General features: G+C 37.4%; 46 protein-coding genes and 1 pseudogene (1 of these 47 running past the window's edge). 15 read left to right on the top strand and 32 right to left on the bottom strand.

Annotated features, from left to right (window positions below; all coding sequences use genetic code 11):
• From EZ428_RS21440 to nirB, 5 genes are all read right to left on the bottom strand, one after another.
• Positions 1-1,250 carry the beginning of a nitrate reductase gene (locus EZ428_RS21440; RefSeq protein ID WP_205945789.1) on the bottom strand. The gene continues 2,305 nt to the left of window position 1, outside the view, so the window shows 1,250 of its 3,555 coding nt (coding positions 1-1,250); its start codon is at positions 1,248-1,250; the stop codon falls past the left edge of the window.
• 78 nt (positions 1,251-1,328) lie between these two features.
• Positions 1,329-2,690: an MFS transporter gene (locus EZ428_RS21435; protein WP_131555393.1), complete on the bottom strand. Its 1,362-nt coding sequence runs from the start codon at positions 2,688-2,690 to the stop codon at positions 1,329-1,331.
• A gap of 27 nt (positions 2,691-2,717) precedes the next feature.
• Entirely contained in the window at positions 2,718-3,113 is a 396-nt protein-coding gene (locus tag EZ428_RS21430; protein WP_225871115.1) for a hypothetical protein, read from the bottom strand.
• Positions 3,114-3,172: 59 nt separating this feature from the next.
• Positions 3,173-3,520, bottom strand: coding sequence for a nitrite reductase small subunit NirD (nirD, locus tag EZ428_RS21425; RefSeq protein WP_131555392.1), 348 nt, complete (start codon positions 3,518-3,520; stop codon positions 3,173-3,175).
• Positions 3,521-3,572: 52 nt separating this feature from the next.
• Positions 3,573-6,086, bottom strand: coding sequence for a nitrite reductase large subunit NirB (gene nirB, locus EZ428_RS21420; protein WP_131555391.1), 2,514 nt, complete (start codon positions 6,084-6,086; stop codon positions 3,573-3,575).
• Positions 6,087-6,348: 262 nt separating this feature from the next.
• Between nirB and cobA the strand changes: the two genes are divergently transcribed.
• Positions 6,349-7,113 carry a uroporphyrinogen-III C-methyltransferase gene (cobA, locus tag EZ428_RS21415; RefSeq protein WP_131555390.1) on the top strand — a complete coding sequence of 255 codons (765 nt, stop codon included), beginning with the start codon at positions 6,349-6,351 and terminating at the stop codon, positions 7,111-7,113.
• A gap of 21 nt (positions 7,114-7,134) precedes the next feature.
• Here cobA and EZ428_RS21410 read toward each other — a convergent pair whose 3' ends face one another.
• The 13 genes from EZ428_RS21410 to EZ428_RS21350 all read right to left on the bottom strand — a co-directional run bounded on the left by EZ428_RS21410 (position 7,135) and on the right by EZ428_RS21350 (position 25,203).
• Entirely contained in the window at positions 7,135-8,004 is an 870-nt protein-coding gene (locus EZ428_RS21410; protein ID WP_131555388.1) for a sugar phosphate isomerase/epimerase family protein, read from the bottom strand.
• 423 nt (positions 8,005-8,427) lie between these two features.
• Positions 8,428-8,763, bottom strand: a complete 336-nt coding sequence (locus EZ428_RS21405) for a Dabb family protein (protein WP_131555386.1) — start codon at positions 8,761-8,763, stop codon at positions 8,428-8,430.
• 133 nt (positions 8,764-8,896) lie between these two features.
• A complete protein-coding gene (locus tag EZ428_RS21400) occupies positions 8,897-10,315 on the bottom strand; it encodes an alpha-L-fucosidase (protein WP_131555383.1) in 1,419 nt (472 codons plus the stop codon).
• 137 nt (positions 10,316-10,452) lie between these two features.
• Positions 10,453-11,586, bottom strand: a complete 1,134-nt coding sequence (locus EZ428_RS21395; protein ID WP_131555381.1) for a TlpA disulfide reductase family protein — start codon at positions 11,584-11,586, stop codon at positions 10,453-10,455.
• 15 nt (positions 11,587-11,601) lie between these two features.
• Positions 11,602-12,516 carry a hypothetical protein gene (locus tag EZ428_RS21390; RefSeq protein WP_131555379.1) on the bottom strand — a complete coding sequence of 305 codons (915 nt, stop codon included), beginning with the start codon at positions 12,514-12,516 and terminating at the stop codon, positions 11,602-11,604.
• A 10-nt stretch (positions 12,517-12,526) separates the two neighbouring features.
• On the bottom strand, positions 12,527-13,471 hold the full coding sequence (locus tag EZ428_RS21385; protein WP_131555377.1) for a hypothetical protein: 945 nt from the start codon (positions 13,469-13,471) through the stop codon (positions 12,527-12,529).
• A gap of 113 nt (positions 13,472-13,584) precedes the next feature.
• Positions 13,585-15,045 (bottom strand): PKD-like family lipoprotein, encoded by a 1,461-nt coding sequence (locus EZ428_RS21380; protein WP_165501848.1) that lies wholly within the window; start codon positions 15,043-15,045, stop codon positions 13,585-13,587.
• 19 nt (positions 15,046-15,064) lie between these two features.
• Positions 15,065-15,898: a DUF4843 domain-containing protein gene (locus EZ428_RS21375; protein WP_131555373.1), complete on the bottom strand. Its 834-nt coding sequence runs from the start codon at positions 15,896-15,898 to the stop codon at positions 15,065-15,067.
• A gap of 11 nt (positions 15,899-15,909) precedes the next feature.
• Positions 15,910-17,373, bottom strand: a complete 1,464-nt coding sequence (locus EZ428_RS21370) for a RagB/SusD family nutrient uptake outer membrane protein (protein WP_131555371.1) — start codon at positions 17,371-17,373, stop codon at positions 15,910-15,912.
• Between the two features lie 11 nt (positions 17,374-17,384).
• The gene (locus EZ428_RS21365) at positions 17,385-20,750 is read right to left on the bottom strand and encodes a SusC/RagA family TonB-linked outer membrane protein (protein ID WP_225871119.1); all 3,366 of its coding nucleotides are present in this window, start codon (positions 20,748-20,750) and stop codon (positions 17,385-17,387) included.
• Between the two features lie 328 nt (positions 20,751-21,078).
• Positions 21,079-22,224, bottom strand: coding sequence for a FecR family protein (locus tag EZ428_RS21360; RefSeq protein ID WP_131555367.1), 1,146 nt, complete (start codon positions 22,222-22,224; stop codon positions 21,079-21,081).
• A gap of 316 nt (positions 22,225-22,540) precedes the next feature.
• Positions 22,541-23,128, bottom strand: a complete 588-nt coding sequence (locus EZ428_RS21355) for an RNA polymerase sigma factor (RefSeq protein WP_225871114.1) — start codon at positions 23,126-23,128, stop codon at positions 22,541-22,543.
• 350 nt (positions 23,129-23,478) lie between these two features.
• Entirely contained in the window at positions 23,479-25,203 is a 1,725-nt protein-coding gene (locus EZ428_RS21350) for a S1C family serine protease (RefSeq protein ID WP_131555365.1), read from the bottom strand.
• A 178-nt stretch (positions 25,204-25,381) separates the two neighbouring features.
• On the opposite strand from EZ428_RS21350, the gene EZ428_RS21345 reads away from it, so the two are divergent.
• From EZ428_RS21345 to EZ428_RS21335, 3 genes are all read left to right on the top strand, one after another.
• Complete coding sequence (locus EZ428_RS21345) at positions 25,382-25,618, top strand: HTH domain-containing protein (protein WP_131555363.1); 237 nt, start codon at positions 25,382-25,384, stop codon at positions 25,616-25,618.
• Positions 25,619-25,779: 161 nt separating this feature from the next.
• A complete protein-coding gene (locus tag EZ428_RS21340; protein ID WP_131555361.1) occupies positions 25,780-26,364 on the top strand; it encodes a helix-turn-helix domain-containing protein in 585 nt (194 codons plus the stop codon).
• A gap of 78 nt (positions 26,365-26,442) precedes the next feature.
• Complete coding sequence (locus EZ428_RS21335; protein WP_131555359.1) at positions 26,443-27,399, top strand: hypothetical protein; 957 nt, start codon at positions 26,443-26,445, stop codon at positions 27,397-27,399.
• 68 nt (positions 27,400-27,467) lie between these two features.
• Here the strand turns inward: EZ428_RS21335 and EZ428_RS21330 are convergent, their stop codons facing one another.
• The 4 genes from EZ428_RS21330 to EZ428_RS21315 are packed head-to-tail and all read right to left on the bottom strand — an operon-like array spanning position 27,468 to position 29,140.
• Entirely contained in the window at positions 27,468-27,863 is a 396-nt protein-coding gene (locus EZ428_RS21330) for a VOC family protein (RefSeq protein WP_165501847.1), read from the bottom strand.
• A 10-nt stretch (positions 27,864-27,873) separates the two neighbouring features.
• A complete protein-coding gene (locus tag EZ428_RS21325; RefSeq protein WP_131555355.1) occupies positions 27,874-28,323 on the bottom strand; it encodes an SRPBCC family protein in 450 nt (149 codons plus the stop codon).
• On the bottom strand, positions 28,313-28,696 hold the full coding sequence (locus tag EZ428_RS21320) for a DoxX family protein (RefSeq protein WP_131555353.1): 384 nt from the start codon (positions 28,694-28,696) through the stop codon (positions 28,313-28,315). The genes EZ428_RS21325 and EZ428_RS21320 overlap by 11 nt, the downstream gene beginning before the upstream one ends.
• An 18-nt stretch (positions 28,697-28,714) precedes the next feature.
• A complete protein-coding gene (locus EZ428_RS21315; protein ID WP_131555351.1) occupies positions 28,715-29,140 on the bottom strand; it encodes an SRPBCC family protein in 426 nt (141 codons plus the stop codon).
• A 139-nt stretch (positions 29,141-29,279) separates the two neighbouring features.
• On the opposite strand from EZ428_RS21315, the gene EZ428_RS21310 reads away from it, so the two are divergent.
• The 3 genes from EZ428_RS21310 to EZ428_RS21300 all read left to right on the top strand — a co-directional run bounded on the left by EZ428_RS21310 (position 29,280) and on the right by EZ428_RS21300 (position 34,847).
• Positions 29,280-30,257 (top strand): GlxA family transcriptional regulator, encoded by a 978-nt coding sequence (locus EZ428_RS21310; protein WP_131555507.1) that lies wholly within the window; start codon positions 29,280-29,282, stop codon positions 30,255-30,257.
• Between the two features lie 174 nt (positions 30,258-30,431).
• The gene (locus EZ428_RS21305; protein WP_131555350.1) at positions 30,432-33,515 is read left to right on the top strand and encodes a DUF6493 family protein; all 3,084 of its coding nucleotides are present in this window, start codon (positions 30,432-30,434) and stop codon (positions 33,513-33,515) included.
• A 6-nt stretch (positions 33,516-33,521) separates the two neighbouring features.
• Positions 33,522-34,847, top strand: a complete 1,326-nt coding sequence (locus EZ428_RS21300; RefSeq protein ID WP_131555348.1) for an SWIM zinc finger family protein — start codon at positions 33,522-33,524, stop codon at positions 34,845-34,847.
• 100 nt (positions 34,848-34,947) lie between these two features.
• Here EZ428_RS21300 and EZ428_RS21295 read toward each other — a convergent pair whose 3' ends face one another.
• The 5 genes from EZ428_RS21295 to EZ428_RS21275 all read right to left on the bottom strand — a co-directional run bounded on the left by EZ428_RS21295 (position 34,948) and on the right by EZ428_RS21275 (position 43,272).
• The gene (locus tag EZ428_RS21295) at positions 34,948-36,576 is read right to left on the bottom strand and encodes a sodium:solute symporter family transporter (protein ID WP_131555346.1); all 1,629 of its coding nucleotides are present in this window, start codon (positions 36,574-36,576) and stop codon (positions 34,948-34,950) included.
• A 303-nt stretch (positions 36,577-36,879) separates the two neighbouring features.
• On the bottom strand, positions 36,880-37,173 hold the full coding sequence (locus EZ428_RS21290) for a GIY-YIG nuclease family protein (RefSeq protein WP_131555344.1): 294 nt from the start codon (positions 37,171-37,173) through the stop codon (positions 36,880-36,882).
• Between the two features lie 383 nt (positions 37,174-37,556).
• On the bottom strand, positions 37,557-39,230 hold the full coding sequence (locus EZ428_RS21285) for a RagB/SusD family nutrient uptake outer membrane protein (protein WP_131555342.1): 1,674 nt from the start codon (positions 39,228-39,230) through the stop codon (positions 37,557-37,559).
• Positions 39,231-39,248: 18 nt separating this feature from the next.
• Complete coding sequence (locus EZ428_RS21280; RefSeq protein WP_205945787.1) at positions 39,249-42,263, bottom strand: SusC/RagA family TonB-linked outer membrane protein; 3,015 nt, start codon at positions 42,261-42,263, stop codon at positions 39,249-39,251.
• Positions 42,264-42,381: 118 nt separating this feature from the next.
• Complete coding sequence (locus tag EZ428_RS21275; protein ID WP_131555340.1) at positions 42,382-43,272, bottom strand: inositol oxygenase family protein; 891 nt, start codon at positions 43,270-43,272, stop codon at positions 42,382-42,384.
• Positions 43,273-43,415: 143 nt separating this feature from the next.
• Here EZ428_RS21275 and EZ428_RS21270 point away from each other — a divergent pair, with 143 nt between their 5' ends.
• Positions 43,416-44,426, top strand: coding sequence for a LacI family DNA-binding transcriptional regulator (locus EZ428_RS21270; protein WP_131555338.1), 1,011 nt, complete (start codon positions 43,416-43,418; stop codon positions 44,424-44,426).
• 1,257 nt (positions 44,427-45,683) lie between these two features.
• Here the strand turns inward: EZ428_RS21270 and EZ428_RS21265 are convergent.
• Both EZ428_RS21265 and EZ428_RS21260 read right to left on the bottom strand, forming a co-directional pair.
• The gene (locus EZ428_RS21265; protein WP_131555336.1) at positions 45,684-47,030 is read right to left on the bottom strand and encodes a TPR end-of-group domain-containing protein; all 1,347 of its coding nucleotides are present in this window, start codon (positions 47,028-47,030) and stop codon (positions 45,684-45,686) included.
• A 607-nt stretch (positions 47,031-47,637) separates the two neighbouring features.
• Positions 47,638-48,189 carry a DUF2199 domain-containing protein gene (locus EZ428_RS21260; protein WP_131555334.1) on the bottom strand — a complete coding sequence of 184 codons (552 nt, stop codon included), beginning with the start codon at positions 48,187-48,189 and terminating at the stop codon, positions 47,638-47,640.
• 331 nt (positions 48,190-48,520) lie between these two features.
• On the opposite strand from EZ428_RS21260, the gene EZ428_RS21255 reads away from it, so the two are divergent.
• Both EZ428_RS21255 and EZ428_RS21250 read left to right on the top strand, forming a co-directional pair.
• Entirely contained in the window at positions 48,521-49,573 is a 1,053-nt protein-coding gene (locus tag EZ428_RS21255) for a hypothetical protein (RefSeq protein ID WP_131555332.1), read from the top strand.
• Between the two features lie 408 nt (positions 49,574-49,981).
• Complete coding sequence (locus EZ428_RS21250; RefSeq protein ID WP_131555330.1) at positions 49,982-50,686, top strand: AbiTii domain-containing protein; 705 nt, start codon at positions 49,982-49,984, stop codon at positions 50,684-50,686.
• A gap of 5 nt (positions 50,687-50,691) precedes the next feature.
• Here EZ428_RS21250 and EZ428_RS21245 read toward each other — a convergent pair whose 3' ends face one another.
• Positions 50,692-51,600, bottom strand: coding sequence for an AbiTii domain-containing protein (locus tag EZ428_RS21245; RefSeq protein WP_131555328.1), 909 nt, complete (start codon positions 51,598-51,600; stop codon positions 50,692-50,694).
• Positions 51,601-51,680: 80 nt separating this feature from the next.
• Between EZ428_RS21245 and EZ428_RS24055 the strand changes: the two genes are divergently transcribed.
• Positions 51,681-51,854, top strand: coding sequence for a hypothetical protein (locus EZ428_RS24055; protein ID WP_165501846.1), 174 nt, complete (start codon positions 51,681-51,683; stop codon positions 51,852-51,854).
• A gap of 88 nt (positions 51,855-51,942) precedes the next feature.
• Here the strand turns inward: EZ428_RS24055 and EZ428_RS21240 are convergent, their stop codons facing one another.
• Positions 51,943-52,134 carry a hypothetical protein gene (locus tag EZ428_RS21240; protein ID WP_131555326.1) on the bottom strand — a complete coding sequence of 64 codons (192 nt, stop codon included), beginning with the start codon at positions 52,132-52,134 and terminating at the stop codon, positions 51,943-51,945.
• A gap of 142 nt (positions 52,135-52,276) precedes the next feature.
• Here EZ428_RS21240 and EZ428_RS21235 point away from each other — a divergent pair, with 142 nt between their 5' ends.
• The 3 genes from EZ428_RS21235 (at position 52,277) to EZ428_RS21225 (ending at position 55,339) form a co-directional block, all read left to right on the top strand.
• Entirely contained in the window at positions 52,277-53,047 is a 771-nt protein-coding gene (locus tag EZ428_RS21235) for a hypothetical protein (RefSeq protein WP_131555324.1), read from the top strand.
• Positions 53,031-53,465 (top strand): hypothetical protein, encoded by a 435-nt coding sequence (locus tag EZ428_RS21230; protein ID WP_131555322.1) that lies wholly within the window; start codon positions 53,031-53,033, stop codon positions 53,463-53,465. The genes EZ428_RS21235 and EZ428_RS21230 overlap by 17 nt, the downstream gene beginning before the upstream one ends.
• 401 nt (positions 53,466-53,866) lie before the next feature.
• Positions 53,867-55,339, top strand: a complete 1,473-nt coding sequence (locus tag EZ428_RS21225; RefSeq protein WP_131555320.1) for a serine hydrolase domain-containing protein — start codon at positions 53,867-53,869, stop codon at positions 55,337-55,339.
• Between the two features lie 166 nt (positions 55,340-55,505).
• Here the strand turns inward: EZ428_RS21225 and EZ428_RS21220 are convergent, their stop codons facing one another.
• The gene (locus tag EZ428_RS21220) at positions 55,506-56,948 is read right to left on the bottom strand and encodes a ligand-binding sensor domain-containing protein (protein WP_131555318.1); all 1,443 of its coding nucleotides are present in this window, start codon (positions 56,946-56,948) and stop codon (positions 55,506-55,508) included.
• Positions 56,949-57,413: 465 nt separating this feature from the next.
• Between EZ428_RS21220 and EZ428_RS21215 the strand changes: the two are divergent.
• Positions 57,414-57,671 (top strand): annotated as a pseudogene (locus EZ428_RS21215) (hypothetical protein); the annotation flags it as partial.

Raw genomic sequence — 57,671 nt, 5'->3', positions numbered from 1 at the left:
AAACTAATAAGCGGGTTGGTACATAAAATCCAAACTGCTTTCAACTTTCCTGTATTCAGCTCCTCAAACATTTCAGTGGCTGTTAATCCTGGTTTTGCACTAATTGTTCCCAAAGGAATTTGCCAAAACTTTTCTACCTCATTTCTGTGACTTTCATTAGTCAAGTTTCTATGCGCAGGTAACAAATTACTTAATCCACCAACTTCTCTACCGCCCATTGCATTAGGTTGTCCGGTTAAAGAAAATGGACCACTGCCAGGTTTGCCAATATGACCAGTAATAAGGTTAAGGTTAATTAACGATAAGTTTTTATGGGTACCAATTACACTTTGGTTTAAGCCCATTGTCCACATGGTGATGAAACCTTTGGTATTTCCTATAAAAGATGCCGCGATGCGTATATCACTTTCAGCTACACCACAAATAATAGCTGCTTCAAAAACGGATTTCTCAAAAACAGTTGCCTTATATTTTTCGTAACCATTGGTGCTGTTGTTAATGAAATCTTGGTCTACTTTTCCATCTTCTATCAAACACCTTCCTATGGCATGATGCAAAGTAATATCGGTTCCTGGATTTAACTGTAAATGAACATCGGCCAAAGAACAAGTTTGTGTTTTCCGAGGATCGCTTACAATAATTTTTAAGGATGGATTTTTTTCCTTAGCCGCTTCTACCCTTCTCCATAAAATGGGATGGCACCAAGCTGGGTTTGCACCCGAAACGAATAAGCAATCGGCCAATTCTAAATCATCATAACTAATCGGGACACTATCTTCTCCCAAACTCATTTTGTAGCCCATTACTGCGCTACTCATGCACAAACGGCTATTGGTATCTATGTTATTGCTACCTATAAAACCCTTGATCAGTTTATTTACTACGTAATATTCTTCGGTTAAACATTGTCCGCTAGCATAAAAAGCAACACTATCTGGACCATGTTTTTTAATCAGGGTTTTAAAAACTGCAGCCGTTCTTTCTAAAGCCACATCCCAACTTACCCTTTGCAAAGGCATATTCTTATTGTACCGCATTTGCGGATAAAGTAAACGATCAGTTTTATCGTTTACCGTATAATGCAAATTCATACCTTTGCTACACAACATACCTTTGTTAACAGGATGATTTTCATTACCCACCAACGTGATATTCTGATGCGCATCCTTAGTAACAACAATACCACAACCTACTCCGCAATAGCAGCAGGTTGTGGTTTGAGTTATTGATATGTTTTTTTCTAAATTCAATTTATTGATTTAATTCCTATGATTGATGATTTTAACCTATTCTCTATTTCTCATTCCCTATTTCCTATTCCCTATTTCCTACTTAGCAGTCGCCATATTCAAGTCTTCAATTCCTGAGCGCTTTTGTGCGGTAACGGTTCTAAAAACAAGCACCGCGATACCAATTCCTAAAATAATGTAACCCAGCAAGGTGAAAGCCGCCGTATAATCAATCAAATCTTTTTGAACGGTGACCCCGTTTTCTACTACGTTTTTAACAACGTGGGTCGCTTTAGCCTTGAACATGAAAGCAATTAACATGGCACCGATATTGCCTCCTGCACCTACAATACCAGCTACACTACCTACTGCCAGTGGATTAATAAAAGGAACTAAACTGTAAGTTGCTCCATTTGCCATTTTTAAGCTTATTCCAAAAATGAACATCATTAAAATAGCCATGCTAATGTTTCCTGATTTGGCAAACCAAACTATTCCAATACCTTCTACTAAAAGTAAAACAGATAGTAAAAGTGTTTTACCATCAAAACCCCAAGTCTTGCCAATTTTATCAGCAACAATTCCACCTAGTGGTCTGGCGAAAATATTAATCCAGCCAAAAATACCTGCAACCATTCCTGCAATGGCGATGGTAGATCCAAATGAATCCGTAAAAAAGATTGGCGCAAAATTATCTACTGTAATTTCTACGCCAAAACAAGCAGCATAGGCAATGGTTAAAATCCAGGTACGGTAATCTTTAGCTGCAAGTAAAAAGGTGTTTTTTGTGCTTTTTTCTGTTGCAGGTAAGTCTTTAAAATCACCTTTTGGACTATCTAACGTATAACGATGATATAAAAAAGCACAAACCAATAACATCACCCCTGGTACTATCATTGCAAACCTCCAACTATCTTCGGTACTGCAAAGACCAAGCGCCGTAAAGCCAGATGCAATTAAAGGCATAAAAAAGTTAGCTGCTCCACCGCCAGCATTACCAAACCCCCCAGCAGTGGCATTAGCCGTACCTTTAATATTTGGGGCAAACATGATTGAAGTATGAAATTGGGTAATTACAAACGAAGCACCTATAACGCCAATTGCTAACCTAAAAAGTAAAAAAGAAGTGTAAGAATGACTGGTACCAATGAGCAAAACTGGTATGGCACAAATGACCAATAACCAAGTATATATCAATTTTGGCCCGAATTTATCTATTAACCTACCAATTAATAAACGGGCAATAATGGTGGCAGAAACTGATGCAATTTGAATGTTACCAACTTGATCTTTTGTTAGGTGTAGTTGTTCCCTTGCTATTTTCATTAAGGGAGCCATCCCAAACCATGCAAAGAAACAAAAGAAAAAAGTAAGCCAAGTAATGTGAAAGGTTTTCATTTGAATACCTTTTAGCGAAAATATATTAAGCCTGCTTAAAGGCTGAGCGGTTATATTAGTCATGATTGCTTAATTTAAAGGAGTAATTAATTAAAATTTATAACCCAAGCCTACGCCCACATTCCATTTTCCATCTTTAGCTGCTGTTTTAGCATTATAGTAAAAGGGTACTTGTAAGGCTACATGGTGAAAAACAGCTGTAGCACCAAAACCTAAGTTTGGTGTTACCATGCTATTTTGTTTCGCACCAGGTGCAACCTTGTCTTCTTTTATTCTTAAACTTGGTAACATACCCACTAATATGGCGTAAGGTTTTTTAGCAAACTTTATACTTGGTCCTGCGCAATTGATGAAAGCGCCATTATCTACATATCCTGCTACAAAAATGCCATCAAATAAAACAGCTTTGGTTTGAGCTTTAACGGTAAAAAAAAGCATAGTTAATGCTAGGCAGCCAGTTAAGGCTACAAATTTTTTATAATTCATGATTTCAGTTTTTTGTTGGTTTAAATTGCGTATGAGTGGTTATTTCATACGATTATGATTTATTTCGGGTATTTCCCGATGTAGACAACTCCATTATCAATTTTAACAGGATAGGTTTTGATAGCGCCACATTCATCGCCGCTTAAACATTCTCCAGTATGCAATGAAAAAGTCTTTTTGTGGAATGGGCAGGCTACCTTTGGTTCGTCGGTAGTAGATCCAATCATTCCTCGGCTTAAAGCCATTTGTTTGCGGTGCGGACATTCATTCTGCGTTGCAAACCATTCATTTCTTCTTTTAAAATAAAAAAGGGCTATTTGTTCTTCACCATTTTTTACACAAACGCCGCCATTTTCTACGGCGTCTTCGACTCGGCAAGCTGCTAACCAATTTGATGTTTCTGTCATCTTCTTAGGGGTTTAGGGTTTGATAATCTGTTAATTGTGCTCTTATATTTGGTTAGACTGTTTTCCATTCTGCTACGCGTTTCTGTCCACGCATATCTACAAATTCGATGGTAGGATCTTTCTCCTCTGGTGCATTCACAAAGTGGGAAAATCTTTTCCTGATGGCAGGATTTTCTACTGCTTCCTTCCATTCGCATTTGTAAGAACTAATTAAATTCTCTATCTCTTGCTCCCACTGTGCAGCCATCCCTAGGCTATCGTTAATTACCACATTACGTAAGTAATCAATTCCGCCTTCCATTTTATTTAGCCAAGTAGCGGTTCTAGTTAATGGATCTGCAGTGCGGATATAGAACATCAAAAAGCGATCGATGTATTTGATACACGTTTCGCTATCTAAATCGGTAGCCAACAACAAAGCGTGTTGAGGTTTGCTACCGCCATTGCCACATACATATAAATTCCATCCTTTTTCTGTTGCTATGATTCCAAAATCTTTACTTTGCGCCTCAGCACATTCCCTAATACAACCACTAACAGCCGATTTAAATTTATGCGGCGCTCTAATCCCCCTATATCTTTCTTCAATTCTAATGGCATAACTTACACTATCATGCAAACCAAATCTGCACCAAGTGCTACCAACGCAACTCTTAACAGTTCTTAAACCTTTGCCATAAGCATGTCCGCTCTCAAAACCAGCTGCAATTAACTCTTCCCAAATAACTGGAAGGTCGTTGAGATGTGCACCAAACATATCAATGCGTTGTCCTCCAGTAATTTTGGTATAGAGATTATATTTTTTGGCTACCTCGCCGATGATGATTAATTTATCTGGTGTTATTTCTCCCCCAGGCACACGAGGAACTACAGAATACGAGCCACCCTTTTGTATGTTCGCCAAAAAACGATCATTACTATCTTGAGCCACATCGTTTCCTTTTTTAAGGATCATTTCATTCCATAAACTTGCTAATAGTGATGAAACTAAAGGTTTACAAACCTCACAACCATCATTTTTGCCAAATTCATTTAAAACTTCATCATAACTTTTCAATTCGTGGATATGAATCAAATCAAAAAGCTCTTGTCTGCTATAATTAAAGTGTTCGCATATTACATTTTTAATGTACTTACCTTGAGATTTAAAAGTATGAACCATTAAATCCTTAACCATAGGGATACAGCCACCACAACCGGTACCTGCTTTTGTGCATTTTTTAATATCGTCTAGGTTTTCGCAATTCAGATTGGTAACAGCCCCGCAGATATCGCCCTTGCTTACACCTTCACAACTACAAATCAACGCCGAATCTGGCAAGCTTACAATTCCTGCACCTTCAACACCATCACCTCCACTTCTACTACCAAAAATCAGTTCTTCTGGGTTTTCTGGCAATACAATCTTGTTATTGACAGTTTGCAACAGCATATTGTACGCCGTTGCATCACCAATCAATATACCTCCTAAAAGGTGTTGTCCATCATTACTTACATTTATTCGGCTGTAAATTCCTTTATGTTTATTTTCAAAAATGATTGTCCTACAATCTGGTTCATCAATAAAATTATCACCAAAGCTCGCTACATCAATTCCTATCAGCTTAAGCTTAGTACTCATGTCAAAGCCAGTAAACTCTTTATTGCCTTCGCACAAATTAGCCGCTAAAACTTCTGCCATTTCATATCCTGGCGCAATAAGTCCATAGATCATCCCATCATATAATGCACATTCGCCAATGGCAAATACAGATGGGTCATTAGTTTGCATTTTCTCGTTCACCAAAATGCCACCTCTAGGTCCAACTTCAATACCACAAGCTTTAGCCAATTCATCTCTTGGTTTTATACCTGCAGATATTACCAACATATCTACTTCTAGTTTTGTATCATCACTAAATTGCATAGCGATAATTTTTTCTTCACCTTCTATACTTGTTGTATTTTTATTCAAATGAATTTTTAATCCTAGATCTGCCAATTTAGATTTTAGCATTTCACTGCCAGCAGGATCTATTTGCCTCGGCATTAAACGAGGCGCAAATTCAATAATATGAGTTTGTTCAATTCCTAAATCTATTAAGGCCTTTGCCGCTTCTAAACCCAATAAACCACCACCTATCACAGCTCCCGTTTTTGCTTTTTTTGCAAACTCACTAATCAACTCTAAATCTTCTATGGTACGATATACAAAAACACCATCTTTTTCTACACCAGGTATGGTTGGCACAAACGCAGCAGAACCTGTAGCAAATACCAAATAGTCATAAGCATAACTTAAACCATCAGCAGCGTAAACCATTTTAAAATCGCGATCTATCTTAACAATCGGATTACTCAAGAAAAGGGTAATGTTTTGTTCTTCATACCAAGTTGCTGTAGATAAAGAAAGATCTTCTGCTGTTTTACCATTAAAGTACTCACTTAGATGAACACGATCATAAGCTCTCCTGCATTCTTCACCAAAAACAATTAAATCGAAAGACTCAGACTTAGATTTTAGCTTTTCGCAGAACTTGTATCCCACCATTCCATTTCCAATCACGATAATTTGAGCTTTTTTCATAATTTTTTAGTGTTTTCTTAAAATTAAACAGGTTTTCGCTTAGATATTATGATTTTTTAATGTAAAAAATTAAAAATCAATCATTTTTTCATACAATTTTCAATTTTAAATATATTAAAATATCAATTATATGATTTTTGATATTCAAATATAGACTCTAAAATCAAATAAACAATACTTTTTATGATTTTTATCATAAATAATTTAATTTTTAAGATATTTTTTATCATTTTTACGAAATAATACTAGAATATTTAAAATTATGGAAGTAAAAACGAACGATTTTGAAGTATTTATTGTAGGAGGTGGTCCAGGAGACCCAGAATTGATCACAATGAAGGCATATAATGTATTAAAAAGAGCAGATGTTGTACTTTATGACAACTTAAGCAACAAAGACCTACTAGAAATAGCACCAAAGTCTTGTAAAATGGTTTATGTCGGCAAACAACCTTATGGATGTTATACTCCACAAGAAGAAATCAACAGGTTAATTGTTGCACACACCAAAACGCATAAAGTTATAGTAAGATTAAAAGGTGGAGATCCTTATATTTTCGGAAGAGGCTTTGAAGAATTACTATATGCAGAAGAGCAAGGCATTAAAGTAACCTACATTCCTGGCATTAGCAGTATGCAAGGCGCTGGTTTCATGGACATCCCCTTAACACATAGAGGAATAAGTGAAAGTGTATGGATGATTACCGGAACAAAAAAAGATGGCAGCCTTTCTAACGACTTAAAATGTGCCATGAAAAGTTCGGCAACAGTAGTTATATACATGGGCATGAAAAAAATGGATGAAATCTCTAACACCTATATTAAAGGAGGATTAGGTTCAATGCCAGCAGCGATTATCCAAAATGCCACGCTTTCACATCAAAAACAAGTAATTTGTGAAGTAAAAGACCTTTCGGAAGCGGCATTAAGAGAAGGATTGGCCTATCCAGCTATTATCATTATAGGAAATGTGGTAAAAGCACGAGAGGTAATTTACGCAGCTCAAAATAGATTATTAGCCGTTTAAATATATTTTAAGTCAATACACCTATTTACCTAAATAAACCTCATTTATTTGAGCTGATAAATATTTAAATGCAGCAGGAATTTCTACGGCAGCATTTTTAACACTTCCTTCAATAAACAAATAACCTTTATAATTAATTTGTTTTAATGCATTTAGGTAAGGCTTAAAATCATCGCCCTTTACGCCAGGTAACGAACGAGTTTCTTTTTCGGCAACTTCCACAAAGGCAATCACATCTCCAGCTGCAATAATTTCCTCTGGCAAGTCTCCCTCACGCATCATGTGGAATATGTCTGCATTCAACCTGAAATTAGGATGATTCACCTTCCTTACAATCTCTGCTGCAGATTTTAACGAATTAAGAAAATTGGTTTCGGATGACTGTAAGTTCTCTAGCACAATTAATACTTGATATTTCCCTGCAATTTCTCCTAATTTTTTACATAGTTTAACGAAATCTGCTTTTGCTTTACCAACATCATAATCAGCAGGAATACTTCTAGCACCAGAACTACCTAGTACAATATATTTTACACCTGCTTGTTTAGCCCTTGAAAGTACCCCTTCAGCATAAGTTAACACCTTAGCCTCATCTACGTCTGGCCCAGCTATTTTAATATCTGCAGGAAAAAAAACATTACAGGTTAACACCTTACATTTTGCCGCCTTTATCTTTTCTAAGTTGTTATTAAATTCATCAGCAGTTAGTGCAGGAGAAAGCATTTTTTTAACCGATTCAGTTATCAACTTAAAACCAGCGGCATACACTAGGCTATCCTGACTTAAACTGCTTGCAATACCTAATTTAGGAGTTTTTTGTTGGGCTGAAACGGTATTATTCAACGATAGCACGCTCAAAAAGGTGAGTAAACTCAAACATATAGCTTTCATACTTGGTTATTTTTTGTAAAACTTATCTTAAAGCTAATGTAAAGATTTATAGCAAAATAGCAATCATTTGGAAAGCAAAACCCTACACCTATTAAAATCACTCCTTCTTTCCGCTACATCTTTTTGGTCTTAGAAATTTACGAAGTCTTCCCGCCCAATAGCCAAAAGACTTCGTAAATTAACCAAAAAGGATACCGCTGCAATAAGGTTTATGAACAAAGGTCTTTGCTACTATTTAGGGTTGCAAAAGCACAAACCTGCGTTTGCTAAACTGGATTGAAATGAAAAGCCCACATCCCGATTCTTCATCGGGAGAGGACTTGTAATGAAAAGCCAGACAAACTTTAAAATTTTACTGCTTTTTCTTTTCAAATAATTATTTTATAAAACAACTTGCCGCATTCAAACGAATCCATTTACACCCTAACTAGCTACACAAGAATCATGCACAACCACTTTTTCCCAGAGGTGGTGGTATTTTGCTATTGCATCCAAGTGAATGGGATGTGTTTCATAAATTGCGCAATCTGTGTGATTTTTAAAGGTGCAAATCAAGTTGTAGGTAAAAGAATTATCTACAACATCTCGCTGATTGGTATTAGCTGCCCTCCCATACTTTAATGAGTTAACAACTGAGATAGTTTTTAACAACTCAAAAAAATTGGCAAATTCATTAATCTCTTGCTCGCTTAATTCTTTCTTAAGCCAAAACAAAACATAGTGTGTAATTTCTTGATCAATTATATTATTTCTTTCCATATCTGAATTCTTTTAGAGAGATGCTATCATGAGCGTAAAATAACATAAAATAAATAGCTATTTAAACTAAACTAGATAGCTCACAAACATCCAGTCATTTTATCTTTAATATCTCAAATTACTACACTTTTTTTTAAATCCCCTCATTGAAAACTCCAAGTTCAGCCAGTGATGGTGCAGATGCTGTTTTATCAAATTTGATTCTAACTTTCTCTGCAAAAACACGGGTGAACCTATGTATGTCTATTTTAGAATTAGAAACCTGATGTAGACCACCCAATAGAGGATACCACTTGTTGTTACTGAAATATTCCAATATATAAGATGACTGCACAGCTTTTCTCCTTGAAAGTACAATCATGTTTAAGGCAGCTTTCTTACCCAATTCCACTTCAAACCAGGCGTCTTCAACTTTCGGGTTAGCATGCCAGCTGGTGCCAAAATCATCATCCACCGCGAAATCCATGATATCCATGTCATTGCTCCAACTCGAGTTGCAAGGGCGTCCCTTTGCCAGGTTGTGCGAAATGATTGGTGCATCGGCCTTTGGAAATTTTGGTAGGCTTAAACCTGGTTTATATAACTTACCCATTTCCTTTAGTGCAGCTAGTGCATTCTCATCAATCAAGCCATCGCGGTTTGGTGCAACATTTAAAATAAAGTTACAATAGACCTGATTATAAGGCAAAGCATTGTCATTGATCATCACTGTAGGTGATTTCACTGCTGTGGTAGGAAAAGATGATTTCCAGAACCAATTGGCCTGAAGAGGCAAGCATGCGAGTGCTGGCAGCCTGTTGGTTTCTTTAGAAATATGCTGGCCTGCACCTTGCTCATAAGATTTGATATCTGTATAAAATAAGGCTTCAGCTGGATATTTTGCGGCATTTAGATCCATTACCAAACAGTTTGGCTGTATTGATTTGATTAGGCTATAAATTTCCTCAAAAGGAACATCATCATACGAAATTCTAGACCAAGGCGCATCCCATCCATCGATTACCAATGCAGAAATCTCACCGTAATTAGTTAGCAGTTCAGTTAACTGTTCCTTAACCATTTTTATATGGTTGGGAGTGATATGTCCCGGCCTTAATTTATGGTGCGTATCAAGGATAGAATAATAAAGCATCACTTTTAGCCCTTGTTTGCGAAAAGAGGTTACGTATTCCTTAACCACATCGCGTTTCAGCGGACTGTTCATCACATTGTAGGTAGTGGTTTTGGTATCCCAAATGGCAAAGCCGCTATGGTGTTTGGTAGTTAAGCATCCGTAGCTCATGTTTGCAGATTTGGCAGCCATGGCCCATTGATCTGTGTTGAGTTGCTTTGGATTGAAAATAGCTGGAGATGCATCTGGATCAGCCCAGTCATCTTCCATATAAGTTGGTATGTTGTAATGAATGAACATCCCAAATCCAAGGTCAACAAACTGCTGTTGAAGCTCATTTAGTGGCATTTTATTGGCAGCAACTTTTCCTTGAGCTTTACCCATTGTTGGGAGTAGTGCAATAATCAGTAATGCAATTGTGTAAATCTTAACGTTTTTCATTTGTGTGTTAAATTGATGATGGTTCAGAAGTTGAAGTGTAAAATTTAAATCCGGTTCTTAAATAGATTTTAAAAATGCGGAACCATCCGGATCCGCATTTAACTTAACTATAACTATTAACTAAAGGTAGATGGCAATTATTTCATTAACTCTTCTAATTTTTTATTTAAGCTCTCACCTCTCAAGTCGTTGGCAATAATTTTACCTGTTGCATCTACCAGAAAACTTGCAGGTACTGCCCTAACACCATACAACCTTCCAACCTCATTATTCCAACCCTTTAAATCAGACACATGCAACCATGTTAAACCATCTTGCTTAATAGCATCCAACCATTTGTCTTTTTCCCCATCAAGAGACACCGAAAGAATGGTAAATCCTTTATCCTTATAAAGATTGTATTGTTTTACCAAGTTGGGATTTTCTGAACGACAAGGGCCGCACCAACTAGCCCAAAACTCTACCAATACAGTTTTTCCTTTAAAATCTGCTAATGAAATTGGTTTCCCAGAAGGATCATTTTGAGTAAACATTGGAGCATCTTGCCCAGCTTTTGTAGAACTTGCCGCAGCAATTCTTTGTGCAATTTCTTTTCCCGTATCGGTTGCTTTTAAAGTTGGATTTAACGCATCGTAAATCGGTTTTACCACTGCAACATTCACCTTACTTCCAGCGCCTTCAGAAAGTGCTACTACGGCAAAGTAAGAATTTGGGAAATCTTTGGCAAACTTTATCATTTTCTTGTTCCTTTCCTCCATGCTTTTAAGATATCTAGCATTAACATCAGCCATGATAACAGAATCTCTTTTCTCATCAGCAGTTAGGCTGTTAAATTCATCATTTGCAGCTTTGGCTAAGTCCATGATGGTACCACCAATTATTTTGTTATAAGCAACGTACTCGTCATTTATTTTTGAACCAGTAATGGAAGCATTAATTAATGAATCACGAGAATCCATCACAATCTTATCGTTTGAAAAATAGAAGTAAATCACATCCTTCTCTACATAAATAGCATAACCTTTTCCTTTTCCTGCCCTACCTATGGCCATTCTTGAATTGGAAATCCCATCTACATGACCAGTTATTGTAAAGTTTCCGTTCACAACTGGTATCGAATCTTGACGGCTTACACCAGCGTCCATGTAATCGATGTAAACCATTGCTGGTTGGTTCAGCGTACCTATCTTACCGGTGATGCTGAAGTTTTTCGTTTGCGCTGTGGCAAAAATTGGCAAAGCTAATGCTAGCCATAGAATAGTTTTTTTCATTAGTATAATTATTGTTTAATTGTGTGTATTTTTTGTGTATTTAACGTTTTTAAAATCTATTTGGGCCTTAGCAAATTCATGCTGGTAATTTGATGGCCAACCAAATGCTTTCGCCGCTAGAGGTTGCAGATTCACCCCTGCTGCACCGCTCCAGAAATGAATAAACTCACCCCAATTTAAGTCTCTTGTAAATCGATTGTCCTTATCTTTTGGGAAATGCTTGGCTAACTGCGTGAAATAGCTATTCAGTACCTTAGCTCCTTCATATTGTTTGTAAATTGGATAAAACCAATTTTTAAACCATTGCGTCCCTTCCCTTGGAAATGAATCATGTTGACCTTGCATTTGTTTAAAAACACGTTCGGCCTCATCCTCCCTACCAATATGCAACAGCACATCGTAATTAAAAATTTCCATAAACTTGCTATCGCCCCAAATTATATCAGATGGCGATCCTTTGGTATCATGACTCACACTCGTTACCAAGTGCCCTATTTCGTGAATCGGCATACCAATCTGCTCTCCAAAAGGCTTGTTCCAATTACCAAGGCCACAATCTATTACATTACGGTAATCGTGGCTCTCATCAAAATAAGGAGACGGATGTCCTCCTCCCATTTTGTTATTTATTGCTTTATGCAAAACCACATATAATTTTGGGTCTGGTCCAAATGACCCATATGTTTTTTTAACATATGCCCATGATTTGGACAATACCTCATTAGCCCACACCGCTTCAGTACCCATATTTTCGTCATGGTACATTACAACATGATCATCTTCATAAACCTTGTTTACAGTTAGGTCATGCTCAAACCAATGTTCTTTCCATATTGCTGGTGCCTGTTGACCAAAAGATGGGGTTGAATCAAGAAACAGGGGGATGATGATTCCGTAAAACAACCCTTTTATCTTATGGCCTTTGAGCATTAATGAGTAATTAATATTTAACATTTGGAAAATCCGTTTTTGCATTTTTCAGCATGGCTTCCCATTCTGATGTCCAACCAAAAGCTATCGTAAATTGTTCTTTAAGGTCAGTTCCTGCTGCTCCGCTCCAAAAATGAAGGAATTCTCCCCAGTTTAAATTTCTGGTGTAAGCGCCATTCTTTTTTGGGAATTCTTTAGCCAACAATGCAAAATAGCCGTTCAAAAGTTTTCCCTCACCATATTTCGAGTAGATTGGATAAAACCAGTCCCTAAACCAATAACTGTTTGCTCGTGGAAATGTATCAACCTTAGTTTGCATCTCTGCATATACCTTATCGGCTTCGTCTTTTCTGCCAATATTTTTATACACATCGTAGTTAAAGATCTCCATGAACTTACTATCCTTCCAAAGCACATCAGATGGAGAACCGTTTACCTCATGACTATCGCCACAAACAATGTGTCCAACTTCATGAACTGGAATGCCAATGGCCTGTCCGGTGGCCTCTTTCCAATCATCCTGACCAGCCAATCCGCAATCGATAAAGTTTCGGTAATCATGACTTGGATCTTTATACCCTGCGGGGTGTCCACCACAGGTAAGACAATCCTCAAACGGCGTTCCCGGATTGGTAACTTCAGATTTATGGAACACCACATATAATTTTGGATCAAGTCCGAAGGCACCATAAGTTTTTTTCACATAAGCCCAAGTATCAGACATTGTTTTGAACGGCCATTTAATCGATTTATCCATTTTATCATCATAATAAAATACAACATGTTCATCTTGATACACCTTGGTAACCAAAAGATCATGGTTTGGCCAATGCTCCTGAAGTGTCTCAGTTGGTTCTTTTACCGTTTCTATTTTTTCGACTAGTTTGTCTTTTTTACTGCATGAGAGTAGCAGCCCCACCAAAATTAGGGCGAGATTTATCATTTTTGTTTTCATGAATATGTATTTTTTTTGTTTAAAAAGAGATGAAGCTATCATGAGCACATCCATTTCTGTTTGTGGTCGGCATGCTCATGATGCTTTCACAATAATATCTTGTTATCTTTTGATTATTTAATTACCTGATCAATTACGCTTCCCTGAATACCTGTTTGGGTTTGGGTAATGTTTCCATTTTTCCCTACACTTACATCGAGCGTAAGAATTGCCCCTTCATAACCTGCCCTTAGCTGCGTACCATCTGCACTCAGCTTTAACATCGTTACTTTCTTGCCGTTATAAGTACCTTCCAACAGCACCAAGTCTTCATTTACTGGGTTATACCTGTAAATCTTGTCGTTAGAAGAAAAATAGAAGACACTCACTGCTGAACGTTGCCATTTGGTCTCTGGATTTACTAATGAACTGCCTTTAAACGAGCGTTTATAAATTGGGCTAAGTGTTCTTGTTGCGTAATTTTCCATCGCAATGCGGAAACTTAATTCTTGGATATTTCCTGCTGCATCTTTAACAAATGCATACGAAATACCAGAAGCTGGTTTCATATAGAGTAATTGGACAGGGCCTATATTTCTTGGATCGAAAGAATTTGGCTGGCTGATAGAATTGTCTAGCACATAATCTGTACCCCTATACTCACCTCCGCTATCAAAGGACACGAATGCCTTAGCTTTGGTATCAAAGCCAAAGTAAAAACTTGAGGATTGTCCTGTGTTGTTTTGTCCGAAGATCAGGGCATAATCAGGAGATAAGAGGTAGTCTCCATCTTGCGAGTTTGCAAACTTCCCGTAATCTGGCACAAAAGGTGCGGTAGACATGATCCCACGATAAAGTTTATTGTTAATCGTTCCATGGGCTACAATCCCCATGTCTTGAATACCTTCAATACGACCAATATTGATGCTACTAGGCGTTTTAAAAAACTGGGTCGAGAAAGGATTTCTGTACAACAAGGTTGATCCATCTAAAATTACGCTTTCCTTTGCCGGATCATCACACAACACCCATATTTCCTCTTTATTATTAGGCTGATATGGAAGTGGTTTTGAATGATAGAGCTGTAGTGGATTGATGGGTAGCACCTTTCCATTAAGCCCCTCATAGAGATTACTGATCACACTCTTGTCTGGTCTGATAAATGAGAGTTTGGTCACGCCATTATCAACACTGAGTACGATGGTACCAGTTGTGAATTGCGTAGTACCGTTAATTTTAAAGGGTATAGTGTATTTCAAACCGTTTCTTTGGTCGGTAACATGTAGTTTTGTACGCCTAACTCCAGTTCCTAAATTATACAGCATTTTTAGCGGATATCCACTTATCTTGATTGAACGCAGCTCTTCCTGGATTTCAATTTCCCATTCAAACTTCAGGTCTTTAAGCGGATCTGCATCAGGAAAGGTTACTTTCGGATTAATGGTTAGCGTATCACCAACTACGGCATTTATGGTGGTATCTTTTAAATTATAGATTGTTGGTTCTGATGGTGGGTTATACTCGTAGTTCCCAAGATCCTTTTTACAGGCGCCGAACAACAATATAGCTACGGTAAATATTAATATCTGTTTCATGGTTGTTTTTTTGATTTGGTTACATTTTGATCTGGTTTCCCTTTTCATCAAGAAATACATACTCATCTGCCTGTTTAAAATATTTGAGGTGAAACTTTTTACTTGGCGCATTTACATTGTAAAAATCATAGTCGCCACTATTATCCGTCCTTAACTTCAATTCATAACCTCTTGTTGGGTTCTGTTTTACCCAATCAAATGGGTAGGTTACAAAAAGACGCACATTCTCGATATAATATAAAGTTCTTGGGATATCGTAAAAGGCAGTACTAGGCTTGCTCATATCGGCCAAATTAACGTTACCATTTACAATAAGGAAAAATTCATGTTTAACCCTACCGTAGCCTCTAAATTGCCCCCAGTATTTCCACCAATACGGTTCTTCCAATCTATTTGAAAATGTAAGTGTTTTAGTCCTTTTCGCAGCTGGCAGCTCACCTTTAAAATCTTGTCCTCCCTCAACTCTCAGCGTAAGTGATACAGAGTTGCTCACCAATCCAGTATCTATGTTTTTTACAATAACAGGCACCTTTACCACGCCAGAATCTTTGGGTATGATGTAAAAGTCCTTTAACTTCTCATAGTGAAAACCCCGCACAGCGGATGACGAACCCTCTACAACAGACATGACAAATTTCCTGTCTTTTGCCACCCTGATGCCAGAAATCTTTACCGGAATCCAAACGGTATCTTGCTCTATGCTTGGCTTATAAGAAAATGAATAGGTAATTGTATCCAAGTTTGGATAATCCAGGTAAACATTATCGTCTGATTCGTAGGTAAACGCTGCATTTTTCTTGCAACCAATTAACACCGTGATTGCAACTATTATGAGTATAATATATTTTTTCATATCAATGTTATTTAATTGTTTCTATATGCAAGTTCATCATCAGGGATTGGTGATATGAAGATGGCGTCTTTACCGGCTACAACTTGGGTTGGCGAGACACGAATGCTATGGTTAAGTCTTTTTAGCATAAAAAAGAACTGGCTTTCTCCATAAAATTCTTTCCTGGCATCTGAGACCAATAGTTCTATCAAGCTCGTCTTATCAGTAACCACCACATTATTTGGAATACCCCTTTTATGCCTAAATGTGTTAAAAGTTTCTAGTGCTGCAGTTGGATTAACATCATATCCTGCCTCTGCGGCAATGTAATACATCTCACTTAACCTAATGGCTGGTGCAACAAGCGGGTGCAAGTTTGCAATTGGCTTGGTATTGGTGATATATTTTTGAAGAAATGATCGCTCTGCACCACCAGTGGTTAATGTTCCTTTCATGAACCATTGTGCAAGCCTCCAATCATAACCCCCAACATCATTTTTCTCAAAAATATCATCAATACGGGAGGTAGTTGCACTAAATGTTGGATTTGAACCACCGAATAACGATTCCAATCTTTTCGCCTGACCAGGGATTGCCCAAGCAGAAACCAGTTCAGGATAAAATATCCTATCTTTTTTGGTGATATCTGTAGCCACAAAATCAGCCTCTTTGGTAAAAGGGAATTTATTGGAACCGATTACCTCTAATGCATTCGAAAGGCTTAAGGCCGACTCATTCATATACAGATAGACCCTTGCCAACTCGCCACAGGTAGTGTAGTAATTCATCCGCAGGCGCCTGTTCTGTAAAAAGAGATCACTATTGTTGGTTTCTGTGGCGCCAATAGTACTTGGATAACCAACAACATAAGCACTTGATACAATTGGATCTGCTTTTTTCAGGAGGGCTTTTGCAGCAATTAAATCAGCTACCAACTTCTGCATCACTTCTTTTACCGTAGAAAATGGAGTACTCTGCACCTTTACTTCAGTTAAATAGGGAATAGCTTTTGAATTAGCCCTGCTGTAAGATGGGCCGTAAATTCTCAACAAGTCAAAATGGAGATAGGCACGCAGCGCTAAAGTCTCCCCTTTTATGATTTCGTAGTTATTGCCCGTAAAGAGGTCTTTTTTCGAATCAATAACGCTAAGAATATAATTACAATTCACGATTGCCTGATAAGCTGCCGTCCATGTTCTATCATTCCGTGAAATATAACTCAGGTCTGAATACCTGAAATTTGCGATGTTCTGATAAGAGAAATCTATGAAATCGAAATTTTGTGCTTTCACTTCCAGGTCGCCAAATGTAAGGTGGTCACCATAAAGACTACCAGATGAACATAAGGTATATACGCCATTTAATGCCTCCTTAAAACCATCTTGAGAATTAAAGAGTTGGTTTTTATCAATTTGCGATTCTGGCTGCACATCCAAGAATTTCTTGCACGATGAGGTAATCATCGCCAGAATAATAAGGTAAAATATTTTCTTCATCTTGTTAAATGTTAAAATGTAGCTTGAAGTGCAAACATTACACTTCTTGCAAATGGATAGTCAATACCACGCTCAATTTGAGCACTTGTAGATTTAAAAATATCGTTAGCGGTAAAAGAAGCTCTTAAACCCTGCATCCAAAGTTTTTTGGCTACTGTTTTCTTAAGGTCATAAGAAAGGTATACCGATCTAAGTTCAAGCTGATTATCTTTTTGGATGAATCTTGAAGTAGCCTTTGTTTGTCCCAAATCAGCGATATTCTTATAAAAAACAATATCACCAGGCTTTTGCCAGCGTTGGGCAAGTACCCTGCTATCTACATTATAACGGGGATCTGCATTTTCAACCCGATCAACCAAAGTCTGGTTGTACATATCGCCACCAAAACGATAAAAGAAGCTAAAGCTCAACATGAACTGTTTGTAACTAATATTGCCTCCAAAACTCCCTTCGGCAAATGGCGTAGAATCACCTACTGGCTGCGTATCTCTAATATCATAGTCGTAGGTTAATGAACCATCTCTTTTTACATAAATCTCTTTCCCATTTTCAGGGTCTATACCCCTAGATTTTACCGCATAATAGGTATTTAGAGATTGGCCTTCATTATATCTCAGCAATGGAAAACCAGCAGCTTTATTATTGTCGTCAGATTGAAACTCATCAACACTTTCGTTATAAGCTTTTAATGCATTGCCAATTTCTACAATCGTATTGGTATTATGGGCAACATTGGCAGTGAAATTAATGTTCCAGTTTGAGGTTCGAATGGCGTTGAAAGTTGCATATAACTCATATCCTTTATTCTCCATATTGCCCAAATTTTCTTTATAAGTTGTAAAACCTGTAGATGGAGCAACATTAATATCAATTAATAAACCTTTTGTTAATTTGTAATAATATGCTGGCCTCAACATTAACCTATCCTTGAAAAGCCCAATATCAATACCTGCATCAATATTGGTGGTCTTTTGCCATTTCAGGTTATCATTGCCATAGCCTTGTACCACAGCACCAAGACCGGTAGCATACCAGTTTGAGGTTTGATAAGCATAAATCGACTTACTTAAATAAGGCGGGAAAGAAACCGATCCAGTTAAACCCCCAGTTACGGTAAACTTCAACCTGCTTATCACATTTGCCAATGGTTCCATAAATTTCTCCTTGTGCATGTTCCAGCCCAATCCCCCCGCATAAAACGGAGCAAACCTACTTGCTGCGCCAAAGGCTGATGAGCCGTCCAGGCGGAAAGTAGCATCCATTAGGTATTTATCCTTATAAGAATAGTTTCCCGAAAAGAAAGTACCGAGAGAACGACTTTTTGATACATTACCTCCAGGATGTGTATCAGGCTGATAGGTACGTGCAAATCCAATATTGGTAAATCGATCATTAGAAAATCCACGTGCCTGAAAATACTTAAAATCTGATCTCGCCGAAATCGCATTACCACCCAGTACCACGTTAAAAAAGTGATCTTTGATCATCTTGTTGTACGTTAATGTTACGTTTCCATCTAATTTTAGATTCTCATCAACTGAATAATCATAACTTCCACGGTTTTCTATTTCGGCTGCTGGGCCGTTAAAGAAAGTATTACTTAAAGGCGAAACAAAACGATCGGCACTTGCCTTATATTTAATTAAGTTTACCTGGCCTCTCAATCTCAAAGCTGGTGTAAGTTTCCAATCAGTAGAGAGTGCATCCATAAATTCCATGTACTCATTCTTATCAAAATTAGCTAATGAAGCCTCGAACAAGGGATTGTAAACTGCAACATTCTTATATTGATCAGCACCGCTTTGTCTGGTATCTACACGCCAATTGGCAATTTCCCTGATTAATTTTCCGCTGGCATCGGTCATCGGATAGTAAGGGTTCATATACACATAGGTTGAAAAATCACCATATTTTGAATTTGTAGCGTTTACTTGCGTTAGGGTAACTTCATTTTTGATAAGCAATTTCCTACTTGGATTATAGCTAAAGCTCATGCCCCCACTAAACTGATTTCTGCCAGATTCCTTCATCACACCCGGTCTGGTTTGGTAGCGCAGGTCTACACCATACCTAAAAGTAGTATCACCACCTTGTGCAAAAATGGATTGTTTTTGTCCATAGGTATTGCGCAATGGCTGCGATAACCAGTAGGTGTTTACGCCACTTGCCACATTTCTTAATTTGCTGTAATAGGCAGCCTCCAATTCATCGGGCGTACCCATGTTGGTATTGTTTGGACTTGAGGTATAAAGTCCGGCTATTTGCTCATACCGCAATTTATCGGCTGCATTAAGCAAATGATAGTCTGACAGATCAGGCGCCGTAAATACAAATTCAGAATTGTAGGCAAACTGAAGCCTCCCTGGAATTGGAGCTTTGGTAGTAATTACCAAAACGCCATTGGCAGCACGAGACCCATAAACTGCAGTTGCTGCAGCATCCTTTAACAAGGTAATTGATTCAATCCTGTTGATATCCAAATCGGTTACCTTCTGTAAGCTAACTTCAAAACCATCCATGATAAATGCTGGAAGGTTGTAGCTGCTCGAAAGGTTATTTCGATCTAATACATTATCGTTGATAGATGGTAAGGCAGTGGCGCCACGTACATTGATTTTTGGCAGGGCATTCGGATCGGAACCTGCGAGGTTATTATCAAGAATTTTAAATGAAGGATCGAAAGATTGAATACTCTTTATTAGGTTTTGTGAGTTCATTTTTTTCAAATCATCTCCTTTAATGGTAATGGCAGTACCTGTATAACTCTCCTTTTTAATGGTTTGATAACCTGTGATCACCACATCACTCATGTCCTTAATTTCAGTTTCCAGAGAGATATTCATTGGTTTGGAGTCTACTACCCTTACTTGTTTTAGTTTGTATCCGATAAAACTGAAAACTAATGTATCACCAAGGTTTGCATTGATTTTAAACTCTCCATTAGATGCGGTTGTGGTTCCGTTTGCCTTGTTATCTTTTTGATAAACATTCACTCCTACAATGCCTTTTTTGGTTTGGGCATCTACCACCCTTCCCGACAGCGGCATGGGCTTATCTACTGCATCAGGAAGCTGGGGCTTATCTACACTATTCTGTAATACAATGGTATTGTTGATAATAGTATAAGTAAGTGCTTGGTCTTTTAAAATTTCATCTAGCGCTTGTTTTATGGTAGCAGATTTTAATACCACTGAAACCTTTTTCTGTGAGATGTTATTTTTTCCGGCATAAAAAAATAAATAGCCAGATTGTTTGTTAACTTCCTTAAAAACATTTTGCAGATCGGCGTTACGTACCGATAGCGTTATGTTCTGAGAATAACTCGCAGCCGATAAATGCATCGTTGCGGTGAGTAATAAAATAGCGATTAATTTCATCACTATGAGGAATTTATACTTTACCCTATGTATTGAACATACATAGTGGTAAAGAAAAGTTAATTTCATACTTTTGATTTAAGATGAGGTGAATAATGGCAGCCGGTCTTGCAATGTCTAGCTGCTGACCTTTTTTACAACCGGGGGTGCTTCGAACACTTCCGGTTTTTTTGGTCATAGTTGATTCTCTATTTCTGAATGCTGGGAGTATCTATTTCTTCATAATTTCTTTGGTTTAATGGTTTAGGTTGTATGGTTAATTATTGGTTCATTAATTTATTGGTTCATTAATTCATTGCTCATTGTGAAACGGTTAGCTGAAAGCTGATTAATTGGAGACAGTAATTTTCCGGCCATTGCTTTTAAAGTGTACATTATTGAGTTCGAGTATGGCAAAAACTTCAGAAAGCTTGCTGTTTCTAGAAATCTGGCCATAAAACTTTTCATCCGTTACCGAGCCACTATATTCAATTTCTACGTTATACCAGCGAGATATCTGCCTCATGATTGCCTTTACATCCTCTCCTTTAAAAGAGAACAGTCCATTTTTCCAAGCCATTTCTTGCTCAACATCAACAGTCTTTTTTTGTAAGCTACCAGCTGAATAATCATAAGATGTCTGTTCGCCAGGGACTATCGTGGTTGAGTTTCTATCGGCAGACACCCTAACGGCACCCTCAAGTAATGTTGTTTTAATTGTCGCTTCATCCTCATAAGCATTAACGTTAAAATGTGTTCCCAATACTTCAATGGTTTGTTTGCCACATGTTACTTTAAAAGGCATCTGTTTATTTTTTGCTACTTCGAGATAGGCTTCACCAGTAATGGTTACCGTCCTATCCTTGCCTTTAAAAGCAGTGGGATATTTTAGACTGGAAGCAGCATTGAGCCATACTTTTGAGCCATCATGAAGCACAACCTGATATTGACCCCCTTTTGGCGTGGTTATGGTATTAAAAGTAACTTCCTCCATCTCTGGAGCAGATTGCACTTTATATTGAATTTCTCCAGCCGCATTTTTGTATACTTTAATCCCATCTAGTTGTGCTATAACACCCTTAGCTGCCGTGTCCAATAAAATCTTGGTGCCATTTGCAAGTTCAAGGGTTGCTGTATTTACCCCTGGAGTAAAGTCGTTGTTTTTGCCAATTGCCTGATAGGTTGGCGATTTAAGTGCAAAATAACCTGTAACAGACAATACTAACAAGATACTGGCAGCAGCAAAATACCTCAGATAATTATTATTAAACAGGGAAGATGTTTTGGTTTGTAGATTTATCTCCGCATCAACCTTATTTTTAATATCATGCTTAATCGTTTCTTGCAATTGAGGGGTCTGACAGTTAAGAAAACTTTCCTTTTCCTCAAATAGATTGTAATATTTTTCTAAAAATTCAACCTCCTCTGGGCTCGCAATCCCCTGATTGAACTTTCTTAAGATGACATTAAAATATTTTAGATCTTTTTCTTCCATAACCTGAAGTATGAGTTTATTTTTATTTTTTATCAATTAAAAACACCATTATTTTCACAATTCCTTAACCGTTTTTTAATTGCCTTTACATACTAGAGCAAAAAACTCATCAATGCGCCCACGCCCAATGAAAAAAAATATAAAAAAAGCTCAATCACCGATAAATTATCGATGAAACATAAAAAATAAAAGATATACAGACGTTTTAACCGATAAAAAATATCAGTTTAAAGAAAAATAAACTTCAAATAGAAAAATCAAGAGATTAAGAAAACATAATTCTCCAAAACAGAAACAAGAAAAAGGCTAATGCCATTTATTTCGTTACAGGAACATAAGAAAGCAATAAAAAAATAACAAAATAAGAAGATTTTAGACGTGAAAGCGATTTACCAAGCAAATTTCTAACTGTTTTTGGAGAAATATCTAATGCAAGCGCTATTTCTTGGCTGGTCATGTCTTGCTCAAATCGCATTTTAAATATTTGTCGTTGTTGTGGTGGAAGAGTATCAACCAAATTCGCAAATGAACGCACAAAGTCTTTATACATTATATGTTGATCTGCTGATGTTGGTTCCTGCAAGGTATGGCTTTTGTCTGGATCAGAAACAAACCTACTCTCCAGTTCAAAATGTCTGAAAACACCATTTCTTGCAGCTATAAAAAGATAGCTATTAAGCTGTTTGATAGGCGTTTTAGAACCTCGCTGCCATAACTGAACGAATACTTCCTGGGCAATATCCTTTGCGTCGTCAACGCTTTCAACCCGCTTATAAGCTGCATCAAATACCATCTTCCAATACCTGTTATAAAGTATATCAAAAGCGTGTCTGTTACGGTTAGTAAGTTCCAATAGCAGTTCGGAATCTTCAGCACCATGAAGATGTTCCCTTTGCATTTTCATATTCAACCCAAAGCTATAAATAATTCGCTTAATGTTAATTTCTAATTGGCCCAATAAAAATACAAAAGCATTATAAACAAGCTATTTACCTCTTTAAATTTAATTAGATAAGCATTAAAAATCAGCATGTTAAATTGATCACACCAGCTACACTATATTTTTGCAATTAACTTAAAATCAATAATTTGATAAAATAAATAAACTATTTTTCTCATTTATTTATTTACGGAAACCAACTAATGACTAGAAAATCAGATTAAAAAATGGTTACGTAGCATTTATGGCAAACCTGAAAATAAAGCCGCACTTAGTGTTATTTTTACACTATTATGTAAAACAGTCACAGGTTTCTATTTCAGACTTGGTATTTCTTTTAAAAAATCAACGATTATGCCATAAGGAATACCTAGACTTATAGCCCTGCTATACCTTGCTATATTAATTCCTAAAAATTGACCGTTAAGGCTAAATACCGGGACAGCGCTTTGTTTGGGCAACAAAATAGCATCAAAGGTAAATACTTGTTTAAACCCATCCCTCCTTTCAGAACCTCCACCCGCAAATTTATCAACAGGATGTTTACTAGCCACGAATGGTTTGTTTACCAATTTAATTGATTTAGTATATTTTTGGTCAGCCCTTAGCCATTCAATTGTTACCTCTTCACCAGCCCAATATTTTGCCAGTTCTGGTGCAAATTCATTAGCCTGCTTTATATTTACACCATTAATATTCATGATAAAATCGCCTGTTTGTATGCCTGCCAATGCCGCAGGGCTTCCAGGTTTTACAACTGTAACAGCCGCCGGACTTGATTTAAATAATATAGATGCACCCAAATAAGGGATGCTACTATTTTTCTCCAATGCTAAAGGCTCGTTTCCAATTATCCCTCTTTGGTACTTTCCGTCGGGCAATAATGCAACGACTATTCCGCCAAGCTTTACCTCCATATTTTTACTTGCATCAATATTCACACCTCCTTTAATGTTTTTATCTGCTTTTAATAAAATTAAATCATTTTGCAAATCTCTTTTAACAATGTGCAGCCGAATTTTTAAACCTTCAATATTTAAAATTGGTAAATCTCCAACGATACTGTTTTTACTAAGAATAAATTGTTCCGTTGTTTTTTCAAGACTGAAGTAGTTAATGATGGTTCCCATTGCTTCACTGTCTAAACCATCTATTTTACTTGTTAGTGCCAATACAGTATTTTTTACTTTGGCCAACTTTATAGCGTTTTTAGCAACAATGGCATCAATCGTTATGGCTTTATCAGCAAAAATAGCTTTGTTTGGACTGTAATTATCTTCTTTAATTGGATACTTACTATAATTAATTACTTCCTGCAACGCAGTCCAGTATTTGTGATAAATATCAATTGGGATCTCAAAATTCTGGTCTTCTTTAACATCAATAGCACTGTGAATGCCAATTAACCTTCCATACTGGTCAAACAATGCACCACCAGAATCTCCAGGTTCCATTTTACAGGTAGACCTGATAAAACCATATTCATTTTTAACTTCAGCTATGTTCCCATATCTTAATGTGGGCAAGGTTAGATTTATCTTTTCTGGATAAGAAATACTGATACAAGGATCATTGGTTTTAAGTAATGACGAAAAACCCATCTCAACAAATGGGAACGGCCCCTTATCCAACAACTGTAGCATACCTGCATCTGGAATTCCTGGAGTTGCTGCTAAATCTATCCGTCCAAGTGCTTTAGCAATTGCGGCTCTACCATCAGGAAAAAATATTTTATAGGTTCTGCCAGGAGAAATAGTATGGGCAGCAGTAAGTATTATTCCTTTTTCATTAACCACAACACCGCTAAACTGTGCTGAGGTACGTTCGTTTTTTTCAACATCAAATCCCCAAATCCTAACACTTGCAGCATATGCTTTTTGAATAGCCATATCTAAAAAAGTCTGTGCTTTAGCTGTTTCCTTTTGTTGTGCGCTTACATTAGTTAAGCAACAGGCAAGTAAAATCAAACTTACCAAACTCAAAAGGCGATTTAATTTGACACAAACATCTACTTTAAGCTTAATTTTATTTATAATCATTATCCCAATGCTAGTTCTTTTGTTAAAACCGCAATTTTAGCATCATTACTTGCCATAATTTGTCACTCAAAAATAATTTGACAATATTTTTTTACACTTCACAAAAGAAAGTTATCATCAAAATGGGCAAATAGCTTAATTTTTTACTCTTTATACTAAACAAAGGCGACAAAATTAGATGAGAAGCAAAATCAACCTTTACGAAAGTCTAGATTACCTCATTTCCTCTAGCAGCACGGGCACAAGGAAAGAGCTTGCCAATAAATTTGGTGTTAGTGAACGTACCATCAGTAGGTACCTGGAAATGATGAATGAAAATGGAGCAGCAATACGCTATAATCGGTTAAAACGAAGTTTTTGCTACCAGAAACCTGGAAGATTTATTGTTGCCTTAGAATTTAGACCTAGTATTTAATTTAAATCTTGGTAGATAAAAATCTTACTACTTCATCCAGAGAGCTGTAAAGGGCATTTTTTTTTAGACGAATTAAAATATTTAGAGGACTGAAGGCTTTTTATGACCTTGACTTAAATTCATCATCAAACTTATTATATTTACCTACCTAAATAAGGAAAATGGAACTGGGCGAAAAAATAGCAGCTGAAAGAAAACGCAAGGGAATCACCCAAGAGCGACTTGCTGAACTCACAAATGTCACCGTGCGCACCATCCAGCGGATTGAAAATGGTAATAGCATACCTAGATCATTTACAGTTTCAGCTATTGCGAAAGCACTAGACACTTCTTATGAATCACTGATCTTTGAGGCACCAGGAAATGCGAAAAACCAAGGTACATTGAGTGAGGACAACATACACTTCCTACAACTACTCACTTTGAGTTGTTTTAGCTTCATCTTTATCCCCATCATTCATTTCCTCATTCCCATGTGGCTATTGAAAAGAGCAGATATTAAAGATCAAAAAACAAAAACCCTTTCCAGAAAAACCATTAAAACACAGGTCATCTGGGTAGCGGCAACCAATCTACTTTTATTACTCTGCCTGTGTTTCAATATTGTTAGTGCCTTTTACTTAGATCGAATCATTCTGATTAACTTTCTTTGGCCTTTACTTCTAATGTACTTCTTTAATGCATACCTCCTTACCAAAGACTTTATAAAGATAAAAAGAGAACTTTATACCAATAATGTCGGGTGATTGTCGGGCAAATGACACCTTAAAAACATAACTAGAAACAGTTCTCGTAAATAGCTTTGCAATCTCAAACAAAAAGATATGCAAAACCTAAAAAAAACTTTCATACTCACCATCGCCTGCTTAGTATGTTTCACCTTACCTACAAAGTCTCAGAGTACGCCACAAGCAGTCGAAAACAAATTGCACTTACCAACAACTGAATATACGATAGCCTTTAAATGGCAGGGAGATTCAGTACTCAATCACTGGGAAAAACATTCTGCCATCCTAATTCCTGTAAAACTTACAGGCTGCCCAAAGACCTTTTACATGCAGTTTGATCTTGGCTCGCCATATTCATTATTCTACCAGAAAAAGCTCCAAACCATTACCATAAAGTATCCAAAGGCAAAGGCAACAATCAATGGCACTACTGCTACTATAGATTTCAGCATTGGAAAAACAAAGATTGGAGCGGAAAAGATCGTGATGCGAGATTTCGGCAATGGCAATATCGATTGGAACGACAATTCGCCAATAATCATCGGCACCCTTGGTGTCGACCTTATCGATGGTAAAACCATGACTCTTGATTACCCAAAACAAAAGCTTACCATTTCTCCTGAAGCAGTAACTCTTCTAAAAAGTAGCACTTATACAAGTTTTACCTATTTCAGGCGCAGTGTCATACTGCCAGCAAAAGTGAATGGGAAACAAACCATGTTATTCTTCGATACGGGTTCTAGCAGGTATTCCCTGCTTACAGATCAGAAAACTGTTCTAGCCTTAGCTACTACCAATGCGCCTCTTTTCACCAGCAAGGTCAGTTCTTGGGACAAGGTCCTTACCGCTAACAGCCTTAGCACCACAGCCAACATTGAAATCTCGGGTCAGGCCATTCCTATTGGCTACGCAACTTATATGGAAGGCGTTAGCAGTGCACAGGTCGAAATGATGACGAAATTGGGTATAGGGGGGATGACGGGAAACAAACTTTTTCTATCATACAAACTTATTCTAGATACCAAGAACAAAAAATTTGCCCTTTTGAAATGAGACAAAAAGCTTTCCATCACAAAGATCTGAAACCGCCCTTGGATGGCATCCTAAAATTAAACCTATTATCAAACACCTAAAACCCACCTTACCTCAAAAGCATCAATTAGCTCAATCAATTGATCATCATCATTTCTAGTAGAAGAATCATGCTTACTCAATTCCAGTTTTTCAATAAGTGCCTTTCTAGCATCCGCATTTGCACAACTGATAAAAATAGCCATGTAATTCCCTATTATTCTTCCCTCGTTGTGCACTAAGTCAGAACCATGGATAATGATATCATCAGCAATAAGCGATCCGCTAACAACAGGCGTTTCTTTATAACCTGGTAATTCTTTTTCAAAAGTTTCAAATTGCAATGTACCTCCAAAGCAAGTTTGATAAAATGAGAGTGCTTCCTTACAATTCCCAGAAAATGTAAGGAAGATCGCACTCTTAAATTCACCTTTAGAACTAGTCATAACCGAAGTATTAAGCATCTGGAATTTCAGGTTCTACCAATTTTATTAATTTCTCTAATGATTCTTGCCAACCTAAATAGCACATTTCGACAGGTATTACTGCAGGGATTCCTTCTTGTAACACTTTAAGTTCGGTACCACACAAAACCTTATTCAGCCATATCGTGGTTGTCATTTCTCCAGGTAAATTAGGATCGTCGAATTTATCTGAGTATTTGATGAATTCGTTAGGTTTAATGTCAAGATATGTTCCACCAAAAGAATGCCCATTACCTGTACCAAAATTAATAAAGGTCATCTTAAATTTACCGCCTACTTTAAAATCCATTTCCTGTATGGTACATACAAAACCATAAGGTGGCAACCATGTTGAATGGGCTGTAGGATCTTCAAATGCTTTAAATACTTTTTCGGGGCTCGCCTTGATCACCCTGTGTAAAGAAACTGAATTACTTTCCATTGTTATTAAGATTTAGTTTACGATTAAAGGTATACGAAACCATAAGTATAGCCAAAACTATAATTGGTAATAGCATATACATGATGTTTTTATCTACGCATGCGTGGCTTATGAATGCAAAGATCAGGCTAAAGGTTAACCCTGCGTAAGCCCATTCCTTTAACCTACTTGGTGTTTGAGGCAATGCAATGGCCAATGTGCCTAATGCCTTACAGATGATCAGCGCATAGGCAAAGTAATCTGGATAGCCTAATGGCCTTGTACCAACAGTTACATACTCTGGTGTAAATAGAATGGTGCTAAGTGGCATGATGCCTTCCCAAAGGATGATGATGGCAGTTGCCACCCAAAAGATGATTTTATTCTTTTTCATTTGATTAAGGATTAAGGTTTATGAATTGGTTGATTCAACATATTTCACAAAGTTGTTTAAGATGGACTGCCATCCTTGTTTCTGAAATTCAGGCTCATTTTGCGTTTCAGTATCAAAAGTGGTTGCCAAATGGGTTTTACCATTTTCTTCAGTAAATAGTGTAGTCGCTTGTCTACCATCACCCATGGTATAGGTGATTTCTTGATTTAATACCACACTGTCATATACGCCTTCAAAATCGAAACCGAAACTTCCATCCTTAGCCTCCATCCTATTTTTAAATTTACCGCCTACTCTTAAATCGTTTTCACTGCTTGGCGTATGCCAGCTTGGATCGGGAGTATTCCATTTAATGATATCGCTCGGTGTATTCCAAGCCTTCCATACTTTTTCTACAGGAGCATTTACTGTTGCTTCTACCGTAACTTTTATTGATTGTGCCATTGTTTTTATTTTTGTTGGTTAATTTTTACAATTCAAAAGTACAGTAGCACCTAAAATTATAGCTGTTGCGAAAACGACAAATTAGGGGTGAATTATGACAAATTAATTTTAACTTGTGTTTCAATATTTTTTGTTTGATATGCAGATTTCTGTCTTTGTGCCTGACCATGGCGTAATTGAAGCCATTACGCCACCATTTAGAACATTTAATACCGCCAATGAGTTTCTAACTGCATTTGGTAAAAAGCCCATTTTTAAAGTTGAATATGTAGGCTTAACAGAATATGTACCTGCCAACAATGGCGAGTATGTTATAAAAACTGATCGCTTGCTCAAAGATGTCGCTGAAACAGACTTACTGATTATACCACCTACCTTTGGTGATACCCTTAAGGGTATAAAAGCCAATGCAGCAGCAATTCCTTATTTTAAAAAACTGCACGATCAAGGCTCAAGCCTGGCTAGTTTGTGTATTGGTGCTTTTCTTTTAGCAGAAACAGGTTTACTGAATGGCAAAAAATGCTCTACACATTGGGCGCACATCAATGAGTTTAGAGAAAGATACCCAGATATAGAGGTTGAAGATGGAGCAATTATAACAGAACATGGTAACATTTACAGCAGTGGCGGAGCAAGTAGTTTATGGAATTTAATATTGTACTTGCTAGAAAAATTTTCAGATAGAGAAACAGCAATCATGGTTTCAAAATACTTTGCATTGGATATCGGCAGAGATAGTCAATCTCAATTCGCCATATTCAAGGGACAAAGAAATCATGGCGATAGTGATATCCAAAAAGTACAAGATTACATTGAAAACCATTATGGCGATAAGATCTCAATAGAGACTTTAGCCAATTTAATTAATTCAGGCCGTAGAACTTTCGAAAGGCGATTTAAGGAAGCTACCAATAACACACCCTTAGAATATATACAAAGAGTAAGAATTGAAGCTGCCAAAACTTACTTCGAAGCATCGAGAAAAAACGTTACAGAAATCATGTTTGATGTAGGTTACACAGATACAAAAGCATTTAGGGAAATATTTAAAAAAATTACCGGCCTTACGCCTATTGAGTACAGAAATAAGTTCGCAAGGTTAGCAAATGAGGTTTAGAGCTTAAATACATTATTTCATGCTATAAGTTGAACTTTTTACTTTGAAAAAGCATTAAACCCCAACACTAAAAACATTCATCACTTTCAAGATAGTCGCCCTAGAAATCCAACATCCCAATATTTCAATCAGTTAATTTTTTAATCAAAAGAAACTGGAGAATTAAGTAACAACATGAAGAAACACCTTAAATACATTGACGATACCTCGAATAAATTTTGGCAGATTGAAGTAGTTGACACAGCCTATACGGTTACTTATGGTAAAAACGGCACTAATGGTGTTTCCCAGACCAAAACATTTGCAGATCAAACCGAATGCCTAAAGGCGGCAGAGAAACTATTAAATGAAAAAATCAAGAAGGGTTATTCAGAAAGTGGAGATGTAGTTAAAAGCCAAACTTCAAGAGTTGGCAATACGGTTACAAAAGACACTGATAAAATCCTGAATGTTTATGATTCCATCATCAAATCTAGAGCTTTCTCGCAGTTGTTACCATTTCTAAAAGAAAATTCAACTGGCAATATTGAGGTGTTAAAAAAACACATCAAAAAGAGTAAAAAGTATTGGATGACGTTCATTGATTTTAAAGATGAACCGGCATTTACAAGAGCCGGCTCTAGTTGGGGAACACGTGGAGATGAAAAACAAAAGCAGATTATCACTGCAAGTGCCGTTGCCATATTTAATAAAACAGATATCCTGTCCTGGGACGAGGCTTTCGATTTTTTTAGCAAAATAATGGAACCACCCATTCTGGAAATCATTAAATGGGCCAATCCAGCATGGATTGCTGATTACCTACTGGAACATACTAAAAAAAATGAATGGAGACGATTTAGCTATCCCACCTTACGCCTATTAGAGCACGAAAGCCTGATTGTTCATCACCCCGAACTATTTGCCATATGTATAGCAGGTTTCAACGAATACCATGGCAAACTAAAAACCAGAGATTTTATCCGCAATGTAGTAAATGATCCCTTGGCCTATGAACGTGATATTCTAGAGCTTTTCAACTATGAAACTGACCTACACATTCACCATTTCAGGGATGATAAAGATGAACCATACAATGCCTATAATACTTGGGAAATTATCTTTAAAACGTTGTTGCAAGATGGCAAAATCAACAGAAATCATTTTATCGAGCAAGCTGTACTGATTCAGACCAAGGACTGGAACAGTAATCTAAGGTCATTTTTCCGAAAAAGACTGGTAGACATCCAACCAACCGCAGAAGAACTGATTGTTCACCAAGAGAATATCTTTTCTTGTTTACACAATGCCATACCACCTGTTATCAACTTTGCCATAGAGCTGATCAAGAAAATTTACGACCATCAAAAATTTAATGCCACTTCCTTTCTTGACTGGATGGAGCCTGTAATGATGAGTAATGACAACAAAGCTGCCATCAAAAATGGTCTTCCGATTTTAGAAAAAATAAATAAGCTATATCCAAAACTCAATAAAAAGATTACCAACCTGGTTGCAGATGTATTTGTAGTACCAGACATGAACCTTCAGGAAAGAGCCACCAAAACGCTATTGAAAATAGCATCCGTAAAAGATAAAAACTTACAAGAAAAATTATCTGGTTATACTCCATTGATGCAGGGAAATATCTCTTCTAGCTTAAGTGATTTTTTAGATAAGGAAATCATACATGGCTCACCTGAGCAAGCAGAGAACTATTTTTTTGAATCAAAAGAAGAAAAAGTACTCACAACTCCAATTGAACTACCAAAAAACTGGAATGACATTCTCTATTTGTTCGGCAAATTTATTGCATCAGATGATGTAGCACACTCAGAAATATTAGTGAACGCTTTTATCATGCAAACCAGCTTATTCCCTGTCGATTACTCAGTGCAACTTCAACCCTATAAAAAGCAACTAGATAATAAGTACTTTAATAATGTATTTAAGGCTTATGTTTCGGTTTTTCTTGAGCAAAAAATAGAAAATTACAACACAATATACAGGGTAAAAAATAGCCAGTATCACAAAATCAAAACCTTATTATTAGGTAAAGAGATACTAGAAGCAGCAGATGCCCGAATGCGGAGTGGGTTGAAGTCGCCTTTGCTTTCCTTTCCTACGCACTACCCGCATTGGGTAGCCCCTAAAGTTTTAATGGAAAGACTCATTGCCCGTCAACATCACAATGAAACAATAAATAAATTAGACTTAAGTGTTGCCATTAGTAGAATGCCTCGTAAAAACATACAAGAGGCCATCCCATTGCTAGACCAACTAAAAGGTGAGCTTAAAGAATTAATGGCATTCTGCTTAGGCACAACTACAAAAATTTCAATTAAACCTTCATCCTTATTCAACAAGTTATTTACAAAGATTAGCGGCCCAGCACCTGATGACCTGAGTTATACATGGGCTATAGCTGCAAGGACATATTATCCAAATGAAGTTTTTAAGGAATTTGAACAAACCCAGCTTAAAGATTTGGATTTCGCTGTTGCACCCTTCAGGCCTAAACCCAGGATGGAAGAGAAGTGGAATGAATTCATGAACTACGTGACCAAGAAAAAAGAAAGAACACCTTCTTGGTATGAATTTAATTTCGACTTTTCTGCCTATAAGATCGTTCCTTCCCCCTATCTATTTGCTCAAGATCTTTATGGCTCAAAAAAAGGATGGGAATACCAGTTAAACGAAGGAGACGTTTACTACTGGAATAGTCTGATGCCACAACATACAGATGCATTAAGCTATTTTTTACTACGCGGATCCTGCGTAAACGCCAGTGGAGGTAGCCTAGAGCTAAAGGGATTTCTAAATGTAATCAATGCCCCCGGGTTCAGGTTCTCAGAAATCACCATGTTAGCTTTTGCCAGTATATTCTTCCAAGAAAAGAAAGAGATCAGGATAATGGCAGCAGAAGTACTGATCAATTTAATCGAAAAAAGAACCATCGACGTAGATCTGCTCGCAGAAAAAATAGCCTACCTTGCATCAAACAAATACGGCGTTTTTTCAAGGTTAGTCGAAAGCCTTGCTACCTTAAAAGACATTTCCGCAATTCACAATTCGGCATTTTTGCAATTAATGGAACGCTTTTTTATGCATTTGCATCTAGCTGATAAACTACCCCTTAATTTTAAACGCTTTGTAGAGCATTATGTCGATCTACTTTACCGCACAAATCAACCACCTTCTCCAAATACCATTACTTTTTTTGAGAAACATAAAGACAACGCTTCACTCAAATCCCTAACCAAACAAATCTTAAAATAAAAAGGCATGACAGACCTGCAATACCATTATAACGGTGTCTCCACTTATACTAAAGTAAAAGGCGTAAATAGCTTGATTTTAGCCCACCAAACAGAAATTGAAACTATCAATAACATACCTTGCTTCTTTTGGGGCAGCCTTACCGACCCCTATATCACAGCAAAATGCTGGAGCACCATTGCAAAGGTAGTTCGATCAAGCTTTGGCCCAATACCACCCAGTCTACGTGACCCTATCGTTTCTGCAGGAACAGAGAGGATTAGGTTTGAGGGGTTCTCTTCATGTAATGGTGTTTACGTAAGACTAGATATGAAGCCAGAGTCAATTGATGGAGAATTTATTGCCAATGGTACAACCAACGTGGATTTTAACGACCCGATGTTAAACGCGTTAAACTCCATTCAGAAAAACGAAAAGGTAACCCTCGCTGTTGGCCATCGCGAATTACAAGTCATCACCTCAAAAACAACCGTAAAGGAGAAAAAAGTAACCTTGCCCATGCGTTGGATCAAAGGCCTTACCAGTGTGCAGTTATACCTAGCAGACATGAACCTTAGGTTCGAACTGAATAAGGTACAGACCATACAACTTTTTCAAACCTTACCGAAAGGAAACGTAAAGAGTGATTTTTTCATCACCAAAAGAACTGGTAAATTCATGTTCTCTACACTTCCAACAGCAGATGGTGTACGCATAGGCGGAATCCATAGGCTCCGACTGTTAGAGGGAATTTTACCCATAGTAGATAAAATACATGTATATGTATCTCTAGATCAAGAAAGTTGCGCTATCGTATGTGAATTTGGAAAAATGCAACTATTGATGGCATTTTCCCCTGATGCTTACCGAGGTTTTTCGGGCGAGGGAAAAGCATTGGAACATATGACAGATAACCTGCCCTTAGAATGGGTTTACGGGCTTAATAGCTTGTTAAAAGCTAATGAAACATTTGACCCTACTCTGTTATCCATTGAAAATGATATTGATTTTGGCACCATGGGCCAACTTACTTCAAGTTTATCCTCAATCGGTTTGCTGGGTTATGACCTAAGCGCTGGAAATCATTTTTACCGACAGCTACCTTTCAAAACAGATAGAATATTAAGTCTAAACCCCAGGCTAAAAAATGCCAAAAAACTGGTTGATAATGCAGATGTTTTGATTCTTAAAAAAGAAGAAAATTATATTGAAGCTAACGTAAGAGGTACGGGAGTACAACACAAAGTAGTTATCCATAATGAAGATCACAGATGTACTTGCGATTGGTTTACCGCCTATCAGGGAAAAAGAGGAATCTGTAAGCATATCCTGGCGGTAAAGATGTTAACCTAAGGCATACTTTTTCTCATATACACATCAACAGGACTGGAAACAAAAAAGCATCCCATTAATTATCGGGATGCTTTTTTATTTAGTAGGCTACCTCAACCTCCTACCAAAAAACAGTATATAAAGCTGCGAGAATACCTGTGATAATAATTGAGCCCACCGCAAAACTGGTACTGAATTTAAACATAGAGGTATCCACTTCAATGGCCTTCTCATTTGCCAAAGTTTGCGGTTTCATTAAACTAATACCAACCATTAACAATACAATTACCACAAAGTCTATTTCCATTCGGTTAAAGAACGGCAAATCTGGGAAGGCACCATTTGTCCACACAGGTAAAAACTTTAATACTGTAGAAAGTGGAATGGTAATCAGTGCACCTGTCATTGCAGCCGCAGCCGTTGTACGTTTCCAAAAGAAACCCAACAAGAAAATAGCCAATACCCCTGGCGAAATAAAGCCCACATATTCCTGAATAAATTGATAGGCCTGATCTAATGATTTTAAGGCAGGTGTTACAATGGCGGCAATGGTCATAGAGATAGCTACTGCCCAACGACCAACATTAACCATTTTACGATCTGAGGCTTCTTTGTTAAAGAATTTCTTATAAATATCTAAAGAGAAAATAGTAGAGATACTATTTGCCTTACCCGCTAAAGAAGCTACAATAGCCGCAGTAAGTGCAGCAAAAGCAACGCCTTTTAACCCTGGAGGCAATAGGTTCATTAAGGTTGGGTAAGCATGGTCTGGCTTAAGAACCCCTTCACTTGACATTTCTGCCTGAAACAGACCTTTGTTGTGCAATACAAACATCACAATACCCGGCAGCACCGCTATAACAGGTACAAGCAATTTCAAAAATGCAGCGAATAAAATTCCTTTACGTGCGGTATTTAAATCTGCGCCCAAAGCTCGTTGTACAATGTACTGGTTACATCCCCAATAAGCCAAGTTATTAATCAGCATGCCACCAATCAACACCGAGAGCCCTGGTAACTTGTCGTAATATTGATCAGACGACTTAAAGATCATGTGGAAATGTGTAGGCGCTTCTTTACGAAGCACAGAAAGTCCTGCAAAAATATCATCTCCAAAACCATATTCGTTAGAGAGTAAAGAAAGGGCTAAATAAGTGGTCACTAAACCACCAATAATCAATACCAAAACCTGAATCACATCCGTATACCCAATTACCTTCATCCCACCCAAGGTTACAATCATAGAGAAAACACTGAGACCAACAATACACCACTCAAAACTGATGTTAGAGATAGAAGAAATAGCCAAAGCACCCAGATAAATGATAGAGGTAAGGTTTACAAATACATAAACCAATAACCAAAACACCGCCATTACTGTACTTACCTTGTCGTTATATCGCGTGGCAAGGAACTGAGGCATGGTAAAAATCTTATTCTTGAGATAGACCGGAATGATAAAAATGGCCACAATGATCAGTGTAGCAGCTGCCATCCATTCGTAGGATGCAATGGCCAAACCCAAGGCGAAACCCGAGCCAGACATCCCGATAAAATGCTCAGCAGAAATGTTAGAAGCAATTAAGGAAGCGCCAATTGCCCACCAGGTAAGTGATCCTTCGGCTAAGAAAAAGTCTTTTGAACTGATATCTTTCGACTTCTTTTTGTGATAGATGTAATAGCCATAAGCAGATATGGCAATAAAATAAATAAAAAAGACAATGTAGTCTGCGGTTTGCAAATGGTTCATTATTTGGTTTAGTTTGGTTAGTTTAGTTTAGTCAAGGTAATCATTCCCAAATTGATTGGGAATCGTATTTCAATTTATTTCTATTTAATAACGCTTCGCTCCTTCCTAGCGAGAGTCGTCATGCTCAGTTCGAAGGAGTATCTAGCGAGAGTCGTCATACCCAGCTTGTCCCGATAGCTATCGGGAGGGCATCGTAATGCAATTGCACAGCTATTCAACTCCCCTTCCTAACGCATTACGATTAGCTGTGCTGAGCCCTTCGGGGTTCCCACCTGCGTGGGAATGACGCTAACTAGAGAAAAACTATAAATCTTCGCTATACAAGTCCAACCACATGGGATTGTTTTTCTCAATCAACTTAATCTTCCAATCCCTATTCCACTTTTTCAGTCTCTTTTCCATGCCAATTGCTTCTTCAATAGTTGAATACATTTCATAAAACACTAGTTTATTACAATCATACTTTGCAGTAAATGATTTAGGATATAACTTGTCTTTATGTTCAGCTATTCTTGAAAATAAATCAGAAGTAACACCAATATAAAGAACTGTATTAAATACATTCGTCAAGATATATACACAACCACCTCTTTCCATCTACCTAATATACGGTAATCTTTGAACTAGAGAAAAACCCGTCATGCTCAGCTTCCCGAAGTACTCGGAACGGGCATCTCAATGCACAATGTTATATCTTCTAACATATCCTAGCCTTGCAACCGCATTACGATTCCCACCTGCGTGGGAATGACGTGAACTCTTTGAAAAGTCGTCATGCTCAGCTTGTCCCGATAGCTATCGGGAGGGCATCTTAAAGCGACTGCACAGCTATTCTTCTCTCCCTTCTATCGCATTACGATTAGCTGTGCTGAGCCCTTCGGGGTTCCCACCTGTCCCGAAAAAGTCGGGATAAACTGTGGGAATGACGAAACCAATAAAAAGGCCGCCCATTCCAGACGGCCTCATATAATCATATATTCTTAATAACCTGCATTCTGTACTAAATACCCAGGCAAGTTAGAAGCCCCATCTATTGCAGTTTGTGGAATAGGGAAAATTCTTTTTCTTACATCAGTATTTGTTTTTTCTGTCCAAGTACCTTCATATTTTCCAAAACGGATCATGTCTGTACGTCTAACCATTTCCCAATAAAACTCAAATCCTCTTTCACGGAACAAAAGATCTAATGTAATTGCAGGAAGTGGTGGCGCTGGAGTAGAAGCTGTTCTTGAAGCTCTCACGATATTTACATCAGCCAATGCTGTTGCATCTCCTTTTCTCAATTTTGCCTCCGCACGCATCAAATAGATGTCTGCTAAACGCAAAATGATGATGTCATGCTCTCCAAAATTCCTTCCACTTACCGAAGTTTTACTGAACTCATATTTAAGCACTCGGTATCCAGTATTGTAATTACTTCCAGCAATTGTAAAATCTACCTGCTCTGTAAAGTCAACTGCCAAAGTAGGTCTACTACGTGTATCGTAAAAAAGCTTATCTACCGTCATTTTTCCATCTGGACATTTTAAGAACGCATTATTAACCCTTTTTAAACCATATTGCTGCCCTCTTAAAATACCGCGGTTCATGTTAAACGAAGCAGCATCAACACAACCTGTTGCTTGCGCTAGGTTTTGTTTATAAAAACGTGGATCAGCCCCAGCTGGATCTAATGGCGCATAAGCATTTACCCAAGTACGATAAAAATCAGAGGTAATAGCTGGCCCGTCAGTTCCATTTGAGCCAGTATAAGCTGGCAATGGAAATTGGTCACCAGAAATAGAGAAATAGGCCATACGATTATGACCATTTAAGTCTGCACGCTGATCAACAGCAAAAATCAATTCTTTGTTCGTATGATTATTGTCGTTAAACAAAGAGAAATAATCGGTAGCTAAGTTATACTGACCTGAACTAATGATCTTGTTGCAATAATCAATAGCTGCATCCATATCCTCTGTTTTAAAGGTAAAGGAAGTAGCATAAACATCTCTGTAAACTGCTGCATTCATGTGCAAACGAGCCAATAAACCCCAAACCGCACCTTTAGTAATACGTCCCGGACCAGTTGTATTCTCTACCACTGGTTCAATGGCCAATAATTCAGATTTAATGTAACCAATAGCTGCTTCACCCCTTAAAATTTTTGAAGTTTCACTCGCGTCCTCCTTAACGAAAACTAATCCGAAAAGGTCTAACATCAATAAATTGTAATAAGCTCTCATACCCCTAGCTTCGGCCAAAAACAATTTAGCACTAGGATCTGGATTGCTAGGCAAAGAATTAATTGCAGTCACACTTCTCGAAATTCCAGTCACAATGTTATTCCAGGTATTTCTCACGTTCGCATCAGAACTAATGTTTGCATGTTGGTGAAGTTGCAAATAGATTCCATTGTCACCCCAATCAGTACCTCCACGATAAGGCAAAATTGCTTCATCAGTGGAGATTTCTTGTAAGGCAAAATAATTGGTATGAAGAAAGACATCTTCTAATTTTGCATACACAGGGGCAATAATTCCTTCCGCTTGTTGCTTGTCTGTAAGGCCCACAACCGAAGCTTCATCCAGTACTTTTTCTTCTAACTTTGAACAACTATAGCTTACTGTTAAAGTTGCAAAACCCAGTAACGTTATTAATATTTTCGTTTTCATGTCTGTAAAATTTAAAACTTAAAATGAGAAGTTAAGACCAAAAATGAAAGATTTCGCTTTCGGATAACTTAGGTAATCAATGCCGTAAGACGATACCCCACCTATTGACCTATCTATATTTACTTCGGGATCGTAACCAGGATAATCAGTGATCACAAAAAGATTCTGTGCGGTAACCGATAAACGAATGGTAGAGAACCATTTATTAATTCCTAAATCCTTAGTGTTTAAACTATAACCTAAAGCCACGTTGTTCAATCTTAAGAAAGCACCGCTTTTAAGGTATCTGGTACTCACGAAATTATTATTGTTGATTGATTCTGCTGCATCAGCGATAGCCTCTCTTGTTGTATTAAGATTTCTCGATAAATTCAATTTAGAGAAACTCTGATTATGGGTGTAATCATAAACTTTGTTCCCTGCAACACCATTAAAATTAACACTTAAATCAAAGCCTTTGTAGGCAGCACTAGCGTAGAAGCTATAAACCGTAGTTGGCAGTGCAGTTCCTGCAGAAACCCTATCCTTGTCAGTAATCAAATTATCGCCATCTAAGTCACGATAAATACTTAAACCAGTTGGGCCAAGGCCAAGGTACTCTCTCATAAAGAACGTACCGATAGGTTGATTGTTCACATAACCGTTAATGGTTTGTCCGGTAAGACCAGATCCGCCTACAGACCCAGCAGAAATAACTGTATAGGGCGAGTTTTCTACCTTGTTTTTAGAATAGGTAATGTTACCGCCAATATTGTAGGTAAAACCATTATCTGATTGATGTCTGTAGTCTAATTCAAATTCGATACCCTTGTTGGTTACCGTCATGTCCTCCACATTACCCCAAACCTCTGGTGCTGGTTGAATCGGGTCTGCAGGAATTACTTGTAATAAAATGTTACCTGATACTTTTCTAAACACATCAATTGTACCAGTTAACGCTCCTTTGAACAAACCGAAATCAAGACCTATGTCCGTTTGTTTTGAAGTCTCCCACTGGATATCAGGATTAGCTAATCTGGTATAAGTGGTACCTGCCGGATAAGCACCCGTAGGATAAAGCGGATAACCTGAAGCAGCTAATGAACTAAACAGCGCTTGTGTAATTTTAGGTGGAATTTCTTGATTACCGGTAACACCATAGCCTGCTCTTAATTTCAAGTTGCTGAATATAGAGTTCTTCATGAATTCTTCTTCAGAGATTTTCCATCCTGCCGAGAAAGAAGGGAAATAACCATACTTGTTATTCGCTCCAAACTTAGATGACCCATCAGCCCTGAAATTAGCAGTAAACAAGTACTTGTTATTAAATTGATAAGTTACCCTGCCAAAAAATGATTGTAGCTCATTAATGAATGCAAAACCACCCGGACGGTTATTCGCCAAAGTTAAATCTTGCCCAACTCCAGGATTGTAAATAGGATCAATACCACCATTCACAAATCTATTGATGCTTGTATTTCTCTGTTGAATAAAAATTCTTTGGTAAGAATGACCAGCTAAGGCAGATATATTATGCTTGGTATTAGCCCAGTTGTAGGTCAAGTAATTTTCTATCAATGTGTTCTTATTGATGTTGTTGAAAGTTTCTAACCTACTCTCACGAGTGGTGATAGGATTTGGCATGTTTAGTGCATCACGAGTTGCTGTCGAATTATCAATACCTAAGTTTGCCTTATAAACAAGACCCTTTATAAGCCTCAAAGAAGGAGAAACATTACCGATTACGCGATTCGTAACCGTGGTTTCCTTTTCAAAATCGAAATAAAAGGATGGATTGGGAACAATTAGGCTAGCAATTGGATTACCATTAGCATCCTTAGTAGGATAGGTTGGGTTATTACTCAAAATATTTGCTAAAATAGTACCAATCGGTGGACGTGTTTGCTTGGTATTCGCCACATTCACGTTCATGTCTAAGATTAATCGATCTTCTAAGAACTTCTGCGTTACATTAAATCTTCCAGAATACCTGTTCAAATCGTTTTTCTTGATAATACCTTCTTGTTTTTGAGCACCAATAGACGCGAAATACGCCAGCTTATCAGCACCTCCACCTAAATTTAAGTTATAATTTTGTGTTAAGGCAGTCCGCATGGCTTCTTTTTGCCAATCGGTATTCCCTCCCTTGTCATCTAAAACAGCACCAGTTTTTGGCACCTCTACACGAAATTCATCTGCCGTTAAAACAGGGATGGCCCTAGCTAATTTCGAAACACCTAGGCTTGTGGCAACATTCAGTGTCGAAGTACCAGCTTTACCTTTTTTTGTAGTTACGATAATTACACCATTCGCACCACGAGAACCGTAAATGGCAGTTGCTGATGCATCTTTCAATACATCTATTGATTCGATATCCTGCGGATTGATAAAAGTAAGTGGATCGCCATTACCGGTATTCGAGTTGTCTAATGGTAAACCATCAATTACATACAGTGGACTACTTCCTGATCTTACGCCACCAGCTCCCCTTATCACCACACCGGTAACAGATCCAGGTTCGCCACTGGCAGAAGTTACGTTAACACCAGATACCTTTCCTTGTAGCAATTGCTGAGGAGAATTAATGATACCCTTGTTAAAATCTTCGCTTTTTAAAGACTTTACAGCTCCCGTTACGTCTTTTTTGTTTTGCGAACCGTAACCCATTACCACAACCTGCGATAAATCTGTTGCGTTAGCCTTTAAAGAAACATTAATCTTAGTTCTGTTACCTACCAATATCTCTTGGCTTACATAACCAACATAGCTAATCACTAAAACTGCATTATCATCAGGAACGGCTATGGTGTAAGCCCCATTTGCATCTGTAGTGGCAGATTGTGTACCCCCTTTAACCGAGACACCCGCCCCTGGCAATGGCATCCCATCTTGGGCATCTACAATAGTTCCTGTAATTGTTTTTAGTTTGATGATACTTGCCGTGCCATTCATGGCAAACGTTCTTTCTGGAGAGAAAAAACAACAGCAGATCATAAGCGCAGCTGCAAATAATTTTAGGCAGCGCTTTAAATGATAAAAGTAAAATTTGCTCATATAGTTTGTTTTGGGTTTAATGCTTTAGAAAAAATTGTATACATAAAAGGATTTAGACGACGCAAAATTATCATTCAATGTCATCTTCAATGTACTATCAATATTAACTTTTGGTTAATTAAAACTTCAGTGTTGCCGGCATGTATTTGGCAACTAAGTCTTCATAATAAGGTCGTAATTTATTCCAATCTGGTGGTTCTGGATTCTTGGAATATAGATCATAAGGATTAAACAACTCTACCCATTTCAGCATTTCGCGGTCATGGTCATCTAACAGGTAATCATATTGCCCTTCCCTATGCCATGAGTAAAACGAATGGTACCTCAACATGTACAAGCCTCCCTCCGGAATACGGTCTTTGAGCATGTGATATACATATTCATCATGACCCCATGACATGGTTACATTGCGCAAGCCGCAGCCTTTTTCATAAACACCTAGTTGGGTATTATAGGCTGGGTTTGTAAAATCTGGATTGTTCTTAAAGAATTCTGAATAGACTATTTTGTCTGAAAACGCACAACCTACCGGGAAGGTATCGCCAACCACTGCCCATTGCGGTTCGCCAAATAAACACAACACTTTGCCCATGTCATGCATTAAACCCACCAGCACCATCCAATCTGGGTGACCATCCATGCGTATCGCTTCAGAAGTTTGCAGCAGGTGCTGAAACTGATCTAAATCTGTATCAGGATCAGAATCATCTACCAACTGGTTTAAAAACTGAAAGGCATCCCAAATGGGCATTTCCTTTTTATCAAACTTTAAATAGTTGTTACGTTTTTCCTGTACAAACTCATAGGTTTGGTAAGTGTGGTTAATGCGGTAAAACTCACGTACATGATCTTTTGTATTTTCATCATAAGTACGGTATTCTTCCGTTTTTTTTGCAGTGGCTATGCTATCCGGATCAGGATAACGCTGCAATAAATCTTCCTCCCATTCTTCGAGGTTGTTTAGTGGATTCACTTCCTTATCGCTAAAGTTGTTTTGAGATATATCCATCAGCTAGTATATTTGGTTATATCTAAATTGATATTTTTTTCAATTGGTTGTAGCATAACCATACAGGTTTATTTACGAAACCGTTTTCGTAATTTAGTTAAATGACAAGGAAATTTTGTAAGTTGTAACACCAAACACGTTAAATGAAACACATCAACATTAAAGCATTGGCGCTAGAGCTTAACCTCTCCGTTTCTACCGTATCAAAGGCTTTAAATGACAGTTACGAAATAAGCGAAGAAACCAAACAACGTGTACTGGAAACAGCAGCAAGGCTTAACTATGTACCCAATCCTTACGCCAGTAGCTTACGGGGCCGGAAAAGTAAAAACATTGCCGTAGTGATACCCGAAGTAGCAGATAGCTTTTTCTCTTTGGCCATTAACGGTATAGAATCGGTAGCCAAAACAAAAGGTTACCATGTACTCATTTGTTTAACCCATGAAAGTTTCGAGAATGAAAAAACCATTTTAAAAGAATTTCAAGGTGGAAGAGTAGATGGTGTGCTCCTATCGGTTTCTACAGAAACCACCAATTGCAGTCATATCAGCGACTTAATTACAAATGGCCTACCCATTGTATTTTTCGATCGTGCTTGCGATGATGTAGAAACTGCAAAAATTACAACAGATGATTTCGAGAGTGCTTACAAAGCCACCGAACACCTCATCCAACAAAAGGCTGATCGCATTGCTTTTTTAAGTATTTCAAAGAGTCTTTCCATTAGCAATAAAAGATTAGAAGGCTACCTCAAAGCATTGGAAGACCATCACATCAAGGTAGACCAAAAATACATCGTAGACTGTACCAATGACCCCGAGCAAAATTACAAGCTGATTAAAAAGCTACTACAACAAAAGCACAAACCCAATGGCATTGTGGCTTCTGTAGAAAAATTAACCACACCTATTTACACCGCTTGCAAAGATTTGCAAATAAAAGTACCTGAGGATTTAAAGATCGTTTGTTTCTCTAACCTAGAAATAGCAGCCATCCTTAATCCATCGCTCACTACCATTACCCAACCCGCATTCGAAATGGGTAAAATGGCAGCAACCCTCCTATTTAAAGCTTTAGAAAATAGAAACTTCAGTTTAGTAAAAGAAGATTTCATGATACAGAGTACGTTAGTGGTGAGGGATTCGAGTAGTTAATTTGAAGTATCGTGCTAGACTCTTTTATCGACCCGTCATTTCGAACGAGCTTTTCGCGAGGAGAAATCTGTTAGCTATCAGCACCATCCTACCCAACCCGCAGGCTTTGCAATTGAGATTCCTAATCGTTAACCGTCATATCGACGGAGCGCCCGCCTGTCCGGCAGGCAGGCAGCGACGAGATATCTGTTAGCAATTCGCACCAACCTTACCCAATCCACAGACCTTTCAATATCCCCTAATAAAAAGGTAAATTTTATGTGTCATTGATGTGTGAGTGGTGTGTCATTTATGTCTCGTTTATGTGTGATTGTTTAGTGATCCTTGTGTGTTTGTTGTGTGGTTCTGGTTCTTAGCTGGCTCATAGGCAGTGTGGAGGATGTGTGAGAGACTCCTTTACCGTACCGTCATTTCGAACGAACGCAGTGAGGAGAAATCTGTTAGTTGCTAGCATTAATTTCCCCTGCCCACAGGCTTGCCTCGGTTCGCCACCTAAGGGCTCAGCGAAGCTAATCCATGAGTTAAATCCAGAAACAGTCTATTTGACAATTCATCTTAATCTTACAAATAAAATTGAATTATATCTCCCATTAAATGGATCATTAGGATAGTCAAATGAAATTATCGTCCCTTTTAAACGACCATTCATCTTTTTATTAGCACATGTAAATTCTATAAGTGTTTCTTTTTTTGATTGAACAATCTTCCACCTACCCGTTAAACCTTTAGGCTTATTATACATTTGAAACTCAAATGTGCTGTCTGGGTTAAGGGACAATGTACTATAGTCGTCTACTAAAACTGATTTGTCCCGATAGGAGAATTTGTCAACTTCGTATTTTCCAACTATTTCATATTCTTTCAAATTCGTTGAACAACTAATCAATGTAAAAAAAAGAATGGTTATTATAAGTTTACTCATATCAAGCTTCGTTATTGTTCCTTACTCACCCTGGCTGTGTCTAAATCACAAACCAAAATACAATAATTAAACATATAAGCTCCAAACAAAAAGCGCAGTATGCCTTTTTGTAACATAAACTTAAAATCATTGTAAACCATACCAGACGCCCTGCTTTCTTGAACTATGCTGTTCCCCTTTGGAGAGCCAGTTCTGATTTTACATCGGAGGGAAGGAATTACAAAAATCTTTATTTAAACGCTTATAACATCTTTATGAAACAGTACAACCAACCAATCTGTCAGCGTTTGCTTATAACATTCACATGTGTTACCGGCTGCCCTTCATAGATTTTTTTAGGTCGTTAATTCTATAAAATCAGGGTTTGTCCACAAGTTTTGTAATTCGGGATAGTTTTTTGCATCTGCTTTTAATGACGGTTCTAAATTAAAGGTGATTTTAAGCAGTTCTAGACTCTCGGTTGTTTTACCTTGCAGGTTTTTCATTATCGCCATTTGATAGTAACTCCAGGAAAACTCTTGGATTTTATTTAAATCATCATATAGTTTAAGCGCTTCCTCAAATTTACGGATCCCTTTTAAGTATAATCCTTTATTGTATTTCAATTGGTATTTTGCTTCCTCATTCGCTTCACTTTCAATGATACCAAATTGTCTTAAAGCTTCTTCTTCTGGTAGTTGCTCCAGGGTGTTCAATAATAATTGAGTTGTAACCTGCTCGTTATGATAATTTGTAAACAATTTTTTTACTTTTTGCAATGCATCGTCTAGTTGATTTTGTTTTAAAAAATACTGGATAATATAGATTAGTGCATTAGGGTTTTCAGAATCCTTTGTCAAAATATCTTTGATAATGGAAATAAACTCTTGCTCCTCTATTTTACGCTCATTAAGCAAATCATATACGATATCTACCTTATTATCTAATATTTGCGGATGATTTGGTTCTAATTCAAGTGCCTTATTTGTGAAATAAAGTGCCTTTTCCTTGTCATTTTTTAACGCAAATAGCTGCCCTTTATTTGCATAGGCTAGTGTAGCATTTTCATCTAATTCAATTGCTTTGTCAAATAATTCTAAAGCATTGTCTAAATAGCCTTGTTCCATTTGGTGGGCTCCATAAGCAATATATCTGTCTACTTGGTCTTTGCCAACATTTCCCTTTTGGTGTTCTGGATTTGGTTGGATTTTTATTTCTGAAATTACTCCTGAATCTAATTTTTCTTGAAAATCTTTGACCATTGCAGAAACTTTTTTATAAAGCTTTGCAACAATCAAATCGGCCTGAGCAATATTTAATCCCTCCTTCAAAAGATTGAACTTCACTAGCTCATAGTTCAAGATATTTTTTTCATACAAACTTTCAGCTTTCTTAAAAATTTCCTCTTGATATTTAGCGCTCTCAAAAACATTATTTTCTATACCTAAATTAACCACAAAAGTTTCATTTAAACTTTCATTTAGATATGGTTTAACTTGGTTAAGAATAAAATTCACCTGATTATTATCCAATCCAATATTAGCTAATTCATTAATCGCCGTTTCTCGCAAATAGTCATTTTCTTTAATCTTCCATAGCGCCAAAGCAAGTGCTTGCTGTTGAAAAGGTATCGAATTAAATTCAACCTGACTCACTCTTTTCGCCTTCTCATTATTGTTTACTGTAACTGCTGGATCGTCCAATTTTGATTCAGTTTCATTGCTCGAATAAACTGTTTTTGATTGTTCATCAGCAACTGTTTTTTTCCTTTTTAAAAAGTCAAATAATCCCATAGTGCTATGTTTAAGGCTTGTGCTAAATTTTTAGAGTTATGATAGTGGCTGCTATTTAAATTATTGTGCAATATAACTGGTTAAAGCCATTTCCGCCAATTTTGCTAAACCTTTATTAATGTAAGTAAGCGCTCCCACTGTTCGAGATGTGCTATACCAAAGGTTAGATCGCAATGCCTTTGGCATATCCCTTTGGACGAAAGGGTTGTGGGGTTTTGAGGGGTTGCATAGTTTCATAAATTAACACGCCCTGTCTGTCATTCCCTGCCTACCGGCAGGCAAGCGACTTCGGCCTGTCCCGATTTTACATCGGGGAGAAATCTATGAGTTAAGTTTATGGCGTATTGTGGGGTTTTGAAGGGTTGCAGATTGCCTAACAAACCACGTACGTCATTGCCAGCTTCCCGAAGTAAATTCGGGACAGGCTGACTGGCAATCGTAATGCGATAGAAAGGGTTTTGAGAGATTGCAAATCCCCTAACAAAATACGTGCGTCATTGCCATGGAAAGGCAAAAGTTAATTTTCTTGATGTTGCTCTTTCATTATTTTCTCAACTATTTCCAAAGCCTGTTTGTAAGTAATCCCATTGTCCTGATTGATTTTCAAAGGATGGTTTTCTTCAATCACTATAATTTCTGGAATTAGTCCAACAGCTTGTTCAACAGCCTTTGTCTTGATGTTCAAGGTGTCGCCGTAAGTGGGAACAAGGGTCTGTAACCAACCAAAATAAGGGTCTTCGTCAATTCTTTTTGGGTTTTCCCAAACATCCATTCTGATCCCGAAATTCTCTTCACTTATAGAAGTCCATACATTGAAAATTAAATTTTCATTATGGTCAATTATTGGAATTGTTAACCAGCCACGATGAAAGAAATGTTCTTTGTCAACAACACAAAGGCTTGGTTGCAATTCTATTCTTTCACTTCGTTCCTCAGGCGGAACAGAAAAATAATAGTCTGGATAGGCAGCGCCAAAACAAAGCGGCGCTTCATCATAAACCTGTCCGCAGCACGAGCATGTATAACCTATTTTTTTTTCTTTCTTTTTTAAAAATGAGAAGAGTTTCATTTTGATTTTTGTCAGTTAATGAATGGTCGTTAGGCGTAGCGGCCAACGGTTTGGGTATTACTGAGCTTGGTGGCTCGAGTAAAGTTACTAAAAGATTGGAACGGTATAGAAGAATTCCCACCAAGTTTTGCCAAACCCCTGTTAGGTGCAGTTTAATTCCCACCCGCACAGCATATTACTTACTCCCATTTTTGGGACTCCCGAAGTGAGAAGTTTTCTTGTATATAAGGTTTAGCTTTTTGAGTTAGGGTTAAAGAAACAGCGTTTTGAGAAAGCAGATTAGAGCATTCGTCGTTTTGCACTATATTTACACTTTAGCCATTGAAAAAATATGCGTTATTCCGAGGAAGAAGTACAAGCTTTTATATTAGACACCAACGGCATCCATCATTTGCCAAGAGCAGCATTTGCCGAGATTATGCGACAAAGACCTTATGAAGAAGTGCGTGGCAAAAAATTGATTTTCATCGATATGAAGTATTGGATCAGCTTTAGAATTGTGCTAGACAATGAAACTACATCGATGGCTCAAGAGCAGAAGATACTATATAAGAACATTTACCACCAATTAATTCAATTAACAGAAAAAGCTGAGGTAGCCTGCGTAGTGTCGGATTCAATTTTGACCGAAATCGAAAAGATGCCGTTGGAGAAGAAATTAAAAACAGCCTCATTAATGGATAAGCTTAAGATAACTGTTATACTAAATGGCCTTAATGCTTGTTCCCTTGAATTCATCAATATCGACCGAATTTCTGTAGGCAAACAGCCTATAGAAAATTATCATCTAAGTTCAGTATACGAAGCAAATAGGTTTCTGACTGCAATGACATTCAAGAAGCTTGAAGACGAGCCAAACCTTCTTTTCAACCTCTTATACGACTCTATATCAGGGATGACAGTAGAGGAATACTTAAAGGAAACCGATGGGGATTTCTATGATGCTTCCGAACAGTTTGCCCAAATAATGAATGACACGAAGCAAATAGATACATCTCCCCATAACTATAAAGGGCTCTTAATACAAGGTTTAAAATCTCAAATTGAACCCCTAAAAAACATACTTAAGCATAGCCCAATTGGCCAAATTGATCCAGTAAAGCATTTGCCACTTTATCGTACGCATGCACCATTTCTCTACCTTCACTCTGCTATACACGCTGCAATAAACATTGAAATATCAAGAAAAGTCCATAAGAATGACTTTTATGACCTTTCCCATTCCTGTATTGGTGTTGGTTATGCAGACTACTTTTTCACTGAAAAGAAGTTTCATCACCTCTTGAAATCAAAGCCCATTGATTGTACCTCTTATTACAAATGCGAAATTTATTCAGAACCATTAGAAATCATGAACTTGCTTAAACAGTTAAACAATAACTAACTCATAAAAACCAAGTATTCTATATAGGTTGATGATTGTACCCTTCGTGTAAATCTATATATAACTGAAGCAAGTACATCAACTAATCAAATGGCTTAAAACAAAAAGTACAGCATCTTTTACTGAACAGATAATATTCCATTACAGGCGGGACGCTTGCGATAGATGGGGAGATCGAGCGTTAGTGCGTTACAAATTATTAATTAATGCTTAACTTCCAAAATTTAATTGAATTTCTTTGACCTAATATATTTACAATTGCCTTAAGTCATTGGAAGTATAAACAATTTATAGTAACTCAATTGAATCTGCCAAAAATGATGTTTAATAAAAAATCATTGATGAGATGAGGTTGAAATTCAACAGCTAAAACTTCCTATCTTAATAACCAGACAAATCGATAAAAATATGAATGATAATTACACATTCCTTTTGCAACAAGTAATCGAAGATCTTCTAAATGGAAATAATTCTCTAGAAATCCCTCTATTAAAGCTGAATTATTTCTCAAGATTGGTAAAAAATGAAAAATTGCTTCGATTTACGGAGCTCGAGATTAATGGATATAAAGGAGAAACACCTCCAAAATATAGACAGACGATAGCAAAATTAACTGTGGTTTTACAAAAGGGTTATGAAAGTACAACATTTGAACTCCCAATTTCCAATTTGGAAGCACCGTTTGACACTCAGTTACAATACGTAAAAATGACAGAAGGTATTAGAATTATTGAAGCTATGGCGGCAAAAGAAATTGTCGATAATTCTAGCTCGCTAGGCACGCCAGTACCTCCTGGTATGCTAGCTTATGTAAAGAAAGCAGTAGATAAAATTTCTAATCAAGGTCTTACCCCTACTGCCGCCATGATAAGTGGTAACCCAACATTAACAATGCAGATCGTTAGTACAGTAAGGTATAGACTACTGGCATTTGCTACAGATATTGCTGAAAAGTTCGGTTATAGTATTGAAATTTCCACATTTAAAGACAAACAAGAATTGAACAACCAAATCATAAACAACTATATTAAAAACAAAATAGTCAACAATGGCAATCAAAACGTCAGTAATACTGGTGACAAATCAAAAATTAATTTACAGAAAAAGCAATGACGTGACTAACCATAATACGCCTTAAGAGCTTCTGCGAGTAAAGTACCAGCTGCTCCAATTCCAACCTGCCAAGTTCCATCTAGCGACTTTGAAAGCATTTTTTTCATCCACTCGTTCACCTTAATTCCAAAACCATTATTTACTGGTTGTTCCGAATCTATTATTGTGAGCAATTCTGCTACGTCGTCATTTTCCACTCCACTGTCCTTCAGCGTTTGTACCAACTGCTCTTTATTGCCTTTGGTGATATTTATAATGGCACTAATCGATGAATTGGCACCGGCATTAACCACGTTACCATCACCGTTATTTGTTATAGTATTGTTCATAATATAATTAATTTTAGCATTGTTACTCTTTAATTCTGATATTTCTGTTTCAACCCCAAATTCTTTTTCTATTCCCAACATAAACTCCAGGAGCTTATCTTTTGTCGCAGACAAAGCCTGGGCGGCAATATGGATGGGAATTGTTACACCAATGTTTAATAATTGAAAATATGGGCCATTTGTATTTCTTAAAATATCTTCAAGTGAGTTTTTCAATTGCTCTGGAAACCGAAATACCAGACTGGGATTTTCATTTTTCGAAAACAATTCCAAGGTAGCAGCACTTTCCAAAAATCGAAATTCCCGAAGTTGATCATCCATACCATCACCGAATTCAGGCAAAGGAATAGGATAATTTGTGACTTGGTGCCTCCCGTTTACAAAATCGCCAATTATCGTACCGTTTGTTATCCTATATTCTGGCAATGATTCTCTGTTAGGATAACCTTTAAGTTCATAGTTCACCCAATTTAAAAGGTTTCGATTACCAATTCTTGTCGCCAAAATCTTAGTCTTATTTAACGCAACGGTGATTGGGAGCTGATCATCAACAAGATCATTTATAATATCACTGATTAATTTCATTAGATCGAACGTAAAACTTCTAAGATACAGAGATTATCTTCAATTTATTGCTGTTTCATATAATCAGCTTACAAAAATTTTTGTTATGGCACACACATACTGATGATGATTTGCCTGGAGAAGAAGATTTCAAAGTGATTGGAATTTATGCTAGCCGCGAGCTTGCTGAAGCAGCTCAAAGAAGAGCTGAAGTTTTACCAGGGTTTTCTGACCTTAAAGCTTTAGAGATTACTAGGAATAAAAATTGCATATGAATAAATTTCTGCAATGGCTATACTTTATATTAGAAAGTATTTTTTTTCAAATAAAGGATGACCTAAAGTCATCCTTTATTTTGATCCATCAACTTCCAAGTCTATCATTTTTTGACTTATCCTCAGCAATTGATGCAACCCCTTCTGCAACGTCAGAAACAATTTTACCAGCCTGACATGCTGCTGAAGTAACAACATCACAACCCGTGCTCAATGCACTGCCGGTAGCGATAATAGCTCCAGCTACAATCCCACCTAATGATTCTAAAAAATTTCCCATTATTTTAAAAATTAAATACGATATAAAACTACTAAAGTTTTATCCCCTTGGTTTTGAGATAGATATTTAATTGAGCAGGAATGAAAATTAAATTAAAAAAAGTATCAAAATATCTTTAATTTCATACTTTGTGATTAGAGTTATGAACAAAAAAAAAGAAATTATTGATTTATATTATGAAGGCGAGCACATAATTTACACACGTGAGCTTTTTGATAATATTATATCAATCTTTGAAGAGTTAGGGATGGATGGACAACGAATGGCGGCTATTGGGAAAATCCCACTAGCGACTTTCAAAGGATTGAAACGCATGGGCTTTGAGATCACAACATCTTCAAAAATATTTATTTATAACTCCTTCTATCACTTGTTACAGCCAGATTTTTCACGCGTACATTTTAATTCTCACGATACGCGATTTTACATGAAAGATACAACTAGTCCCAAACAGTTTAAGAACGGAACTTATTATGGATATTTTAAGTCAGAAGAACTCAACGAAATCATCCATTTTGTATTACTTATAGATGGTCTACAAGTAGAAATGTGGTCCCGTCCAAAGCAAGCGAAGGGCATACTTGTTCTAGATAATAATACTTATAGTTTCATTTTAAAAAGTACAGTGAATAAAAAGAATTATGAATTCTATCTTGGTAACAACTCAGATAATGCTGACTTAAAGTATTTCGTTGCACTTTGGCGCAACTCTAATAATATTGTAAAATGTGGAGTATGTATGGTAAAATATATGGGGAAACGTTTTGGTTCGTTTGAAGATATAAAAAACTCAAGAAAAACCTTGAGAGAGGAAATGGAAAAAGCGATGCCTTATTTTGGCTCTAAATTTTTCAAAAAAGATGGTAAATCTATGATCAACTATGACATTACTGGATATGAAACCGAGCACTAATAAAGTACCTAGGCTCAACGAACTACGGAAACTATTGTGCTTGTCAAATCACATTGGGGTTAAATATGTTGCAGACTATGAAAAATTCATATTTCTTGTGAAGTTATACCCAAAAATTGGAGCAGTCCCAACTAAATACATTGATATCGTTTGGCACTTTCACATTGAGAAAAAAGAACTTTATGCCAAGGATTGTTTAGAGATATTTGGATATATCATAAGTCATAAGGAAGCGAAGGATGTTATTTCAAGAAATATTCTTGAGCACCGATATAATCTTACCAGGACAGCGTGGTATAGGTTATATCAAAAGAGAAAATGGAAAGTATCGGAAATGGCAGTTTGTGGTGTTGATGGAGATAATGGCGATTATGGAAACGATGATTCTGAACGGAATAATGTTAAACCTTATATTTAACAAGCGCAATTATCCACTTAGCACAAGTCTTAAGCGCAGCGTGACTTATGCTTTAATAACAAACAGTTTTATTTACCGAAGAAGAATTACCTAAATTATTCCCCCAGCGATTATATATTCCTGAAGTAAATATTCATCCTGAAATATATTTATTTCAACACTGTTTTTATTACCCCTGCATAAGTAGCAGCCCAAATAGCACCATCCTTATCTTTGGTTATCCATTGAACATGAACAAAGGCACATGACCAATATTTCTATTGCTTATCCTATGATGTGAAAGATCTTCATCAATAGAAATCTAAATATGATCTATTTAGTGAAATGAAAAAATTAACTACTTTAGCGCATCCAAACATACCTAATGGAATATAGCCCCTATATCCTAGCACAAAAAACGTATGACCATCAAGCCAAGCCACCTTATCCTTTGCACACTTTTTTTTATTCAGTTCTCTATCTGCTCTTCGACATTATTTGCACAATCAAAAAGCCAAGGGCAAAAACAACTAAGGGACAGCATCGAAATGACTGAACAGAACCTTGCTACCTGGGCAACCGATCAAGAGCACCAAAGGTATTCCCTAAAGGAGAGAATGGAGAAATACAAGGTTAACGGACTAAGCATTGTAGTGATTAAAAACTATAAGATAGCTTGGGCAAAAGGCTACGGCTGGGCAGATGTTGCGCAGAAAAAGCCTGTTAGCACAAAAACGCTTTTCCAGGCCGGTTCAATCAGCAAGTCGCTAAATGGCGTCGCTATGCTGAAACTGGTACAGGATGGTAAATTAGACTTATATAAGGACATCAACAATTACCTAAGCAGCTGGAAATTCCCCTACGATTCGCTCTCAAAAGGAAAAAAGATAACTACGGCAAACTTACTGAGCCATACTGCAGGCCTTTCGGGCCATGGCTTCGGCGGTTACATGAAAGGCGAAGCTATTCCAACCATCTATGAGATTCTTGATGGTAAAAAACCTGCAAATTCAGAGGCCGTACGCTCGATGTACGAGCCTGGAAAAACCGCTGAATATTCTGGTGGCGGAATCACCATCTCCCAACTCATGCTTACCGATATCACTGGCAAGAAATACGAAGACTACATGCTGCAACAGGTACTGCAACCTCTTGGAATGACCGAAAGCTTTTTTAGTGAGCCCACTCCAAGCAAAAAGAACCTATTGGCATCAGGATACTACCCTGATGGAAAAAAAGCCAATGAAGGTGGCTACAATTTTTATCCAGAAATGGCCGCTGCCTCACTCTGGACCAACCCAACCGACCTAGCTAAATACATCATCGAAACACAACTGTCGCTAAAGGGAAAATCAGCCAAGGTACTTTCCCAAAAGATGACCATGCTAAGGCTTACCCCCTATATTGATAATGAAAGCGCAATGGGTGTATTCATCAAGCAAAAAGGAAACGAAAAATATTTCACCCATAGCGGGGGAACAAAGGGCTTCATCTCCGAGTATATCGGCAGCTTTGAAAACGGTAATGGCGTGGTGGTAATGACCAATAGCGCTAACCCTGGGCTTACCAAGGAAATCTTTAACAGCGTAGCCCTTGTTTACAACTGGAAAGGTTTTTACAAGCCAGAAATCAACAAGACCATTTCGTTACCTATAGACTTGATGCAAAAATATGTTGGCAACTATCAATGGCAAGGAAAACCTGTTGCCATCTCCATAGAAAATGGCCAATTATGGCTCAATGCAGCGGTTAAAAGTAGGCTTTACTTCACCTCTAATTCAGCATTTTACCTAGCCGAAAGAGAGGCGCACTTCAAGTTTAGCACTGCCCCAAACGGCCTGGTTGATGGCTTTATAGATACTGATGACAACAGGAAGATTGAAAAGATAAAATAGGTTATATTGGTAGTGATGTGCAACCCCTCAAACCTCACTTAGCGCATTCTTAAGCACAGTGTGAATGTGCTTTAATAACAAACAGTTTTATTTACCAAAGAAGAATTACCTAAATTATCCACCCAGCGATTATATATTCCTGAAGTATATGCATCCTGAAATATTATTATTTCAACACTGTTTTAATTACCCCTGCATAAGTGGCAGCCCAAATAGCGCCATCCTTATCTTTGGTTATCCTTTCGATATGAACACTAGGCACGTTTGAGTTTTCATTAGTATAAATCTCCAGTTTCTTGCTGGCAATGGTATATTTTAAAATCCCTACATTGTTTTGGCTAATCCACAGCGTACCATTTCGCTCATCTAAAAAGAATTCGTTAATGCTATTGGCAACAAACATTTTTGGATCATCATTCAGTAGTCGTTCCCAAACGCCATCGGGAGATAGTTTATAAATCCCTGCCGCAGTTCCTTCTTCGTTATGAAGCGAGAACCAGAGGTTTCCCTTTTTGTCTTCGTGCATCTGAGCCATATAAGCTTTAGAAAGTGGCGAAGATTTATCGTTAAGGAGTGTGGTTTTTCCTTTTTCAATAACTACGTTGCCCTCAAATGTACCAATCCAAGTTCGCTCCTTGCTGTCGACAAATACACCTAGCGTTTTATCCGATGGCAGTTTTGCATTCTTTTTGGTAAGCTGGCTCCACTTTTCACCATCAAATTTAGCAACCCCATCCCATGAGGTAAAAAATACATTACCCAAATGGTCTGCATAGCTTGTTCTTGCCCAATTGATAGGCGAATTGAGCGAATCAAATTTGCTCCATACATGGTTATCATATTTGTACACCTCATAACCAATTACAAACCATTTGTTATCCTTTTGATCAACCACCATATCCCTTACAGACTTTGTTTCATTTTTATTTTTAGGAGCCGATGCGATAATGGTATTAGATGAGTTATAATGTTCCCATTTTCCATTTGTTATTTTTACGATCCCGTTATCTGTACCAATCCAAACATCGCCCTTTTGGTCGCTTGCTACTGCCCTAGTCATGTCCCATGGCAATTCTGAATTAGCTTGGTCATAAAGCTGCCAATTTTCTGTGAGCTGTGCCTTGTCGCTTCCTTTTTGGTCTGGAGTACCTTTAGAAGACATGTTAGCCTGATTGGCAAAATCAAAAACCCTCCTTTTTGCCTCGTATTTGCCATTCTCAAATTTAAGTATGATACAAACTGAACTGTTCTCTGTTTTCGAACCCGTTGTGGCTGCTGCCCAATTTTCACCCCCATTTACTGATTCTTTAAGTTTAAGGTCAGCAGAGCTGATATTGGTCTTGTTTTCGGCACTTAGCAAACAAGGTTTACCATTTTGATCAATAAGGATTTGTAGCTCAATAGTGCCTTTAAGTGCAGCTAGATTTTTTTCGCCCATTCCATTAAACAAGCTTTGTAAAATAGACTTTGGAGGTTGCGCTTTCTGAGTGCCACAATCAAGGCAAAAGGTAGTCAATTTGCAGTCTTCGAACTTTTCGGGATAAAGGTTTTGTGAATAAAGCGTGTTAGAAAATATAATTAGGGCAACAGCTAATAAGATTGTTTTCAATGAGTGTAAAGATTAGAGATGATAAATTATTGAAAGATATATTTTTTACTTGAGTTATTGAAATTATTAGCGAGCCGAAAATGAGTGACAATGGTTACAAATTCATTGTTTGATTAGACTCATAGATTCCTCCAATTCGCCTGCCTGCGGTAGGCAGGGAATGGGACAAGCCTGTGGGGGTTGGTTTAAGCCAATACTGTTAGCGAACAGATATCTCCTCGCTGCGCTGCGTTCGATATGACGCACGATGAAGAGATCGCAATGACGTGGCGTGTTAGGGAACTCTGCAATCCCTCAAAACCCCACAACTCTATCCGAAGTACGAGGACTGGCCTTAAATGCATAGGAAAGTACGAAGAGTTAATAAATTGCTGTGCAGTCGCATTACGATGCCTCCCGATTTTATATCGGGAAGCATAACGACTTGTCTTGTCCTAAAATAGGTTTACACAAAATGTAAACTAAATGAAGAAAGAAAAGTATGTTTTCAGCGAGTCTCTTAAACGCTCTATCTTAGATCAGGTTCTAAGTGGCTCAATCACCAAAGAGGAAGCTCGTCGCCGATATGGCATAAAGAGCAAGAGTGGAGTTTTATATTGGCTTCGCAACTATGAAAAGTATGGAACATGTTCACTAAATTTGCTCAACCATCCCATGCCATTGAACCCAGAAGAACCAACCCCGCCTGAACCGTCTGCCGAGGAACTAAAATTTCGTATCAAG

It is taken from the genome of Pedobacter frigiditerrae (assembly GCF_004331645.1).
GTDB classification, from domain to species: domain Bacteria; phylum Bacteroidota; class Bacteroidia; order Sphingobacteriales; family Sphingobacteriaceae; genus Pedobacter; species Pedobacter frigiditerrae.
This window is presented reverse-complemented; position numbering and strand designations above follow the sequence as displayed.

Excerpts from the sequence above, each read along its gene's own strand:
- EZ428_RS21360 (WP_131555367.1), bottom strand. The coding sequence starts at position 22,224 with ATGGAAGAAAAAGATCTAAAATATTTTAATGTCATCTTAAGAAAGTTC.
- EZ428_RS21275 (WP_131555340.1), bottom strand. The coding sequence starts at position 43,272 with ATGGATATATCTCAAAACAACTTTAGCGATAAGGAAGTGAATCCACTA.
- EZ428_RS21340 (WP_131555361.1), top strand. The coding sequence starts at position 25,780 with ATGGAACTGGGCGAAAAAATAGCAGCTGAAAGAAAACGCAAGGGAATC.
- EZ428_RS21235 (WP_131555324.1), top strand. The coding sequence starts at position 52,277 with ATGAACAAAAAAAAAGAAATTATTGATTTATATTATGAAGGCGAGCAC.
- EZ428_RS21295 (WP_131555346.1), bottom strand. The coding sequence starts at position 36,576 with ATGAACCATTTGCAAACCGCAGACTACATTGTCTTTTTTATTTATTTT.
- EZ428_RS21335 (WP_131555359.1), top strand. The coding sequence starts at position 26,443 with ATGCAAAACCTAAAAAAAACTTTCATACTCACCATCGCCTGCTTAGTA.
- EZ428_RS21430 (WP_225871115.1), bottom strand. The coding sequence starts at position 3,113 with ATGAATTATAAAAAATTTGTAGCCTTAACTGGCTGCCTAGCATTAACT.
- EZ428_RS21250 (WP_131555330.1), top strand. The coding sequence starts at position 49,982 with ATGAATGATAATTACACATTCCTTTTGCAACAAGTAATCGAAGATCTT.
- EZ428_RS21270 (WP_131555338.1), top strand. The coding sequence starts at position 43,416 with ATGAAACACATCAACATTAAAGCATTGGCGCTAGAGCTTAACCTCTCC.
- EZ428_RS21230 (WP_131555322.1), top strand. The coding sequence starts at position 53,031 with ATGAAACCGAGCACTAATAAAGTACCTAGGCTCAACGAACTACGGAAA.
- EZ428_RS21315 (WP_131555351.1), bottom strand. The coding sequence starts at position 29,140 with ATGGCACAATCAATAAAAGTTACGGTAGAAGCAACAGTAAATGCTCCT.
- EZ428_RS21245 (WP_131555328.1), bottom strand. The coding sequence starts at position 51,600 with ATGAAATTAATCAGTGATATTATAAATGATCTTGTTGATGATCAGCTC.
- EZ428_RS21255 (WP_131555332.1), top strand. The coding sequence starts at position 48,521 with ATGCGTTATTCCGAGGAAGAAGTACAAGCTTTTATATTAGACACCAAC.
- EZ428_RS21260 (WP_131555334.1), bottom strand. The coding sequence starts at position 48,189 with ATGAAACTCTTCTCATTTTTAAAAAAGAAAGAAAAAAAAATAGGTTAT.
- cobA (WP_131555390.1), top strand. The coding sequence starts at position 6,349 with ATGGAAGTAAAAACGAACGATTTTGAAGTATTTATTGTAGGAGGTGGT.
- EZ428_RS21410 (WP_131555388.1), bottom strand. The coding sequence starts at position 8,004 with ATGAAAGCTATATGTTTGAGTTTACTCACCTTTTTGAGCGTGCTATCG.
- EZ428_RS21355 (WP_225871114.1), bottom strand. The coding sequence starts at position 23,128 with ATGAAAATGCAAAGGGAACATCTTCATGGTGCTGAAGATTCCGAACTG.
- EZ428_RS21435 (WP_131555393.1), bottom strand. The coding sequence starts at position 2,690 with ATGACTAATATAACCGCTCAGCCTTTAAGCAGGCTTAATATATTTTCG.
- EZ428_RS21390 (WP_131555379.1), bottom strand. The coding sequence starts at position 12,516 with ATGCTCAAAGGCCATAAGATAAAAGGGTTGTTTTACGGAATCATCATC.
- EZ428_RS21320 (WP_131555353.1), bottom strand. The coding sequence starts at position 28,696 with ATGAAAAAGAATAAAATCATCTTTTGGGTGGCAACTGCCATCATCATC.
- nirD (WP_131555392.1), bottom strand. The coding sequence starts at position 3,520 with ATGACAGAAACATCAAATTGGTTAGCAGCTTGCCGAGTCGAAGACGCC.
- EZ428_RS21330 (WP_165501847.1), bottom strand. The coding sequence starts at position 27,863 with ATGACTAGTTCTAAAGGTGAATTTAAGAGTGCGATCTTCCTTACATTT.
- EZ428_RS21285 (WP_131555342.1), bottom strand. The coding sequence starts at position 39,230 with ATGAAAACGAAAATATTAATAACGTTACTGGGTTTTGCAACTTTAACA.
- EZ428_RS21405 (WP_131555386.1), bottom strand. The coding sequence starts at position 8,763 with ATGGAAAGAAATAATATAATTGATCAAGAAATTACACACTATGTTTTG.
- EZ428_RS21395 (WP_131555381.1), bottom strand. The coding sequence starts at position 11,586 with ATGAAAAAAACTATTCTATGGCTAGCATTAGCTTTGCCAATTTTTGCC.
- EZ428_RS21305 (WP_131555350.1), top strand. The coding sequence starts at position 30,432 with ATGAAGAAACACCTTAAATACATTGACGATACCTCGAATAAATTTTGG.
- EZ428_RS21365 (WP_225871119.1), bottom strand. The coding sequence starts at position 20,750 with ATGAAATTAATCGCTATTTTATTACTCACCGCAACGATGCATTTATCG.
- EZ428_RS21380 (WP_165501848.1), bottom strand. The coding sequence starts at position 15,045 with ATGAAACAGATATTAATATTTACCGTAGCTATATTGTTGTTCGGCGCC.
- EZ428_RS21225 (WP_131555320.1), top strand. The coding sequence starts at position 53,867 with ATGACCATCAAGCCAAGCCACCTTATCCTTTGCACACTTTTTTTTATT.
- EZ428_RS21350 (WP_131555365.1), bottom strand. The coding sequence starts at position 25,203 with ATGATTATAAATAAAATTAAGCTTAAAGTAGATGTTTGTGTCAAATTA.
- nirB (WP_131555391.1), bottom strand. The coding sequence starts at position 6,086 with ATGAAAAAAGCTCAAATTATCGTGATTGGAAATGGAATGGTGGGATAC.
- EZ428_RS21280 (WP_205945787.1), bottom strand. The coding sequence starts at position 42,263 with ATGAGCAAATTTTACTTTTATCATTTAAAGCGCTGCCTAAAATTATTT.
- EZ428_RS21400 (WP_131555383.1), bottom strand. The coding sequence starts at position 10,315 with ATGAAAAACGTTAAGATTTACACAATTGCATTACTGATTATTGCACTA.
- EZ428_RS21325 (WP_131555355.1), bottom strand. The coding sequence starts at position 28,323 with ATGGAAAGTAATTCAGTTTCTTTACACAGGGTGATCAAGGCGAGCCCC.
- EZ428_RS21385 (WP_131555377.1), bottom strand. The coding sequence starts at position 13,471 with ATGAAAACAAAAATGATAAATCTCGCCCTAATTTTGGTGGGGCTGCTA.
- EZ428_RS21240 (WP_131555326.1), bottom strand. The coding sequence starts at position 52,134 with ATGGGAAATTTTTTAGAATCATTAGGTGGGATTGTAGCTGGAGCTATT.
- EZ428_RS21290 (WP_131555344.1), bottom strand. The coding sequence starts at position 37,173 with ATGGAAAGAGGTGGTTGTGTATATATCTTGACGAATGTATTTAATACA.
- EZ428_RS21375 (WP_131555373.1), bottom strand. The coding sequence starts at position 15,898 with ATGAAAAAATATATTATACTCATAATAGTTGCAATCACGGTGTTAATT.
- EZ428_RS21310 (WP_131555507.1), top strand. The coding sequence starts at position 29,280 with ATGCAGATTTCTGTCTTTGTGCCTGACCATGGCGTAATTGAAGCCATT.
- EZ428_RS21370 (WP_131555371.1), bottom strand. The coding sequence starts at position 17,373 with ATGAAGAAAATATTTTACCTTATTATTCTGGCGATGATTACCTCATCG.
- EZ428_RS21345 (WP_131555363.1), top strand. The coding sequence starts at position 25,382 with ATGAGAAGCAAAATCAACCTTTACGAAAGTCTAGATTACCTCATTTCC.
- EZ428_RS21300 (WP_131555348.1), top strand. The coding sequence starts at position 33,522 with ATGACAGACCTGCAATACCATTATAACGGTGTCTCCACTTATACTAAA.